The sequence below is a fragment of the Caballeronia calidae genome (assembly GCF_900044055.2).
In the GTDB taxonomy this organism is placed as follows: domain Bacteria; phylum Pseudomonadota; class Gammaproteobacteria; order Burkholderiales; family Burkholderiaceae; genus Caballeronia; species Caballeronia calidae.
The window spans coordinates 1-40,430 of record NZ_FCOX02000062.1 but is presented as its reverse complement, the minus strand read 5'-3'; the positions used below and the strand labels follow the sequence as shown (position 1 = coordinate 40,430).

34 protein-coding genes and 2 pseudogenes are annotated in these 40,430 nt (G+C 60.9%); 17 read left to right on the top strand and 19 right to left on the bottom strand.

The annotated features are described in order from the left end of the window. Window positions 1–30: 30 nt before the first annotated feature. From AWB78_RS34010 to AWB78_RS34000, 3 genes are all read right to left on the bottom strand, one after another. Window positions 31–354 (bottom strand): LysR family transcriptional regulator, encoded by a 324-nt coding sequence (locus AWB78_RS34010; protein WP_062611015.1) that lies wholly within the window; start codon window positions 352–354, stop codon window positions 31–33. 236 nt (window positions 355–590) lie between these two features. Continuing rightward, window positions 591–938, bottom strand: a complete 348-nt coding sequence (locus AWB78_RS34005; RefSeq protein WP_062611014.1) for a RidA family protein — start codon at window positions 936–938, stop codon at window positions 591–593. Window positions 939–1,058: 120 nt separating this feature from the next. Continuing rightward, window positions 1,059–2,378, bottom strand: coding sequence for an NAD(P)/FAD-dependent oxidoreductase (locus AWB78_RS34000; protein WP_062611013.1), 1,320 nt, complete (start codon window positions 2,376–2,378; stop codon window positions 1,059–1,061). A gap of 674 nt (window positions 2,379–3,052) precedes the next feature. On the opposite strand from AWB78_RS34000, the gene AWB78_RS33995 reads away from it, so the two are divergent. Next, complete coding sequence (locus AWB78_RS33995) at window positions 3,053–4,357, top strand: amino acid permease (protein ID WP_062611019.1); 1,305 nt, start codon at window positions 3,053–3,055, stop codon at window positions 4,355–4,357. Window positions 4,358–4,830: 473 nt separating this feature from the next. On the opposite strand, the gene pcaF is transcribed toward AWB78_RS33995, so the two are convergent. Genes pcaF through glaH form a run of 3 tightly spaced genes read right to left on the bottom strand, consistent with a single transcriptional unit; the run spans window position 4,831 to window position 8,263 of the window. Further along, window positions 4,831–6,036 (bottom strand): 3-oxoadipyl-CoA thiolase, encoded by a 1,206-nt coding sequence (gene pcaF, locus AWB78_RS33990; RefSeq protein ID WP_062611012.1) that lies wholly within the window; start codon window positions 6,034–6,036, stop codon window positions 4,831–4,833. 38 nt (window positions 6,037–6,074) lie between these two features. Continuing rightward, entirely contained in the window at window positions 6,075–7,346 is a 1,272-nt protein-coding gene (gene lhgD, locus AWB78_RS33985) for an L-2-hydroxyglutarate dehydrogenase (RefSeq protein ID WP_062611011.1), read from the bottom strand. After that, a complete protein-coding gene (glaH, locus tag AWB78_RS33980; RefSeq protein ID WP_062611010.1) occupies window positions 7,343–8,263 on the bottom strand; it encodes a glutarate dioxygenase GlaH in 921 nt (306 codons plus the stop codon). The genes lhgD and glaH overlap by 4 nt, the downstream gene beginning before the upstream one ends. Before the next feature lie 97 nt (window positions 8,264–8,360). On the opposite strand from glaH, the gene AWB78_RS33975 reads away from it, so the two are divergent. Further along, entirely contained in the window at window positions 8,361–9,275 is a 915-nt protein-coding gene (locus tag AWB78_RS33975; protein WP_062611009.1) for a LysR substrate-binding domain-containing protein, read from the top strand. 6 nt (window positions 9,276–9,281) lie between these two features. Here AWB78_RS33975 and AWB78_RS33970 read toward each other — a convergent pair whose 3' ends face one another. Then, the gene (locus AWB78_RS33970) at window positions 9,282–10,163 is read right to left on the bottom strand and encodes a LysR family transcriptional regulator (RefSeq protein WP_062611008.1); all 882 of its coding nucleotides are present in this window, start codon (window positions 10,161–10,163) and stop codon (window positions 9,282–9,284) included. Between the two features lie 138 nt (window positions 10,164–10,301). Between AWB78_RS33970 and AWB78_RS33965 the strand changes: the two genes are divergently transcribed. The 4 genes and pseudogenes from AWB78_RS33965 to AWB78_RS33950 all read left to right on the top strand — a co-directional run. Then, window positions 10,302–12,053, top strand: coding sequence for an acyl-CoA dehydrogenase family protein (locus tag AWB78_RS33965; protein WP_062611007.1), 1,752 nt, complete (start codon window positions 10,302–10,304; stop codon window positions 12,051–12,053). Continuing rightward, complete coding sequence (locus AWB78_RS33960) at window positions 12,053–13,243, top strand: CaiB/BaiF CoA transferase family protein (RefSeq protein WP_062611006.1); 1,191 nt, start codon at window positions 12,053–12,055, stop codon at window positions 13,241–13,243. The genes AWB78_RS33965 and AWB78_RS33960 overlap by 1 nt, the downstream gene beginning before the upstream one ends. A gap of 69 nt (window positions 13,244–13,312) precedes the next feature. Beyond that, on the top strand, window positions 13,313–14,629 hold the full coding sequence (locus tag AWB78_RS33955) for an MFS transporter (RefSeq protein WP_062611005.1): 1,317 nt from the start codon (window positions 13,313–13,315) through the stop codon (window positions 14,627–14,629). Window positions 14,630–14,747: 118 nt separating this feature from the next. Beyond that, window positions 14,748–15,317 (top strand): annotated as a pseudogene (locus AWB78_RS33950) (3-hydroxyacyl-CoA dehydrogenase family protein); the annotation flags it as partial. Window positions 15,318–15,549: 232 nt separating this feature from the next. On the opposite strand, the gene AWB78_RS33945 reads toward AWB78_RS33950, so the two are convergent. Next, complete coding sequence (locus AWB78_RS33945) at window positions 15,550–15,954, bottom strand: nuclear transport factor 2 family protein (protein WP_062611018.1); 405 nt, start codon at window positions 15,952–15,954, stop codon at window positions 15,550–15,552. A gap of 551 nt (window positions 15,955–16,505) precedes the next feature. Here AWB78_RS33945 and AWB78_RS33935 point away from each other — a divergent pair. The 10 genes from AWB78_RS33935 to AWB78_RS33890 are packed head-to-tail and all read left to right on the top strand — an operon-like array spanning window position 16,506 to window position 27,702. Further along, window positions 16,506–17,357, top strand: coding sequence for an enoyl-CoA hydratase/isomerase family protein (locus tag AWB78_RS33935; RefSeq protein WP_332460128.1), 852 nt, complete (start codon window positions 16,506–16,508; stop codon window positions 17,355–17,357). Between the two features lie 7 nt (window positions 17,358–17,364). Continuing rightward, complete coding sequence (locus AWB78_RS33930; protein ID WP_062611002.1) at window positions 17,365–19,506, top strand: acetate--CoA ligase family protein; 2,142 nt, start codon at window positions 17,365–17,367, stop codon at window positions 19,504–19,506. Further along, on the top strand, window positions 19,503–20,330 hold the full coding sequence (locus AWB78_RS33925) for an enoyl-CoA hydratase/isomerase family protein (protein ID WP_082883520.1): 828 nt from the start codon (window positions 19,503–19,505) through the stop codon (window positions 20,328–20,330). The genes AWB78_RS33930 and AWB78_RS33925 overlap by 4 nt, the downstream gene beginning before the upstream one ends. Before the next feature lie 4 nt (window positions 20,331–20,334). After that, the gene (locus AWB78_RS33920) at window positions 20,335–21,252 is read left to right on the top strand and encodes an ABC transporter permease (protein ID WP_062611000.1); all 918 of its coding nucleotides are present in this window, start codon (window positions 20,335–20,337) and stop codon (window positions 21,250–21,252) included. Beyond that, window positions 21,249–22,130 (top strand): ABC transporter permease, encoded by an 882-nt coding sequence (locus AWB78_RS33915; protein WP_062610999.1) that lies wholly within the window; start codon window positions 21,249–21,251, stop codon window positions 22,128–22,130. Before AWB78_RS33920 ends, AWB78_RS33915 begins: the two co-directional genes overlap by 4 nt. 51 nt (window positions 22,131–22,181) lie before the next feature. Further along, complete coding sequence (locus AWB78_RS33910) at window positions 22,182–23,732, top strand: ABC transporter substrate-binding protein (RefSeq protein ID WP_062610998.1); 1,551 nt, start codon at window positions 22,182–22,184, stop codon at window positions 23,730–23,732. Beyond that, complete coding sequence (locus tag AWB78_RS33905) at window positions 23,729–24,745, top strand: ABC transporter ATP-binding protein (protein ID WP_062610997.1); 1,017 nt, start codon at window positions 23,729–23,731, stop codon at window positions 24,743–24,745. Before AWB78_RS33910 ends, AWB78_RS33905 begins: the two co-directional genes overlap by 4 nt. After that, complete coding sequence (locus tag AWB78_RS33900) at window positions 24,729–25,736, top strand: ABC transporter ATP-binding protein (RefSeq protein WP_062610996.1); 1,008 nt, start codon at window positions 24,729–24,731, stop codon at window positions 25,734–25,736. The genes AWB78_RS33905 and AWB78_RS33900 overlap by 17 nt, the downstream gene beginning before the upstream one ends. Window positions 25,737–25,766: 30 nt before the next feature. Beyond that, window positions 25,767–26,942: an FAD-dependent oxidoreductase gene (locus AWB78_RS33895; protein ID WP_074173596.1), complete on the top strand. Its 1,176-nt coding sequence runs from the start codon at window positions 25,767–25,769 to the stop codon at window positions 26,940–26,942. A gap of 55 nt (window positions 26,943–26,997) precedes the next feature. Continuing rightward, window positions 26,998–27,702: a TetR/AcrR family transcriptional regulator gene (locus AWB78_RS33890; protein WP_074173595.1), complete on the top strand. Its 705-nt coding sequence runs from the start codon at window positions 26,998–27,000 to the stop codon at window positions 27,700–27,702. Between the two features lie 1,132 nt (window positions 27,703–28,834). On the opposite strand, the gene AWB78_RS33885 is transcribed toward AWB78_RS33890, so the two are convergent. The 9 genes from AWB78_RS33885 to AWB78_RS33845 all read right to left on the bottom strand — a co-directional run bounded on the left by AWB78_RS33885 (window position 28,835) and on the right by AWB78_RS33845 (window position 37,912). Then, entirely contained in the window at window positions 28,835–29,743 is a 909-nt protein-coding gene (locus AWB78_RS33885; protein WP_062610993.1) for a LysR substrate-binding domain-containing protein, read from the bottom strand. Window positions 29,744–29,798: 55 nt separating this feature from the next. Then, window positions 29,799–30,470, bottom strand: coding sequence for a GntR family transcriptional regulator (locus tag AWB78_RS33880; protein WP_062610992.1), 672 nt, complete (start codon window positions 30,468–30,470; stop codon window positions 29,799–29,801). A gap of 194 nt (window positions 30,471–30,664) precedes the next feature. Continuing rightward, entirely contained in the window at window positions 30,665–30,886 is a 222-nt protein-coding gene (locus AWB78_RS33875; protein WP_062610991.1) for a dodecin, read from the bottom strand. 142 nt (window positions 30,887–31,028) lie between these two features. Further along, on the bottom strand, window positions 31,029–32,042 hold the full coding sequence (ilvC, locus tag AWB78_RS33870; protein WP_062610990.1) for a ketol-acid reductoisomerase: 1,014 nt from the start codon (window positions 32,040–32,042) through the stop codon (window positions 31,029–31,031). An 84-nt stretch (window positions 32,043–32,126) separates the two neighbouring features. Continuing rightward, the gene (locus tag AWB78_RS33865) at window positions 32,127–33,125 is read right to left on the bottom strand and encodes a PDR/VanB family oxidoreductase (RefSeq protein ID WP_062610989.1); all 999 of its coding nucleotides are present in this window, start codon (window positions 33,123–33,125) and stop codon (window positions 32,127–32,129) included. A gap of 86 nt (window positions 33,126–33,211) precedes the next feature. After that, window positions 33,212–34,759, bottom strand: a complete 1,548-nt coding sequence (locus AWB78_RS33860) for a Rieske 2Fe-2S domain-containing protein (RefSeq protein ID WP_062610988.1) — start codon at window positions 34,757–34,759, stop codon at window positions 33,212–33,214. A gap of 171 nt (window positions 34,760–34,930) precedes the next feature. Beyond that, complete coding sequence (locus AWB78_RS33855; RefSeq protein ID WP_062610987.1) at window positions 34,931–35,503, bottom strand: hypothetical protein; 573 nt, start codon at window positions 35,501–35,503, stop codon at window positions 34,931–34,933. Between the two features lie 105 nt (window positions 35,504–35,608). Continuing rightward, complete coding sequence (locus AWB78_RS33850; protein ID WP_062610986.1) at window positions 35,609–36,925, bottom strand: MFS transporter; 1,317 nt, start codon at window positions 36,923–36,925, stop codon at window positions 35,609–35,611. Between the two features lie 144 nt (window positions 36,926–37,069). Next, on the bottom strand, window positions 37,070–37,912 hold the full coding sequence (locus AWB78_RS33845) for a class II aldolase/adducin family protein (RefSeq protein ID WP_062610985.1): 843 nt from the start codon (window positions 37,910–37,912) through the stop codon (window positions 37,070–37,072). A gap of 249 nt (window positions 37,913–38,161) precedes the next feature. On the opposite strand from AWB78_RS33845, the gene AWB78_RS33840 reads away from it, so the two are divergent. Then, on the top strand, window positions 38,162–38,848 hold the full coding sequence (locus AWB78_RS33840; protein ID WP_062610984.1) for a GntR family transcriptional regulator: 687 nt from the start codon (window positions 38,162–38,164) through the stop codon (window positions 38,846–38,848). 418 nt (window positions 38,849–39,266) lie between these two features. Here AWB78_RS33840 and AWB78_RS33835 read toward each other — a convergent pair whose 3' ends face one another. Beyond that, window positions 39,267–40,139 carry an H-NS family nucleoid-associated regulatory protein gene (locus AWB78_RS33835; protein ID WP_232477987.1) on the bottom strand — a complete coding sequence of 291 codons (873 nt, stop codon included), beginning with the start codon at window positions 40,137–40,139 and terminating at the stop codon, window positions 39,267–39,269. Between the two features lie 165 nt (window positions 40,140–40,304). Beyond that, a pseudogene (locus AWB78_RS33830) lies at window positions 40,305–40,430 on the bottom strand (tyrosine-type recombinase/integrase); the annotation flags it as partial.

Sequence of the window (40,430 nt, the reverse complement as noted above, 5' to 3'; positions counted from 1 at the left end):
CCCAACCCTGCCTGCATGGAACTACCGCATCTACTCAACAAGCGCTGCATAGCGGGAAGTTATTTCGGTAACGATCCTTAACACCGCACGCTGGAGCTTGTAGAGCATGGGCTCTATCTCTTCGAGGAAACGTGCGCCCGCTGCAGTGAGGTGAATGCCGCGGGCATGCCGGTCGAGCAGTCCGCATTGCAACACTTCCTCGAGCGCCCTGATTTGCTTGCTCACGGCGCTTTGCGACAGCAGCAGTTCGCGCGACGCTCGCGTGAAACTTCCGCAGCGTGCAACCGCCTCGAAGCAAATCAGAGCTTCGATCGTAGGTAAGGTATTCAGCAGGCGGAGGTTCTGGTGCTTCATGAGCGCGACCTATTCCACAAAAGACAGCATCCCGCCAATCAACAAACAGCTTTTTGCGGAACGCCGGTATATCGTATTCCTTTTAGGAAAGAGGTATGTCAGCTCAGGGAATGGGCATGAAGCCGTCAGCGGGTTGAGGAGGATCGACGGGAGGACGGCGAAATGAGGGCCCGAGCGCGCAACGTTGGCAGCGGACGAGCTGGCCATAACGACCGGCCGGCTCTGACCGAGGAGCCTCAGCGAGCCTGACCAAACACCTGTACTTCGATTAGATAATCCGGGCCAGCAAGCCTGCTTTCGACACAGGCCCGTACTGGCTTTTCGAATCCTTCAAGCCAGCGTTCATATTCAACATTCAATTCGTCAAAATATTGAATATCGGCAAGCCAGACTTGAACACGCGTGAGATCGCTTTTGGTGCGACCGATCTCGGATAGTAGTTCGTCGATCGACCCGAGTACTTGTCGGGTTTGTTCGACGATGCCGCACGAGGGGTCTGCCGCGACCTGCCCGGCCGTTTCGAAGCAACCGTTGTACTCGACCAGCTGCGCCATTCTCGCGTCTTGTTGAATGCGTCTAATCATGCTGCCCATCGTGAAAGTAAAAGAAAAAGTGAAAGCGAAAGTGCGGGCATCGCGCGCCGCGTCGGCGGCAGTAGTGCTCCTGCCAATATGGACCCCGCCGCGCGCGTCAATGCCAATTGCCTAGATGTCCCCGCCGGCAGCCGCCGACTCTCGTGTGAGGCGCATGCGAGCCCCGACAGTACGGAGCGGGTCGGGGGGCACCCAGGAAGGGCTGGAGTGCCGCTGGATGAAAGTCAGGTTGTCGCTTTGGAGATTCTTGATGTGGTCCGCCATGTAGTATCCGAGATACGTCCCCTTGACGACGCCCACGCCGTTGCATCCGCCCATCACATACACCCCGCCCCCGGCATCCGCGAACACGGGCTCATGATTCATCGTCATCGCGAGCATGCCGCCCCATGTGTATTCGAACGCCATCTCTTTCAGGAAGGGGAAGCGGGCTTCGAACGACTTGCGGTGCTGAATCCACGCGGTATCCAGATCGGTACGCGTGCTCATCAGCTCAGGCAGGAAGTCGAGCGTATTGCGTACGAAGATTCGTCTGTCGACTGTGAAGCGTACGGTGCTGCCTGCCGGGTGAGCAGATGTGGTTCCCCACGATTGCACGCCATTGAAGTGCCTCTTGATCTGCTCGTCCGTCAACCGAGGCGTCAAGCTCGCGTAGGTGAAGACAGGGGCAAGTCGACGTGACACTTTTCCAAACTCTTCCGAGAACGAGTTGGTGGCCTGCGCCACGGTCGGCGCGGAGATGGTGCCACCGAGGAAACGCAGCTGATGGCGCGTTCCGTATTCGACGCCCAGGACGGGACTATTCTCGAACAACGTTACGTTCTTCGGCAAAGCCTTCGTGAGGCCGCGCACAAGCGCGGCAGGGTTGACGAGCACATTGCCGGGCGTGTAGACAGCCGACCGGTAATAGCTCGTCCCAAGTCGCTTTTCGAGGTCACGACCGGACAAGGTCTCATATTCGAAGCCTGCTTCACTGAGCATGTTACTGAAGCTCGCGAGTCCCGGTTCGTTGCTCTCTTCATGCGCAGACATGTATTTGCCCGCATCGTCCCAGAGCGGAATCGCGAACCGATCCTTGAACGCTCGCAGTCGCTCGATCGCGAACACGTTCAGCTTGTAAAGGGAACGCGCGTAGCTCACGTCAGTCTTGCCACCGTCGAGGTTATGCGGAAGATCAATCAGAAATCCGGCGTTACGGCCCGACGTGCCTTCGCCAACACGCAGCGCGTCAACGACGGCGATACGTGCCGACGGTTCGAGTTCCGCGAAGCGCAGTGCAAAGGAGAGGCCGGTAAAGCCGGCACCGATCACTGCGACATCGAATTCTTGCGCGCCCTTGACCCGTTGGCCGAGAGGAGCAGTGAAATCAGGTGTGGATTCCAGCCAACCCAGATCCCCATCGACTTGGGGAAACTTCTGAATCTTTTGCACGGTAGCCTCCGAAATGTGCCGTGACGCTAAGGTGCATGAGATCTGTCGGTAGCACAAACGAAATAAACGCGGGATCTATTCGATTTTGGAATAGGGTGGACCGGAGGGCCGCATTCACGGGGTGACCCGCAAAAAACTTGTCTTTTCGATCGCGTGGCCTTCTTGGCCAAGGATGTCGCTCCGCTTTCGTCGCATATCGGCAACCTCGACGGAGATTCGTCGGGCGTGGACCGACGATGGCTATTCCACAAACGAGGGGCCCATGAGGTTATTTCGCTTGTGCGCCCAAGTAGCGGCGCATAGCCTACGACCACTGCAGATGCACATCCCGACGACAAGCAATCGCGACGAGGCTCGAGAAAGGTCGGCCCAGCCTGCGCGCTCGTCTCGCTACTAGATGGCGATCGCCGTCGCTCGGCGTTATCGACTTTAGCGAGCGATCGTTCTGCTCGTGAGCGCATCTTGCAAGTCCCGGAAGCGGCAGCCATCAGCGCGCCTCCGGTGTATTTAAAACACATGAGGCAAAGGAAGAGACAATGGCACAGTCCGCTCGAAGTACACGACCCGAGTCCGTCGTGAAGTTTGATACGTTTGCGTCCGACCAGTTGGCGGAAGCATCGCTCGACAACGAACGCCACGCTCTGGGGCGTGGACTGAAGCAACGTCATGTCGTGATGCTATCGATCGGTGGCAGCATCGGGGCGGGTCTTTTCGTCGGTTCAGGTCACGCGATCTCTGAAGCGGGACCCGCGGCGATTTTCGCCTATCTCTTCGCAAGCGTTCTCGTCGTACTGGTCATGCGAATGCTAGGCGAAATGGCCTGCGCGATGCCCGATTCTGGATCGTTTTCGACGTACGCTGACAAGGCAATTGGACCGTGGGCGGGTTTCACGATCGGTTGGCTGTACTGGTGGTTTTGGGTGCTGGTGATTCCCCTTGAAGCGACCGCGGCGGCGAATATCCTGACGGGATGGTTTCCTCAGGTTCCGATGTGGGAATTCTCGCTTTTCGTCACCTTGCTGCTGACTGGCACCAATCTCGCCAGCGTGAAACACTACGGCGAGCTCGAATTCTGGTTCTCCATCATTAAGGTGACCGGCATCATTCTGTTTATCGGCTGCGGTGTATTGGCTCTGTGCGGCGCTATCCCCGGCGTCCATGTCCAACCTCTCTCCAATCTCACAAGCCATGGCGGCTTCATGCCGCGCGGGTGGACCCCGATCGTAGGTGCGCTGCTTACCACGATGTTCACCTATCTCGGAACGGAGGTTGTGACGATTGCTGCTGCCGAGTCTGCCAATCCCGCCCGGGAAATTTCTCGTGCTATCACGTCTGTGGTCTGGAGGATCTCGCTGTTTTATATCGGCTCAGTTTTCATCATCATCTGTCTCGTTCCTTGGAATGATCCGCAGCTGACGAAGATTGGTTCGTACCAGGCTACGCTTCAAATGCTTCACGTACCGTATTCGAAGCTCCTTGTGGATATTCTTGTGCTTGTAGCAGTCGGAAGCTGCTTGAATTCGGCCTTGTACACCGCTTCGCGCATGTTGTTCTCGCTCGGATCAAGAGGTCAGGCTCCCGCGCTGGTGACCAATACCAACGCTGCGGGTGTTCCTGTCGCCGCAGTAATCGGGTCGACGCTTATAGCCTTTGTCGTTGTTGCAGCGAACTATCTCGCTCCCAAGTATGTGTTTGATACGCTGCTGTCCTCGACTGGCGCGATCGCGTTGGTCGTCTATCTTGCAATCGCGATCAGTCAGTTGAGGCTTCGCACTCGATTGATCAGAAGTTCGAAGCTCAAAGTGAAGATGTGGCTACACCCCTGGCTCGGTCTTCTGGTCGTAGCGCTAATCGTCGGCGCATTCGTGGTAATGATACGTAGCGAAGACCATCGGGAGGAGGTCATCGCAACGCTTGCATGCTGTGCGGTGCTCGCAGTAATTGGCTATCGCCACCAGCGCCGAGCGCGTACTCGCTAATATGAGCGGCAAGGCCGTAAGCCGGGGCGGCCTCGCAAACTGGCGCGGTTGCCACGTGATGTCGCCGCAACACTTGTCCTCTGTTAGCTCACGATCAGGCGCGGATTGTCGCGGCAGCTGCTCGTGCATCGCCTAACTCAGGGGCCTAACCTAATGCGTGACGTTGCGCTTCCTTCAGGACCGCAGCACGGCACAGGCGACACACCGCTACGATGCCAGCGGCTGCCGGTGACAAATTTCCGGGATCGGCCATAAAAGGACATTCGGTATCGCTAACCGAAGACACCCCAGCGGCGTCTCTTTATTTATAAGCGGTCGCTCGAGGCACGGAAATCTCGCTCCGCAGCACCATGAATCCGTTGTCAACGCTGAAGTGACAAGTCACCGTGGCCATGGACCGCCGTCCCTGTCTAAGCTGGGTAACTGTGAGGGGCCTACCCGCGCTTCCAGGCGGATGGAAGCGCGGTTCGAGGTTACTGGGCAACTCCTTCGATTGCGATCGCGATACCTTGGCCCACGCCGATGCACATGGTGCAAAGTGCGAAGCGGCCACCAGTCCGTTCGAGCTGATACGTTGCCGTCGTAATTAAGCGCGCTCCGCTCATGCCGAGCGGGTGACCAAGCGCGATCGCGCCACCGTTCGGATTGACTCGCTCGTCATCGGGTTTAAGGCCGAGCAGGCGCAACGTCGCAATGCCTTGGGACGCAAATGCCTCGTTGAGCTCGATGATGTCGAAGTCCGACATCTGCATGCCAAGTTGCGCCAGCAATTTCTGGGTAGCGGGCGCCGGGCCGATACCCATGATACGTGGCGCGACTCCCGCCGTTGCCATGCCGAGAATTCGCGCCTTCGGCTTGAGGCCGTAACGGGATGCTGCTTCCGGGCTTGCCAACAGAAGTGCTGCGGCACCGTCATTCACGCCGGATGCATTGCCCGCAGTGACTGTACCTTGCGGCTTGACGCCCTTCAACCGGCTGAGAGACTCGATGTTCGTGTCGCGAGGATGCTCGTCTTGACTTACGACCGTCGGCTCGCCTTTCTTCTGCGCGATAGAGACCGGTTCGATTTCGTTCTCGAAGATGCCATTTGCCTGTGCACTCAGGGCCTTCTGCTGACTGCGGAGAGCAAAGCGGTCTTGGTCTTCGCGGCTCACATGGAATTGTACTGCGACGTTCTCAGCCGTCTCGGGCATCGAGTCAACACCGTACTGATTTCGCATCACGCTGTTGATGAAGCGCCACCCGATGGTCGTGTCGTAGATTTGCGCGTCGCGTGAAAATGGCGTTGCAGTCTTTGGAATGACAAACGGCGCGCGACTCATGCTCTCCACACCCCCGGCGATGGCCAGTTGCGTCTCGCCGCATCGAATGCCCCGGGCGGCGGTGCCTACCGCATCCATGCCCGAGCCGCACAACCGGTTGATGGTGGCACCGGGCACCGAGTCGGGTAAGCCTGCAAGTAGCGCGCTCATGCGGGCAACGTTACGGTTGTCTTCACCCGCTTGATTGGCGCAGCCATAGATGACTTCGTCGACTTGGCCCCAGTCAACAGCAGGGTTGCGTCTAATAAGCGCTCGAATCGGAACTGCGCCCAGGTCATCAGTGCGTACCGATGACAAAGCTCCACCATACCGTCCGATGGGCGTGCGAATGGCATCGCAGATGTACACGTCTTTCATGCAAAAATTCCTTGTTCTAGGCAATGCTGTGACCGTTATCACAAGGCAGCTACGGATGCGGCGGCGGCAGGCACCAGGTTGAATTCCTTGGCGAAGGCGCTAACGAGATGCTCACCAATCGGGATAGCCGAGGTCGCTGCGGGTGACGGGGCGTTGCAGACATGCAGACTGCGTTTCGAAGGCTGGATGAGAAAATCGTGGATGAGCGAGCCGTCGGCCGACACCGCTTGCGCACGAACGCCAGCGGGGTAAGGTTGGAGGTCGGAGAGTTGCAACTCGAGACAATATTTCTGGCAAAGCTCGAGATAGCCTTTCTTCCAGAGCGAGTTGCGCACTTCTGAGATGCCAGACGGACCATAGGTCTTGAGCATCTTCCAGAATCCACCGAACGACGCCATACCCGCTAAATCAGTGATATTGACGTCGCGCCACCTGTAACCCTCGCGCGCCATGGCGAGCACAGCATTCGGGCCGACTGTCACGTAGCCACCAATCATCCTCGTTAGATGGACACCGAGGAATGGCAGCGAGGGGTCCGGCACCGGGTAGATGAGGTGCTTGACGATGTCGTTTTTGGATTCGGGCAGGCGATAGTACTCACCCCGGAAGGGCACAATGCGGAAGTCGGATTCGAGCTTGCACATGCGGGCAAGCCGGTCTGCCATCAGACCGGCACAGACAATCGCGTGCTTTGCCCGGAAGGTTCCGCTTTCCGTGGTCACAGTCACGCCGTCGTTGTCCTCGCGCATTCCGACCACGCGCTGACCGAGCAAGATGGACGCACCGTTGTCCTGCGCGACGTCCGCCATCGCACGCGTGACAGACGGGTAGTCTGCGATGCCGCTGGACGCAACCCGAATCGCGGCCTCGCCGACAATTCGAGGCTCCGCGGTCGTCAAGTCGCCTTGGTTCAACCATTCCGGTTGAAGTTGATTCTGCTTGCACCGTTCGAAGAGGTCCTTGAGGCGCTTCACTTCGAGTTCGTTGGTCGCAACGATGAGCTTCCCGCATTGCTCGAAGCGAATGCCGTGTCGACGCGAGAACTCGTAGGTCGCGGCAGCGCCGCGCCGACAGAAGTCGGCCTTCAGGCTGCCAGGCGCGTAGTACACGCCGGCATGAATGACGCCGCTGTTGTGGCCGGATTGATGCACCGCAAGAGAGCCTTCCTTTTCGAGCAGGACAACCTTCATCCAAGGGAAGCGCTCGGTCAGTTGCATTGCGGTGGAGACGCCGACTATTCCACCACCAATGATGATGACATCTGCGTCAGCGCCGCGAAGAGGGATGCGAACAGGGACGCGTGCGTTCATTTTGCGAAGGTCCCGCGTTGGCGCATCAATTCGCGATGCAACTCAGGGTGCTTCTTGAATGGGGCACGCCCGTGAAGCCAGAAGTAATTGTTTGCAACGACGAGCTCGCCCGCCGGCAACGAGACCTCTTTCGTGGCAGATGATTTCTCCATCGAGGAGGACATCGCGTGCAGGAACTGCGCTTCAGTGATGGTTCGCGGCTGGACAAACTGGTCGATGAACGACATCGCAAGACCGAACTCGGAATGGAAAAAGAGCGGGCGCTCGACAGGAGCGGCGACGTTCTTCGAGCCCGGAGCCTTGTAGATAAAGGGAAGCGCCCCCATCGGGTCCTTCGCGAAGTTGTCACGCTCGCTCCAGTCGTCCAGGTGCATCAGGCGTGACTCACCGCCGGTGGCATTGACCTCGTCGAACTTCATCATGAGCAGCCAGTGCGTTTCTTCTTCGACGTAGGTGCCGTCCGTGTGAAGCGTGAAGAGTCGATAGGCCTGACGCAGGTACGAATCGCTCGAGTCGGTGTCCTTCACGAGAAAGCGGGCGTAGTAGGTGCCCGACATTGCGTCATGGTTGCTCGTGCCCAGCAGATGCGCGACGGCAGTGCCGAACTTCACGTAGTCGTCGCTATCGGTCGTCACGCCCTGGACGCCCACCGTAAAACCGCCGCTGGCTCGGTCCCGTGCGATGTTGCAAATCGTCGTGCCGAATGTGCCACCGAGCGCTTGGTCGAGCTCGTGCGCAAGGATGTATCGCATGAAGGGGACGTACTGCAGATTCTGCACGTCGACGCTCTTCACTTTTGCGAAGAATCCAGCGAGCGCGTCTTCGCTGAGTTCAATCATACGCAGCCGGCCGTGCTGGGCATGCGGCTGGATGCTGAAAAGCTGATGGGCTGCTTGTGCTTCGACGGGGGCGTTCATCTCCGACTCCATGTGTTGGTATAGACGGCATTTCACGCCAACCTCACGTTCGGATAAACTGGCAAAACTGTTTTTTTTAATCGGAAAAGTCGAATAAATGGATAGCCGGCAGCTGAGGGTGTTCGTCGCTTTATCAGAGGACCTGCACTTCGCGCGCACAGCGGACCGGCTCGGCGTGGCGCAGTCCGTCTTGAGCGAGCAGCTCAAAAAGCTCGAGGCGGACCTCGGCGTCAAACTGCTCAACCGCAATAAGCGCGCGGCGGTTACGCTGACTGACGCGGGCGAGCTTCTCCTCGTGGAAGCGACTCTAGCCCTTCGCCAACTGGACCGGGCCGAGGCCGTGGGCCGGCTCGCGGCCCGGGGCGAAGTTGGAAACATCTCGCTGGGGTATGTTGGCTCCGCAGTGTCTACGGGGGTACTCCAGGCTGCACTCAAGACCTTCCGAAAAGCGAATCCACAGGTCGAGATGCACATCAACTCGATGGAAACCCCGCGTCAGCTTGAGAGTTTGCGCGACGGTCAGCTCGACGTCGGGCTCCTACGCTCGCGCTCCCAATACCCGGAGGGTGTTGCGGCGACAGTTGTCATGCGGGAAGACCTCATGATTGCGCTGTCCGAAGACCATCCGCTCGCGAAATCTTCGTCCATCTCGGCACGTGAGCTGTGCACCGAGGCGTTCATCGTCCCCCAGTTCAGCGAGAGCGAGGGGCTGGCAGAGAATTTGGCCAATTTGGGGCGGTGCGGTGGCTTCAATGCGGAGCCGCGGTATCGCGTGGCCGACTTCGTCACGGCCCTGTGCATGACGACGGCAGGCTACGGGGTCGTACTCGTACCGCAGTCGATGAAATCCTTCGCACCCGCAGATGTCGCCTTTCGGGCGGTCTCCGACTTTCGAGACGAAATTGAGCTGGCGCTGGCCTATCGAACGCGCGAGGTCGCGCCGTGCGTCAAGAAGTTCGTTGACGCGACCATCGCCCAATACCCAAACCAATCGAGTTCACGGCGTCGATAGCGATATTTACTGATGACCGTGTTCGAGCGCTTCTAGGAAGCTCTCAGTGAGGGCCATTTGACCACCTGTGCGCGTCAGACGCAGGATTTCAGACGAGAACGGATTGCGCTCCAGCGGTATGAACACGGCACGCTGAGATTGGGTCCGCGCGAGTGCTTGAGGCACTAGCGCGACCCCCATCCCGAACTCAACCATGGTGACGACGGTCTGCCACAGACGAGCTTCGTGCCTGATTTTTGGACTGAAGCCGGCCTCGACGCAGGTGGCAATGATTTGGTCGTGGTAGTGCGGTGAGACAGCCCGTGGAAAAAGTATGAAAGGTTCGTTTTGCAGATTGCGCAGGTCGATTCGCTTCTTTTTGGCGAGTTGGTGATTGACCGGGAGGCAGCATAGAAATGCCTCGGACATCCATAGCTGAGTCTCTATTTCAGCCGGATAGTGACCCCAGTGGGCGAACCCCAAATCAATCTGGAGTTGCTGGAGCGCTCGCATTTGCTCGGCTGTGTTCATCTCCTTGAGCACAATCTCAACGGTCGGATGCTCGACCTCGAATCGCTCGACCGCCTCGGGTAAGCCCCGATAGAGCATCGAATTCACGAAACCAATTCGCAGGCGGCCCGCCAGCCCGTGCGCGGACTGCGTCGTTACCTTGGCCACTTCGTCAGCCTGCTGCAATAGCCGTTGAGCCTCTCCGAGCAGGACCTGCCCGGCATTGGTGAGCGCCACCGACTTGCTACTGCGCTCCAGGAGCTGCACGCCCATCTGCTCTTCAAAGCGCTTGATGTCGAAGCTCAGCGCAGGTTGCGAGATGAACAGCCGGCGCGCTGCGCGCCCGAAATGCAGCTCTTCAGCGACCGCTACGAAGTACCTGAGTTGTCTGAGTTCCATCGGTTGCCGCTCCTCAACGATAAATACATGTTATCGCACATGCCATCGATTGTATTGGACGGTTATCGACGTGACTCGTAACCTGAATTTAACGACGGCGGCGGACTGACGCGCCGCACTTAAATCAGGAGACACTCCATGGCCGACCAACGGCAAGAGCCCGCGACTTCGAACATCCCCGACAGCCGCGGCATCAATTTCTTTACCAGCGACCCCTCATTTGGCCCGTTGCTCAAGAGCTTCCTGGGCGAGAGCACGTACAACGTCGTCAAAGACCGCTTGGTCGACCTGGGCCAGCGCGCTTCGGATGAGCTCGACGTTTGGGCGACAAATGCCGACCACAATCCTCCGGTACTGAAGCAGCGGACTCGGCGCGGTGAAGCGCTCCAGCGCATCGAAAAGCACCCCGACTACGTCGCGCTCGAACGCGTGGCGTACAGCGAACTTGGGCTTGCATCGATGAGCCATCGGAGCGATGCTCCGCCGCCGTTAGTGAAGTACGCTTTGACGTACCTCTTCGTGCAAGCTGAGTTCGGTCTTTGTTGCCCTGTGAGCATGACCGATTCGCTCACCCGCACGCTGCGAAAGTTCGGGTCGAAAGAACTGGTCGACCGCTATCTGCCGATGCTTGCCTCGCAGGATTTCGACACGCTTTTCCAGGGTGCGATGTTCATGACGGAGCAAGCGGCAGGTTCCGACACGGGCCGCACAGTCACGCGCGCCACGCGCAGCGTCGATGCGAACGGCAAAGAAATCTGGAAGCTGACTGGCGACAAGTGGTTCTGCTCAAACGCAGACGCCGACCTGGCGATGGTGCTGGCTCGGCCCGACGATGCGCCTGAAGGCATTAAGGGCCTCGCGTTGTTCCTGCTGCCGAAGGTGCTTGAAGACGGCACGCGCAACGCGTATCACATCGTCCGACTGAAGGACAAACTCGGAAGCCGTTCGATGGCGAGCGGCGAAATCGTTCTCGAAGGCGCCGAGGCTTACCTCATCGGAGAGGTAGGGCGTGGCTTCCAACAGATGGCCGATATGATTAACATGTCGCGCCTCTCGAATGGCGTGCGTGCCGCAGGGTTGATGCGCCGCGCGCTCACCGAAGCACATCACGTCGCCCGGAACCGCTCGGCATTTGGCCGCAAGCTCATCGAGATGCCGTTGATGCAACGGCAATTGATGAAGATGATGCTGCCCGCCGAACAGGCTCGCTCGATGTTCATGCAAATAGCGACGCTGCTTCCAAAGTCCGACCGTGGCGAAGCGCTCGCAGCCAAGTGCGTTCGCATCCTTACCCCTTTGGTGAAATTCCGCGCATGCCGTGACGCCAGAAAGGCAACGGGCGACGCGATGGAAGTTCGCGGTGGTGTTGGCTACATCGAAGAGTGGGCCGACCCGCGGCTCGTGCGCGATTCCCATCTAGGCTCCATCTGGGAAGGAACAAGCAACATCGTCGCGCTCGACGTGGCAAGAGCAACGCGCCGTGAAGGCTCCCTCGAGTCGCTCGGGCAGTATCTCAATGCTCTACTCGACGAAGCTGCGGTGCCCGAAGAGTCGGTCGAGTTGCTCCGCGGCGTTTTCAAGCGTGCGAGCGCAGCGATGGACAGCGTCGCCGAATGCGGCCGTGATGAAAGCGTGCGTGAAGCCGCCAGCGCTGTCTATAACGCAACGAGCGCCATCTTCATGGCGACGGAAGCCGCATGCGTGGGAAATGACTTCCGTCGCTTGGCGCTCGCTCATCTCATCGTCAAACATAAGCTCATGCCACGCGACCCATTGGCTCCGGCGAATGTCAGTGCCGATGCAATCGTCATTCGCAAGCTCGTCGACGAAGCACCGATGACGCTCGAGGAGGCAATGTCGCTCATGCCCGCGAGCCTGGAGACCGTGTGATGAGTACAAGTCAGGTTACGGGCGCACTTCAGGGACTTCGCGTCATCGATTTGAGCCGCGTGCTGGGTGGACCGTACTGCACGCAGGCATTGGCGGACCACGGCGCGCAAGTCATCAAGCTCGAGCCGCCCAATGGAGACGAGACCCGCGGCTGGGGACCTCCGTTTGTCGGCGAGACTGCGTCGTACTTTGTGGGTGTGAATCGCAATAAGCAAGGCATCTGCGTCGACCTGTCTTCCGAAGAAGGCCGCAACATTCTCTGGCAACTGCTCGAAGGCGCTGACGTACTCGTTGAGAATTTCAAGCCCGGAACCCTCGGACGTTGGGGCATGGACTACGCTCGCCTCTCGAAACGATTCCCGAAGCTGATTCATTGTGCAATTTCCGGCTTTGGACCAGATGGCCCTTTGGGCGGCTTGCCCGGGTACGACGCGGCCATTCAAGCGATGGCGGGATTGATAAGCGTGAACGGTGAGCCCGATGGTCCCGCGTTGCGTGTCGGGCTTCCCGTCGTCGATATGGTGACCGGCCTCAATGCGCTGGCTGGCATTCTTCTCGCCCTCGCGGAGCGGGAGAAGAGTGGTCGAGGTCAATCGCTCGATATCGCGCTGTACGACAGCGGCATCTCGCTCCTGCATCCGCATCTGCCGAACTACTTCGGCAACGGGCGCACGCCACAGCGTAGCGGGAACGCGCATCCGAATATCACACCGTACGACAGCTATCGAACCGCGACCGCTCCCATCTTCCTTGCTGTCGGGAACGACCGGCAGTTCGCGAAGCTGGTCAGCCATCTCAACGCGCCGGAACTCGCGCAAGACGCGCGCTTTGTCGACAACAAGAGCCGCTGCGCGCATCGTGGCGAGCTCAAAGAGGTGCTCGAAGGCTTGATGCACTCGCTCGAATGCGAGTCGCTTGCCACCCAGCTGATTCGTGGTGGCGTGCCGTGTGGGCCGGTCCAAACGGTGGACGCCGTCGCCAACCATCCGCACACGCTTCACCGTGAATTGATTGTCGAAATCGGTTCGTATCGCGGTACGGGTACGCCAATCAAATTGTCCCGAACACCGGCCACGTACCGCTCGGCGCCACCTGCACTGGGCGGAGATACGCGCGCGGTGCTCGATGAACTCGGCATCGACGATGCGACACAACGGCGTCTGTTCGAGGCCGGAGTACTGAAAGGCTGACATCCAACAACACTCAAGCATTCGAACCAAACCGGCGCCCTCAGACCGGAAATCTTCAGGAGACAATCGATGCAAACCACCGTGCAAGGAAGTCCGACGCGCCAGCCTGGTCGCGCGGCCTTCGCCGCCTTTGTCGGCACCACCATTGAGTGGTACGACTTCTACATCTACGCGACGGCTTCGGCGCTCGTGTTTGGCAAGCTGTTCTTTCCGCAGGGCGACCCGTTCTACAGTACGCTCGCTTCGTTCGGCACCTTCGCGGTAGGGTTCTTCGCACGACCCTTTGGCGGCCTCGTTTTCGGTCACCTAGGTGACCGAATCGGGCGAAAGAAGGCGCTCGTCGCGACGCTCGCCATCATGGGGATTGGCACGGTTGGCATCGGCTTCCTGCCAACCTATGCTTCTGCCGGCGCGCTTGCTCCCGTCTTGCTCGTGCTGCTGCGAGTGGCGCAGGGCATTGCGATTGGCGGCGAATGGGGCGGCGCAGTCCTGATGGCGGGCGAACATGCGCCCAAGGCCAAGCGCACCTTCCTGGCGTCGTTCGCGCAACTGGGCAGCCCGGCCGGCCTGATTCTCGCACTGCTCGCGTTCCGTACGGTCGGACACATGCCGAAAGAACAGCTGATGGATTGGGGGTGGCGCATCCCGTTTCTGCTCAGTGCGGTCTTGCTGATCGTTGGCATCTTCATCCGCTCGGGCGTCTCCGAGTCCCCGGAGTTCGCTGCTGCCGCCAAGCGCGAGAAGCCCGCGCGTCTACCCATCCTTGATGTGCTGAGCAACGCATGGGGCACGGTACTCCTCTGCCTTGGTGCCAATGTGATTGGTGTCGCAGGCGCATGGTTCTGTAACACGTTCATGTTGAGCTTCACGACGGAAACGCTTGGAATCAGCCGTTCGCTCATGCTCGACTGCCTCTTCATGGTCGCTTTCGTGCACTTTTTCAACCAACTCTTCTCGGGATGGCTCGCGCAGCGTGTCGGGGCGAAGAAGTTCCTTGCGTGGGCTGCAGGGCTGGCCATGCTGTCGCCGTATCCGATGTTCATCCTGGTTTCGACCGGAAAGCCCATCGGCATCGTCGTCGGCATCGCTATTGCCGTGATGTGCATGTCAGGCTCGTACGCCGTGATGGCCGGACTGATGACCGATGCCTTCGATGTGCGATACCGCTACTCAGCGATCTCACTTTCGTATCAGTCGTGTGCTGCCCTGGCGGGCGGCCTGACTCCAATCATCGGGACTGTGCTTGCGCATGCCTGGCCGGGACAGTGGTGGGCGCTGGCCGTGTTCTACAGTGCGCTTGCCGCAGTGTCTTTGCTCTGCTTGCTGGGTCTGCAAACAAGAAAATCAGACGCCCGCTCGCCAGCTACAGTCGTGGTGCCGGAATGACCGCAACTGTATATACGGGGTAGTTCGACAATCAGTCCCCGCCTATGCCTTCTACCAATACATGGCGGGACCTCCTGGGCAAAGCTCGGCGGTTTCAAGGTTGAAGCGCAACGGCGGATTTGGATTTGCGATGGGTCCGTATCAGGTGATGGACCTCGCCGGCGGCGACATTGCGTGGGCGACGCGCAAGCGTCGGGCAAAAACGCGTGACAGCCGCTCGCGATACGTGGAGGTCGCCGACCGCCTGTGCGAGAGAGGATGGTTCGGCCAGAAGACTGGACGAGGCTTCTACCTGTATCCTGAAGGCGCGAGAACTGGCGTCCCCGACCCTGAAGTCGAGAAAATTATCGAGGATGAGCGTCGGCGAGCAGGTGTGACGCCACGAGCTTTCACGGACGACCAGATTGTGCTTCGATACATCGCGGCAATGGTCAATGAGGCAGCCAACGTGCTTGGCGAAGGAATCGCACTACGACCACTCGACATCGACGTAACGCTGCTTCATGGATATGGCTTTCCCAGATACCGTGGCGGCCCGATGAGGTATGCCGACGACCGTGGTTTGCACACCATGTTGAATGAAATCCAGACGTATGCGGCTGAGGACAGCTTTTTCTGGGCACCGTCACCGCTGCTCATCAAGCTTGTTGAAGAGAATCGTGATTTCGAGAGCTTGAACAAAAGGTGAAAGGTCCGCTGTTATCTGCCATCGGCCTTTCGTTTCTATTTGCGATGGCCGACTCCTAAGGGTCGGGTTCGGCCGACCAGGTCGGACCGACCCGCCCATGGCGCGTGCGGTCGTCAGCCGTCCGGACTACAGCTTGACCTCAACGTGACGCGCGTCTCGTCGCCCTTAATTTCGCCGACTGCCTGATCAAGCGGTCCGGCAGCGTGGCCGACTGAGATGCAAACCAATACTTCTATGGCCGATGGGCCGCCGCTTCAGCCGCCGTGTCGTGGTATTCCTTGAACTTCGTGATTCTTCCGTTTTTGACCATGAAGACGTGCGCCCACTCATCTTCGTACGTAACGCCGGTTGCATTTACGCGCCAGCGCTGCGTCCCAAGCACGACGACCTTGTCTTCGCTGGCAAGAAATTCCAGAGGTTCGAACCGTTCCGCAGTCTGAACCGCAGCAAGCGCACTGAAGAATTCCGCGACCTCCTGCGGCCCGTGCCTTTTACCAGCGAATGGGATGATCTCTGTCGGCCCAGGTATGAACCAGTCGACATCAGCGGCGAGCGTTTTCAGGACGCCATCAATATCGGCTTTGCTGAAAGCAGCATAGGCCTGCTGCACCAGTTGAACGTTTTGTTGCTCGCTCATTGCGCCTCCCATAGTCGCCGTTTGGAGGTCTTCCCGTATTGCTGCGAAATCGAGGCCGTTAACAGATCATCATAGTCGAGTCACCGAAAGCCATGCACTCGCCAAACAGCAAAAATCTGAGGACCTGCGGGCCGCTGCCGAGATCTTCGGCCGTCGGCCAGTTTCCGTCATTCAGAGTTGCGGAGTCCAGGCCCCTCGATTGATCGCTCCCCATCGATATCCGGGCATTCTGGTTGAGAGTCTGGGCACGACGATTCGTCGTGCATGCCAAACGTGCGAAACCGCACGCTTCTCTTGACGCCATCGCCATAACTGATTGCTCCGCCCGACGCGACGACGCGCGGGCGCTCGGCGACGCGCTCTATTCTTGAAATCTATTTCTCCGGGCAATCATCATTCATTTCACTGATGTGTCTTTCAGCGGTGGGCATGGATCGATCCTCGGGTTAACCGGCATACAAGGCCAAATATGGCAGACATAGAATCCGCAACAAGACATCAAGTTCGAAATCGAACATGGTGTATTATTTTTGGGCATAGACTGCACGCCGATGTTCTCGACGGGCGCATCCGCGCAGACGATGCCATTTCGGAGCACGAAGCTTATGGGCGAAATCCTGGTGGAGACGCGTGATGCGATACGGCTGCTGACCATTTGCAACGAGCCGATCCGCAACGCGTTTGACGAATCGATGTCGGTTGCGCTGCTTGAGGCTTTCAACACGGCGGAGGCCGACCAGCGCATTCGCGTCGTGATCGTCACCGGCGCCGGCGATCTCGCGTTTTCCAGCGGCCATGACCTCAACGAGCTCGCCTCCGGCGAGCACGCGCGCAGCACGGTCGGCGAAGCGCCGTTCGTGCGTCCGCTGACCATGCGCAAGCCGGTCATCGCGGCGGTCAATGGCCATTGCTGGGCGGCGGGCTTCATGCTCGCGCTGTCCTGCGATCTGCGCATCGCCAGCGAGAACGCGGTCTTCGGTTCGCCCGGCGCACGGCTCGGGCTGCTTCCCGAGGGCGGTCAACTATACCGCTTGCCGCAGTTGATCCCACCGGCGCGGGCGCTCGAAATGATGCTGACCGCTGAGCCGATGAGCGCCGGGGAAGCCGCCCGCTTCGAGCTCGTGTCGCGCCTCGTGCCGACCGGCCAGGCGCTCGCCGAAGCGATGACGATGGCGGCCGTCATCGCGTCACGCTCGCCCGCGGTGGTGCAGGCTGTCAAGTCGGGCGTCAATCTCGGCTTGCGCGACGGCACGCGCACCGCGGAGCGCTACGAAGCCGAGACGGCCCTGGCGATGCATCAGGGGCCCGATTCGCGCGAAGGCATTGCCGCGTTCCTCGAAAAGCGCGCGCCGCGCTTCGCCGACCTGCCGTCTCTCCCTTCTTCAGACCACTCCGGAGCCTGATCCGAACATGGCCACCCAACACCCATTGCATCGCCTGTTCAAGCCGCAGCACGTCGCGTTGCTCGGGGTATCGAGAGACACGGACAAGGCGGGCTATAAGTTCCTGCGCGCCTTGCTCGATGCGGGATTCAGCGGGCAGATCTCGCTGCTCGGCAGGCAGGCCGGCGAACTCGAGGGCCACACGATCCACACCGACGCGAAGGATCAGCCGGCCGATATCGACGTCGCCTTCAATCTGCTCGGACCGGCGCAGACGCTCGCGGTGCTCGAAGCGGCCGCGGCGCGCGGCGCGGCGTTCGCGGTCGTGTTCACCGCCGGCTTCGCGGAGATGGGCGAGGAGGGCGCCCGCCTGCAGGCCGACATGGTGCGTGCCTGCAACGCGCACGGCATGCGCATCGTCGGTCCGAACTGCATGGGCCTGTTCAATCTTCCCTGGGGCCTGAATCTGACCGAAATCACGCCGCTGCCGGCCGGCAAAGTGGCGTTCGTGTCCCAGAGCGGCAACGTCGCGGTGACGCTGTGGGATCAGGCGCGCAAACACGATCTCGGATTTTCGTGCTTCGTCGGATTCGGCAATCAGGCCGATATCCCGATGCACGAATACATCGACTATCTCGGCCAGGACGACGACACGCGCGTCATCGCGATCTATCTCGAAGGGCTGCGCCCGGGAAGCGGCGACCGCTTCTTCGAAATCTGCTCGCGGGTGAGCCGCATCAAGCCGATCGTCGTGCTGAAGGGCGGCCGGGCGTCGGCGGGGCGGCGCGCGGCGGAATCGCATACGGCGTCGCTGTCGTCGGCGGAGCGGGTTTATTGCGCGCTGTTCGAGGAAGCGGGCATCGTCGAGGTCACGCAGATGGAGCATCTGCTGCCGGTCGCCGAAGCCTTGATGCGCTGCCCGCCGATGACCGGCGACGATGTCGCGATTGTCGGCTCCGGCGGCGGCCACTCGACGGTCTGCACCGACGAGGTGGAATCGGTGGGCCTGAAGGTGCCGGAATTCCCCGTCGAACTCGTCGACAGATTGAGCGGCCTCCTGCCGTCGTGGGCGCCGAAGAAGAATCCCGTCGACATGACCGGCGCTTTCATCAACGATCCGAGCCTGTTCTCCTCCCTGACCGAACTGGTCATGACGATGTGTCCGTCGCTCGACGCCGCCGTGAACTACGGCCTCTACGGTCTGTGGAAGGAAGGCCGGCTCGGCAAGGACAGCCCGCACGACTACGTGAGCGCGGCGCCGCTGCTCGGCGCGTTGCAGGCGAAGCTCGGCAAGCCGATCGTGTTCTACACGCCGTATGCGGACCGCTCGCATCCTTCGTTCACGGCGATGCGCGAGTCGGGCGTGCCGTGCTTCGATTCGATTGCGTCGATCGGCGTGGCGCTCGCGGCGCTCCGGCAGCGCGGGCGCTTTCTCGCGCGGGCCGGCGAGCCGCTGCCCCGGCGCGCGGAGCCTGCGCGGCCGACCGTGGCGGACGCCGCATCGCGCGATTACGCCACCGAAGTCGGCGCGTACGCCTTGCTCGCCGGATACGACGTGAAGCTGCCCGTCGTGCTCACCGCCGATTCGCCGGAAGCCGCGGCCGAAGCCAGCGAGCGGATCGGCTATCCGGCCGTCGTGAAGGCGATTTTGCCGGGCGTCGCGCACAAGAGCGATCTCGGCGGCGTGCGCACCGGACTGGGCGATGCCCGCGCCGTGCAGGACGCGGCGCGGGGGATCTCGGCGAGCGTCGCGCAGGCGCCCGGCGCGCACACGCTACAGGGATTCACCGTGACGCGCGATCTCGGACGGCGCCGCGAACTGATCGTCGGCGTGCGGCGGGATGTGTCGCTCGTGTCGCTGGGCATCGTCGGTCTCGGCGGCGTGCTCGCCGAAGCGCTCGACGATGTCGCCGTGGTCCTGCTGCCGGCCACGCCCGCACGCGTGGCGCGCGCGTTGGCGCGGCTCACCAGCGCCCGCGCATGGGGCGAATTCCGCGGCGAGCCCGCCGTGCCGCCCGGTCCGCTCGCCGACCTGCTCAATCAGCTGAACGCCGCGCTGTGCTCCGATCCCGCGATCGAGAGCGTGGAGTGCAACCCCGTCATGATCGTCGGCCGGGATCTGATTCCGGTCGATGCCGCGATCGCTTTGAACGACAAGGAGCCGACGTGACTATTCCGATGCCGCTGGTCCAGACGCGGGACAACGTGATGACGATCACGCTGAACCGCCCCGAAAAGCTCAATGCGCTGACGCCGGAGATCTACGCGTTCATCGGCGAACGCGTGACGCAAGCCAGCGCCGATCCCGCCTGCCGCGCGATCGTGCTGCGCGGCAATGGCCGGGCGTTCTCGGCGGGCTTCGATCTGACGCTCGAAATGGGCGACCGCACGCACGAGGAGCGGCTGCATTCGCTGCACGAAATCGCCAACCGGGCGCGCTGGGCGGTGTGGCGCTGCAAGAAGCCGGTGATCGCGGCGATTCACGGCTACTGCATGGGCGGCGCGTTCGAACTGGTGCTGCCGTGCGACTTCACGATCGCCGCCGAAAGCTGCCGCCTCGGCGAGCCGGAGATCCTGTTCGGCGAAGGTCCCGCGTTCATGATGGTGCCGTGGCTCGTCAATCACAAGATCGCCAAGGACATCCTTCTGACCGGCCGGCAGTTCACGGCGGCCGAGGCGCTGCGCATGGGCATCGTCAGCGCGGTCGTGGCGGACGATGCGCTCGACGCCGCCGTCGAATCGCTGACGCAGACGCTGTGCCGTCTGCCGCCGTCGGCGGTGACCATCAACAAGGTGGGCATCAACCGCGCCTACGAGGCGCAGGGGATGGCCGCGCATATCGACAGCTGGGTGGAAGCCGCCGCGTATCTCTCGTTCATGGACGACGAAGCGCGCAGCGAATTCCAGCGCCGCGTGATGCAGGAAGGTCCGAGCGCCGGGATTGCGTGGCGCACGCAGTACTACGCCGGCGGCAAAGCCTCCGAAAGGACCTAGCGTCATGCTGCATCTCATCGGCAAGCAGATCGGGCTGGGCCTGTGCGTCGTGCTGACGGCGATGACGCTCACGTTCTTCATGGTGCGCCTGAGCGGCGATCCGACCGCGCAGATCCTTCCGCAGGACGCGAGCGCCGAACAGCGTCTCGCGCTGCAGAAGCAGCTCGGGCTCGACAAGCCGGTGCCGCGGCAATATCTGAACTACATGGAAGGCGCCGCGCAGGGCGAGTTCGGTAGCTCGTACTTCGACGGCGACACCGTGACCGCCATCATCATGCGGCGCCTGCCGAACACGGTGCTGCTCGCGTGCACGTCGCTCGTGATCGCGCTGGTGTTCGCGATCCCGCTCGGCGTGCTCGCGGCGACGCGGCGCGGCGGGCTGCTCGACCGGTCGGTGCAGGTCGTGAGCGTGATGGGCGCGTCGGTGCCGTCGTTCTGGATGGGCCTTCTGATGATCCAGATCTTCGCGGTCGGCCTGGGCTGGCTGCCGACCTACGGCATCGGCGGCTGGCGGCATCTCGTGCTGCCGTCGATCACGCTGGCGCTGTTCGTGTTTCCGGGCATCACGCGGCTCACGCGTTCGTCGATGCTCGAAGTGCTACCCGCGAGCTACGTCAACGCGGCGCGCGCGAAAGGCATGCCCGAGCGCCGCGTGATCTTCCGGACCGTGATGCGCAACGGCATCGTGCCGGTGCTGGCGCTGATCGCGCTGGAGATCGGCTCGCTGTTCGGCGGCGCGGTGCTGACCGAGACGGTGTTCTCGTGGCCGGGCATCGGACGGCTCGCCATCGAATCGATCCAGCGGCGCGATTTCCCCATCATTCAGGGCGTGGTCGCCTATGTCGCCGTGATCTTCGCGGTCATCACGGTACTCGTTGAAATCGTGATCCGGATCGTGAATCCGCGGCTGAGGAAAACATGACTCCCTCCACGCTCTCCATTTCGCCCTGGGCGCGGCTGCGCCGGCGTGTCGCGCGCCAGCCGATGATGATCGTGTTCTGCATCGCCTTCCTGATGCTCACGCTCGTCGCGGCGCTCGGCGGCGATGCCATCACGCCGTTCGACCCGACCTTCCAGGATCTCGGCAGCCGCCTGCTTCCCGCCGGCGCGACGGGCGCGGAAGGGCGCTACTGGTTCGGCACCGACGCGCTCGGGCGCGACGTGCTGTCGCTGCTCATCATGGGCGCGCGGCCCGCCCTGTTCGTGTCGATCGCGGCGGTCGCGCTGGCCGCCGCGATCGGGATCTGCGCGGGCGTGTTAGCGGGCTATCGCGGCGGGCGCGTCGCGGACCTACTGCTGTATCTGTCGAACATCCAGTTGTCGTTTCCGTTCTTTCTGCTCGCGATCACCATCGTCGGCATCCTGAGCCCGAGCGTGCCGCTCGTGATCGCGGTTATCGCACTCGGCAGCTGGGTGCCGTTCGCGCGCGTGACGTACTCCGACACCAACCAGATCCGCCAGCTCGAATACGTCGAGGCCGTGCTCGTGATGCGCGGCAGCACCTGGCGGGTGCTGTTGCGCCACATCCTGCCCAATGTGCTGCCGAACGTGCTCGTGCTCGCCACCTTCGCGCTCGGCACGGCGATCGTGATGGAAAGCGGCCTGAGTTTCGTCGGCCTCGGCGTGCCGACCGACACGCCCACGTGGGGACGCATGCTGAGCGAAGGCCGCGACTACATGGACACTGCCTGGTGGCTCACCGTGTTTCCGGGTTCCTGCATTTTTCTGCTCGTGCTGTCGATCAATGTGCTCGGCGAACAGCTGCGCGATTCGTCCGATCCGAAGCTGAACCGGCGCTGACGACGCCGTGTCCCTCACCCACTGACGCATCTCAACTTGAAGAGGTAGCTCATGAAAGCGGGAGAACCAGTTGCAGCAAATTCCCTGGCGAAGGCGTGGCGCGCGCTGACATGCGCGGTGCTCCTCTGCGTGAATCTGCCGGCCGCGCACGCCGCGCCGCCGGCGGGCGCCGAAGTGCGCGTGGCGCTGAGCGGCGGCATCGATCAGCTCGATCCGGCGCGCACGGCCAATGGCCCCGACATGGCGATCATGAGCCAGATCTACGACACGCTGCTCGCGCTCGATCCCAGCAACGGCAAGCTGCTGCCGAACGTGGCCACGTCGTACACGCTCAAGGAGCCGACGCTGTGGGAATTCAAGCTGCGCAGCGACGTCAAGTTCCAGGACGGCAAGCCGCTGACCGCGGAAGACGTCAAATTTTCGATCGACCGCATCCTCAACCCGGCGACGAATTCGCCGCACGCGTCGCAGATCGCGTCGATCTCGGAGGTAATCGTCGTCGATCCGACCACGGTCGACATCCGCACGAAGACGCCCGATCCGCTGCTGCCGCGTCGCATGCAGCCCATCGGCGGCAGCGGGCGGGTGTTCATCGTGCCGAAGCACTACTTCGAATCGCATAGCCAGCAGGAAGCGAACGACAAGCCGCTCGGATCGGGCCCGTACAAGCTGACCGAATGGCGCAAGGGCAGTGCGCTGACGCTCGAACGCAATCCGACGTACTGGGGCACCGCGCCGGACGTCTCGGTCGGGCGCTTCACCTTCGTGCCCGAGAACTCGACGCGCGTCAACGCGCTGCTGCAAGGGGAAGTGGACATCATCCAGCGCGTGCCGATCGCGGATGTCGATCGCATCGACAAGTCGCAGAACGCGAAGGTCATCTCCAGCATGGACGGGCTCGTGCACACGCTGCTGCTCGATTCGCGCAAGCCGCCGTTCAACGACATCAAGGTGCGCAAGGCGTTCGTCGAGTCGCTCGACATGAACAACATCGTGACGCATCTGCTCGGCAAGTACGGCCGCGTGCTGGGGCCGCCGATGGCGCCGACCGTCGTGCAGTACGACAAGGCGATCAGGCCGTATCCGACCGACCGCAAGGACGCCAAGGCGCAGCTCGACGGCAAGGCGATCGAGCTCAAGACGTACACGTCGGATGGCCGCTACGTGAACGACCGCGACATCTATCAGGCGATCAACGCCCAGCTCAACTCGACGGGCTTCAAAATCACGCCGCAGGTCATGGAGTGGGGCCGTCTGATCGGCATGATGCAGAGCCGCAGCGGCGGGCCGTTCTACATCATCGGCTGGGATTTCGGCGAGGGCGACGCGAGCAAGATGAACTCGTTTCTCAACTCGAGCTCGCCGCTCAGCGTGACCGCCGACCCCGAGTTCGACAAGCTGGCCGCGCAGGCCGCCGGCCAGATGGACGACGCGAAGCGCGCCGAGGATTGGAAGGCCGCGCAGCAACTGGTGCACGACCGCTATTACGTCGCGGCGGTGTGGCAGGCGGCATCGATCTACGGCTTCTCGAAGCGGCTCCAGTGGGACGCACGCTTCGGCGACAACTTTGACCTCGCCACGGTCAAGGTTTCGGCGAAATGAACGTGTCCACACTGCGCAGCGAGGCGGATACGCCCATCCTCGACGTCGCCGACCTGAACGTGTCGTTCGGCACCCGCGCCGGCGACGTGCGGGTGGTGCGCGATCTGAGCTTTCGCCTCGCGCGCGGCGAAGTCTTCGCGGTGATCGGCGAGTCGGGCTCGGGCAAGTCGACGATGGCGCAGGCGGTGATGGGCCTGCTGTCCGCTGGCGCGATCACGACCGGCCGGATCACGCTGGCCGGTCAGCCCATCATGACGCTCTCGCCGCGCGCGCGCCGCCGGCTGTGCGGCGAGCGCATGGCGCTGATCAGCCAGGACGCGCTCGCGGCGCTCAATCCGTGCACGACGGTCGGCTTCCAGATCGCCGAGACGCTGATGGTTCATCGCGGCATGCCGCGCCGCGCGGCCATGCGGCGCGCCGTCGAGCTGCTGGCGCTGACGGGCATTCCGTCGCCGGAGGAGCGCGTGCATCACTATCCGCACGAGTTTTCGGGCGGCATGCGCCAGCGCGCGCTGATCGCGATCGCGCTGGCGCTCGAACCCGATCTGCTGATCGCCGACGAACCGACGACCGCGCTCGACGCCACCATCAAGGCGCAGATCCTGCAGCTGCTGATGCGCCTGCGCAGCGAGCTGGGCATGGCGGTGCTGATCGTCACGCACGACATGGGCGTCGTGGCGCGCATGGCCGATCGCATGCTGGTGATGTACGCCGGGCGCGCGGTCGAAACCGGCCCCGTCACCGACGTGTTCGATGCGCCCGCGCATCCATACACGCGCGCCCTGCTCAAGGCGATGCCGCGTCTCGATTGCCCGGGCGAGGCGCTGCGCGCGATCGCGGGCGCGCCGCCCTCGCCGCAGGCGATTCCGCAAGGGTGCGCGTTCCATCCGCGCTGCCCGCTCGCGGTGCCGGAATGCGCGGCGGAACTGCCGCGGCCGATCGTGTTCGCCGATGGCCGCATGACGTTATGCCGGTTCTCTCCGGATGAGGTGAAGTATGCAGAACGTGCATGAACTGACGACGCCCGCCGACGAGGTTCCGGCGCTGCATGCGTCCGGCCTGTGCCGGCGCTTTCGGATCTCGCGCCCCTGGCCGGCGCGGCCGCTGATGCTCGACGCAGTCGATGACGTGACCCTTTCGCTCGGGCGCGGCAAGACGCTCGGCATCGTCGGCGAATCGGGCTGCGGGAAGTCGACCCTCTCGCGCATGCTCGTCGGCATTCTTGCGCCGAGCGCCGGGACGCTGCACGTGGGCGGCGTCAACATCTCGCAGTTGCACGGCGAGCGCTGGCGCGAGGTGATGCGCGACGTGCAGATGGTGTTCCAGTCGCCTTACACCGCGCTCAACCCGCGCCTCAAGATCGGTGAGATCGTGCGCGAGCCGCTCGATATTCACGAGGCGCATCTGCCGAAAAAAGAGCGCGCCGCGCGCGTGATCTCGATGCTCGAACGCGTCGGGCTGAACGCGGTGCATGCGTCGCGCTATCCGTATTCGCTGTCGGGCGGGCAGCAGCAGCGCGTGGGCATCGCGCGGGCGCTGGTGCGCCCGGCCCGCGTGGTGATCTGCGACGAGCCGGTGTCCGCGCTCGATGTCTCCGTGCAGGCGCAAGTGGTCAATCTGCTGCGCGAGCTCCAGGACGATCTGCGCGTGTCGTACGTGTTCGTGTCGCACGATCTGGCCGTGGTCGCCAACATCTCGCACGACATCGCGGTGATGTACATGGGCCGCGTGGTCGAATCCGGCACCGCGCGCGATGTGCTGCAGGCGCCGCGGCATCCGTATACGCAGGCGCTTGTCGATAGCGCCAGCGTTCCCGATCCGCGCGTCGAGCGTGCGCGCGCGCCGCGCGTGCTGACCGGCGATCTGCCGAGCCCGACCGATCCGCCGAGCGGCTGCCGCTTTCGCACGCGCTGCTGGATGGCGCGGGACATCTGCGCGCAATCGACGCCGGCCCTGATTCATCGTTCCGGCGCGCCGCAGCGCGTGGCCTGCCACTTTGCCTGACACCTTCCTTCTTCTTCGAGCGATTCCAGCATGCCCGATTCTTCTTCGACTTCTGTGCACGTCGCCATCGTCGGTGCCGGCGTGATCGGCGCGATGAGCGCGTGGCGTCTCGCGCGGCGCGGCGTCAGGGTAACCTTGTTCGACCGCTACGCGCCCGCGCACGATCGCGGCGCGGCCGGAGGGGAGAGCCGCATCTTCCGGGTCGCCTGCAAGGAAGGCGCGGCGCACGTGCCGCTGGTGCGCGAAAGCCTTGCGATGTGGCGCGAACTCGAGTCGGAAGCCGGTCAGCGGCTCCTGTATCAGACCGGCGCCGCGACGATCGGCGCGGCGCACGCGCCCGGCATGCGCGCGATCCGCGAGACGTCGGAGCAGTTCGGCTTGCGGCTCGAAGCGCTGGCGCGCGGCGTCGCGCTGGAGCGCTTCCCGCAGTTTCATCTCGCACCCGACGAGATGATGTTGTTCGATCCCGAAGGCGGCGCGCTGCGCTCCGATCTCGCGGTGCTGTCCGCGGTGGAGCGCGCGGTCGAGCTCGGCGCGAGCCTCCGTGCCTACACGCGCGTCGATGCCATCGGGTCGTTCGACGATCACGTCGAGCTGCACGTCGGCGATACGAGGGAGACGTTCTCTCATGTCGTGATGGCACCGGGCGGCTGGGCTTCGTTCGATCCGGCGCTGGCCGCGCTGCCGCTCGTGACGCGGCGCATATCGCTCTGCTGGTTCGCGCCGCGCGAGCCGGTCCGCTACGACATCGAACACTCGATCGTATTGATGCATCTCTTCGAGAGAGGTTATTTCTACATGTTTCCGAGCATGGACGGCGCAACCGTCAAGGGCAGCTGCAACATCGGCGGCTGGCCCGCGATCGACGCGCCGCACGCTTTGCCGCGCAGCCTGCCCGACGCCGAGCTGGCGCATCTGCGCGACGCCGCGGCCGAGGTCGCGCCGGACCTGCGCCGCGACCCGGTGCGCATCGGCGTCTATATGGATGCGTATACCCCCGACGGGGAGGGCCTGCTCGGCTGCGTGCCGGGCGCGAAGGGCGCGCGCACGCTCGTCGCGACCGGGTTCTCGGGACACGGCTTCAAGTTCTCGCCGGCGATCGGCGAGGCGGTGGCGCGGCTCATCGTGGAAGGCGAAGCGGGGCGCCAGGCCGCCCATCTGGATGTTGCGCGGTTCCGGGAAATGCCGGTTTCCCGGGCGCGCTGACCCGGTTCCCGTGTTCGGTAAAATGCAGCGCTATCAACGTCACACAGGGAGTCCGATGATGGCAGAGTCGCCTGTCGAGGCACGCGACGTCCCGTCGTCGCTTCGGTTCGAAGAGATGCTCGCGACCAAGGCGCTGGACCGGTCATTGACGAAACGCGAGCGCACGCGCTATGTCTTCATGACGATCGCGGCGCGTTTCCTTCAGGACAATCCCGCGCAAAACCCGACCGTCGAATATCTGCTGGAGCAGTCGGGCCTCGCGCGCAGCACGTTCTACAACCACTTCAAGGACATCGAAAGCTGTGTCTTCGAGGTGCTGAGCATGTTCTTCGAATATATCGAGGGCAGCCGCGTGAGCAGCTCGCGGTACCTGCCGGCCTACGATGCCATTCTGGAGGCGAACCTGTGGTACTCGCGGGCCTATGCGTCGAATGCGAACCTGTTCACGGCCATTCATCGCAATGCCGAACTGTGCAAGATCCGGGAGCAGCGCAACGACCAGTGGGCGATGAAGGTCGTGCACGTCTCCGGGCGGCGGCGCGGGCACGAGTTCACGGGGGCCGAGCGGATCGAGTATGCCGGGACCATCCGCATCCTGATCACGATGACCATCGAAACGCTGAGCGAGCGTTACATCAACAACGATGCGCTGATCAGCGAGGCCTTCCCTGATCCCGACGACATCGCAAAGAAGATCAGCGCGATCTGGCATGAAGTGATGAAGCGGTACGAGGTGGGAACGGAAGCGGGGACGGCTTGAATGACGTGTGGCGTCGAATGGACGAAGATCGAAGTCCGTGATCGTGAAGTGCAATTGCATCGGGCCATGGGTGGTATTGCCGACATAGACTCGCGACGCACGATGCATGTTCCTCGAACCAGCCATGCGAAGAGCGCTTGATCTGGTCAACTCACGGAGGTGCGTACGGCGGGCGCGGGGTTGATGGACCTCGGGGGCCGCTGTCGGATCCATCGTTCTGCATCGGTCAGCAAACTGGCGCACCGTTTCGTTCGCCAGCACTTGGCATCCCCCGACCTGACGGCAATTCAGTGTGCGCAAAGCTTTGATACGAGGCAATTCGCAGGTACACAAAGTAGGCCTCTCCTCGAAGGCCGGGGAATTGTGCCGCTTGCGCACGACACCGTCGCTAATAGGCATCTGTCGAATCAGCAGCCGGCATGAGAAAGTCCGCGACGCGCCGGGATACCTGAATGGATGGCCGTTATGCAAGCAATTTCGGCCATCCAGTCAGCGGCGCGTCGAAAGGTAGGAGAGGGTCGGCATGAGGCATTGGCTTGACGTTCCGCCGCAGCACGAGCGCTTCGTAGAAACGCAACCGTGTGAGATGTCAAAAGAAACAGCCGTTTGAGGCAGCCTTGCTGGACAAGCCTTTGAACGTCAACGCACGGTAAGTGCCTACTTATACCCCAACTCATCAAGCCAGTTCTCGTGCGCGAACTGAACACGCGTGAGAATGGCTAGCATCAGGTTTCTAGCATCGATCAGGGGGATGGCGCTCATTCGGGCGCGCGCGGCACTCGGGCGCTGAGATACGCACTTCGCCAAGGCGTTGTTCGGGTCGCTTTCCGAATCGGCGCAGAAGTGCTGGAAGTCATTGAGCCGTGTAGCCGTGCTCGTCCCGTGATAGCGAGCGAGTTTGCAGCAGGTCTGCTAGAGCCGATCCGGGTCCGTAGCACATGGCTCGCCTCCCACAAAACGGTGTCGATCCGTATCGGTCAGAATCCGGCGTGCCCTTGGAACGAAACAGGTGAGGAGGTATGTTTCTCAGAGTCGCTCGTTCGCCAGCGTGTAGTTTTCCGCCGACGCTTTGTCGTCTGGACCGCTCAAGCGGTTCACGCGACAGTTCGAATCAAGGACGGAAGGAAGTCGACTATGGGGACACCATATCAAGGTCAAGTCCGGCTTTCTCCCATAGCCAGCGGCGAAAACCCTTTACCTTCTCTACGTTCTTATCGCTCATTCGATAGGAGAGAAAGTGTGTTTCGCGCGCAAGCGGTCGAAAGATATCGGCTCCTAGTTCAACCAAGTCGCCTCGCGCCAGTTCGCGTTCCGCCAGTCTCACCGACTCCAGCGCGATGCCCATACCATCGACCGCAGCCGACAGCACAAGCGCGGCTCTATCAAAGGATGGTCTTGGCTGCGTCGGTAGCGGTATGTTGTTGAGGACGAACCACTCGGGCCAGGTGACGCGGCTTAACTGCGAGTCAATGAGCGTCGCAGATGCCATGAACTCGATCAGCGGCTCACTCTTGTCTAACAAGGCAGGGGAACAAAGGGGAACGATGCGTTCACGCCCGATTGCCGAAGTCATGATGCCGGGCCGCTCTAGCGCGTATCCGTAAGAGATGGCGACGTCTATGTCTTGCAGCTGGGTCAGATCGATGGCCTCGGCGCTCGATGACAGCCGAATCGTCACGTCCGGATGTTCCCGCATAAACTCAGGTAGGCGGGGGCCAAGCCATTTTGCAGCAAAACTTGGCGCGCAGTGGACTGCCAGAACCTGCGCTTTCGAGGAGAGCGCCACGTCGCCGCAAGCCGCCTCAATGACGTCGAAGACGCGGCCGAGGCTCTCCTGCAGCCGAAGCGCTTCCTGTGTGAGCTCAACCCGGCGGTTCCGTCGATGGAAGAGCTTACGGCCGAAATATTCCTCGAGTTCCTTGACCTGATGACTGATCGCGGATTGCGTCAAATGTAGTTCTTCTGCAGCGAGCGTGAAGCTCTGCAGACGGGCCGCGGCTTCAAACGCGCGCAACAAAACAAAATTCGGGATGCGCCTCATCGTTGCAAGTTCTCATGCGTGTCGAACTCCAGGACGATGGCATCCGACTTGATTTCTACTGTTGGTGCGCGATGACTTCCTCAACTCGAGGAATGAGGTTTTCGCGCGCCATCCGAACGTGACGCTCGCTGAGTTCCATCGCAAGCGCCTCGTCGCCATCGGCGATGGCCGACGCAATTGCCGCGTGCTCGTCCCAGATCGACTTGCGCTGCGTCGATGATTGAAGAACAGCCCCCATGACTCGCCGCAGATGAACCCAATGCGACCGGGCTGTCTCCGCGATCAGAGGATTTCCTGACGCGGCATAAATAGCAAAATGGAAAGCCACGTCCGCTTCGATCATTGCGGTCACATCTCGCCCCTTCGCCACCTTCCTACCGTTCGTCATAATTTGCTGGTCGATCTTCCAGCGCTTTTGCGCGGCAAGTCGCGCCGCGAGAGAGTCGAGCGCCCCCCTGATTTCATAGAGGTGCCCGATCCAGCCTGGATCCAACGGCGCAACCAGCAGCCCACGTCCCGGCGCATCTATGACTAGGCCGTCTTTCTTCAAAAGACGAAGCGCTTGAAGAACTGGCGAGCGAGAAACCGCGAGCTGTTCAGCGATTTCTTCCTGCGTAATACGGGTCCCTGGCGTGAGAGAGCCATCGCTGATCGCGTCTAGCAGGACCCTATAAACCTCGTCGACGTAGTCGGTGCGCGCTTGAAGCTTGACCAGATTGGCGGCCATGATTTTGCTCTTTGGATACTGAATTCTCCAGCATATCGCTGCGTGCTACCACATGCAATAGTTGGTGGCAATCGGTCGCTCCGCTCGGTCCGGCGAGTACGCGATCGAGACGCGCATATCGTCCCCAACGACGAGAAGACCTGCAAAGGACCGCCCGGTGCCCGACCGCAGCACCGAGCCCGCTTTCGGTCGCTTTACTCGTCTGATACGTGCTCAATGCGCATCCCAACTTTGACCGTGACCTGCCAGTGGAGAACTTTTCCGTTTTCGATTTGGCCACGCGTCTGAACGACTTCAAACCAGTGCAGATGTCGCAAGGTGGTTGACGCTTTTGTCAACGCAACGCGGACCGCGTCATCGCTGGAAGTCGGCGATGAACCCGTCAATTCAATGAGCTTGTATACATGTTCCGACATGCTTTCCTCCAGACTACGGTTGATATGCGTCGCGTCGTAAGTTGGATCAACGAAGCTCAGCGATTTTGCGGACACGCGCCGGCCCGCCCGGTCTCTGCAAAACTTGATCGGGCCACGCGGGGAGTGTTACTGGTGTTGACGATCAGTTCCTTGACTTGTCCACTAAAGCGTTCTTCGCAATCCACGGCATCATCGAACGTAGCTGAGCACCTACGGTCTCGATTGGATGCTCGGCCATCAGGCGTCGGCGTGCCGCCAAGGTCGGTGCGCCCGCGCGATTCTCTAGGATGAAGCTCTTCGCATATTCGCCGGTCTGAATATCGCGCAGAACCTCTTTCATGGCAGCCTTTGTTTCTGCCGTGACGATGCGTGGTCCGGTTTCATACTCTCCGAACTCGGCATTATTGGAAATGCCATAGTTCATGTTGGCGATGCCACCCTCGTAGATGAGATCTACGATCAGCTTAAGCTCGTGGAGGCACTCGAAGTAGGCCATCTCCGGTGCATATCCTGCTTCGACCAGGACTTCGAATCCGGCTTTGATTAGGTCGACGGTGCCCCCGCAGAGCACCGTCTGTTCGCCGAACAGATCCGTCTCCGTCTCCTCTCGGAACGTCGTCTCGATGATGCCCGCGCGACCGCCGCCCGTTGCGACGGCGTATGCCAGAGCAATCGCCCGAGCCGTACCGGACGAGTCCTGTGCGACCGCGATCAAATGAGGAACGCCGCCGCCTTCGGCATAGGTGCTGCGGACAGTGTGCCCGGGTGCCTTCGGTGCAATCATGATCACATCAAGATCGGTACGCGGCGCCACCTGACCATAGTGAATGTTGAAGCCATGTGCGAAACCTAACGCGGCGCCTTGTTTGGCGCGACGGGCAACCTCCTTTTGGTAGACCTCTGCGATGTGCTCATCGGGCAGCAGCAGCATGATGACGTCAGCGTCGTCGACGGCGTCGCCGATGGAGCTCACCTTGAGTCCAGCGTTTTGTGCCTTCGCCCACGACGGGCCTTCGCGCAAGCCGACGGTTACGTTGATGCCGCTGTCTTTGAGATTAAGCGCATGTGCATGCCCTTGCGAGCCGTATCCGATAATTGCAACTTTCTTATCTTTCAACAGCGTCAAATCTGCGTCTTTGTCGTAGAAGACTTTCATTTCCACATTGCCTTTGATTTTGAACTGAACAGGCACAACGATAGAGAGGACCGGGGGCCGGAGTTATCCCGTATTAGCGGAATCTCACAGATCAAGTACCAGTTCTTTGCTCGTCGCTCTCGACACGCAAGTCGTGAGGTACTCGGTCTTTTCGTCGTCGCTCAGGATGAAGTCGTTGTGCTCGACTTCTCCCTCCAGATAGCGGACTTTGCAGGTCGCGCATAACCCGGCGCAACACGAGGTCTCCACCGTAACGCCCGCAGCGCTCAACGCGTCGGCGATACTCTGATCCCGAAGAACAGGAATCTCCTGGCCCGAACTGGCAATCTTCACGACGAAGTCGCCGGCGGCCTCAGAAGCTTCCTTCTCGCTAATCGGGCGCGCGGGAGCCTTGAAATGCTCGAAATGGACGGTGCCTGCAGGCCAGTGGGTGGACGCATTTGCACACGCATTCATGAATCCACCGGGGCCGCAGTAGTACACGTGCGTGCCAGGAGTCGGTTCGCTCAATAAACGAGCGATGTCGAGGCCAGCGCCGGGCTGTCCGCCGTCGAAATGGTAGCGGAGCTTTCCGCGGTCTCGTAGCGCTTCGAGTTCCGCCGTAAATGCTGCATACGCGAACTCCTTAGCACAGTAGTGCATCTCGAAGTCGATGCCACTCGCCTCGAGTTCGTGAGCCATCGCCTTCAACGGCGTGACGCCGATTCCACCGGCGATGAGGATGACCTTCTTCGCATCGGGAATCAGATGGAAGTGATTGCGCGGCGCACTGATCTTCACGATGTCCTGCACGCGGATCTTGTCGTGAACGGCTTTCGAGCCGCCTCGACCGGTCTCGTCGCGCAATACCGCGATGACATAGCGCTTGCGATCGCTCGGGGAGTTACAAAGGGAATACTGCCGGATGAGCCCATCGCCGACGTAGATGTCGATGTGAGCGCCTGCGTCGAACGGGGGCAGATCCTCGCCTTCAGGGTCAACCAGTTCGTAAGAGTTGATTCCTTTTCCCTCAAATCGGATTTGCTTGACCAAGAGCTTCAGCGTCGTCTTCGTGGGGTTCGGCTCTTCCATTACGGTGTCCATTTCTGTTCCTATCTGCTGCTGTCCATGAAGCTGAGGTTAAACCGAGCGAGTAAGGGCACTTCCGACCCGCTCGGTCCGTAACTGCTTTACCCCTTGGTCGACTGCTCCATCTCCTCCAGCTTCGCACGCACGAAGTCGGCACGCTCCTGGCCCTTCAGGTTAAGGCTTTCGCTTTCCGCGAGGATGGCGACGACCTTCTTGGTCACAGCACGGCGTTGTACAACCTCGTCCTCGACCGTTGCAGCGATTGGAATGTCGAAGACATTGCCGGTACAGAAGCTGTTCGGCGCGCCCGCGTTTTCCCTGAACCATTCTGCAAAGCCTTTCGCCGACGCGGCGGCGTTGGTCCCGCGCACGGCGTCGCGGAGCAACTTCCGGAACTGGTAGACGCCCGCGTCGAATTTGGTCGGGTTTTCGAGTGCGTGGACCGCGATAGGACGTTGGCTGATGATCGCCTCATAGTCGCCCGGCGCGTGCTGTGCATCTCTATAGTTCGCACGCTCGCGATGGTTCGGGGGAATCGGAACGATATCTTCGATTTTGTACTTACCGAAGCGCTCCGGACGACGCATGGCGACCTGACCGTCGAGAAAGTCGATGCTCTCGTAGCCAACAAGCTCTTTCTTCCCGACGCCGCGGGTGTCGATGCCAGGACCCATGACACGCCAGCCGATCATCTTGCTGTTCTCGTCGTCGACCGGGACGGTCCAGCGGATGATGTGGAAGCGACTGAAGAGCTTCTTCTTCTGACCGTCTTCGGACGTGTAGGCGTGGAGGCTCAAATTCGGCAACACCTGATGCTGCACGCGAACGAACAGGCGATCGTCGTCGACACGGCGCGCACCAGCGCAGGCCAGGCTTCGGCCACCTTGTACCGGCACGAATTGCATGTCCGGCGCAACTTCCATCGATGCTGCGCCGACCTCGTCGAACGTGGTCTCTTGGAACTTTCCGTTCACCACGTTTTTCGCTGCGTGCAGGGCGGTCGGGTGGAAGTTGTCTGCCGCGTTGTCCTGCACCTGCAGCCAGTTGCAGTGTTGGAAGTTGCTATACGGAACGAGTTCATCGCCCGGGGCGACCGTGAAATCACCCTCCCACTCGGGGAACGGCGGCTCTGCGTCCGGCGGCCCCATGTAGGCGAAGACAAGCCCGTTGCGCTCCACGGCCTTGTACGCTCCCTGCTGAATCGAGCACGCGTATTTCTCGGCTTCCTTTTCTTCGCCCTTCGGGAAAGGCACATGCAGGCACGAGCCGTCCACATCGAACACCATGCCGTGGTAGCAGCACTGAATGCCCTTATCAAGAATCTTGCCGTATTCGAGCGATGCGCCACGATGCACGCAGTGGGCGTGCAAGACGCCGACTGCACCACTGCCGTCGCGGAACGCGACCAGTTCTTCTCCCAGGATTTTCAAAAAACGCGGGGTATCGGTCAGTTCGGCCGCCATGCACACCGGATGCCAGAACGCGCGCATGTATTCGCCCATCGGCGTGCCCGGGCCGGTCTCCGTCAGTTCGGGGTCGTGACCGGGCACCTTGCTCGCGTAGTAGCCACCGTAGGGGATCAGCTTCTTCGCAGTCGGCGCGCCGCCGGCGCTCTTTTGACTTTCGACCTTCTCGGACTTGACGCTCATGACTTGCTCCTTTCAAAGATTGGAATCTGAGTACGGCACTCTGTGGTCCGAACTCTGTATACAAAGATTAAGGCTAAACTTCGACGCTGTCTTTATGGGTAAACACCTAAGTTTTGACCTGCGCCGCCCGTTCCCCGCTCAAGGCTGACCATCCAGCAACCACGCGGGCCATCAACGGAGATACGCGTAGAACAATTGCGGCCGCGTATCCGCTAGCTTGTACAGCTTGTTCGCGACTGGCGCGGCTTCGCCGTGCTCAAGCGCGAATGCTCGAAAAACGCCGAATTCATCGACACCATCGCGCTCGTCTAGAAGCAACAGGGCCGCTGCGCAACAGTAGCGGCGGGCCTGCGTGGCGAGAAACGACACGTGCGACGTGAACTGGGTCGCGGTTTCGTCAACAGCCTTGCGTACCAGGATGGTCACGAGGCTGTCTGTCGCCCTCGCAAGAATCCATACAGAATCTTCAGGTTCAGGGCGGCTCAGCCGGACACGCAGCAAGCCCTCTAAATCGCTCAACCCCGCATGAGCGCGACTCAAGCGTCGAAGCTCTTCCGGAAGCTTCGGCGCCATCATCCAGCGCTCAAGCTTCCGCGGCCGTTGGCTGACCGGGAGAGACAAGCCCGTGTCGCCTAGCAGATGCGATTTCACATCAGGAATCTGTAGCTCGACGCTGACGAAGGCTTCGAGAACCGCCTCTGGCCCGACTGTTGTTTTTGGAGGTTCTGCGAATTCCGGCCACACCTTTCACACTCCGACGCTGGCTTGACTCAGGACCGCGTGGGCTAGGCATGGGACGAACGGTCACGCATGTCCGCCCCATGCCTACGGCCCGATTCGAACGCTCGTTCAGCTGCGCGATTTGCGAGCAGAGTTGACGAGCTTCGCAGGGACCGTGAACACGAGAACGCTGCCGATTACGAGGCTCGCTGCAAGTGCGAGCACGGCATTGCCGGTAGAGCCGGTCGCGGTTTGAACGAAACCGATCAGCGACGGACTGACGACGCCCGAGATGCTTCCGACCGAGTTCGCCAGGGCGAGCCCAGCAGCCGCAGCCGCACCGCTGAAAATCGCCGGGGGCAGTACCCAGAATTGGGAGATGGTGGTCATGACGCCCATCGTGCCAACGGTCAGTGCGATCATGGCAAGCGCGGTCGAATTCGCGAATATCACGCTGAAAATCAATCCCGCAGCGCCAATCAGTCCAGGCAAAGCGAGGTGCCAGCGTCGCTCGCCACTCGCATCGGAGGTTCGGCTAACGAAGATCATGGCAATCACGGCTGCGCTGTAGGGGACCGCCGTTAGCAAGCCGATACTCATCGGGCTCGATACGCCGCTTGCCTTAATTAAGGTAGGCAACCAGAAGCTCACGCCGTACAGGCCCATCGTGAAGAAGAAATAAATCCCACTAAGCAGGAGAATCTTGGGATTAATCAGGCCGTCTCGAACCGAATGCAAGCTGTGTTCAGGCGTTTCGTCGCTCAGATTGCGCTCGATCATCTCCTTTTGGGATTCGGTCAGCCACTTCGCGTCTTTGACTTTGTCGTCGAGATAAAAGAATGCGATGACGCCGAGAATAACGGTCGGAACGCCTTCCAACAGAAAAAGCCATTGCCATCCGGCCAAGCCATATGAGCCCGAGAGTCGAGTCATAATCCAGCCAGAAATCGGGCCACCCAGCACGCCAGACATCGGAATACCCGTCAAAAACAGGGCGGTGACCTTACTGCGCCGGGAGCCCGGGAACCAGTAGGTCAGATACAGCAGAATCGCGGGAATAAACCCTGCCTCAGCGACGCCCAGCAAGAAACGCATAATGTAGAAGCTGGTCGGCGTTTGGACGAAAAGCATACAGGCGGAGAGTGCACCCCACGTAACCATGATTCGCGCGATCCAGCGCCGCGCGCCTACCCGCAACAAAAGCAGATTGCTCGGAACTTCGAAAAGCAGGTACCCGACGAAAAACACACTCGCGCCAAGTCCGTAAACCGCGTCGCTAAATCCGAGATCTTTCAGCATTTGCAGCTTCGCGAATGCGACATTAATTCGGTCGAGATAGGCGAATAGATAGCAGATGAATAGGAACGGCAAAATCCGCCACATGACCTTGCCATACGTGGAAGATTCATCGCCCGCAAAATATGCGGCTTGACTGGGGGAACTCATTATGTGTCTCCTGTTTGGAATGCCCGTGAAGGCGTCGACGTTTTCGTGTTCTTTTCGCCTTCACTCTGCTTCGGCTGGTATTGCGGCTCGGCGAACAGTTCAACCACTCATCTAACGGGTCTGCCGAGCCTATCCCTCGACCGATTAGTCGAACATGTCCGGCTGGGTGGCGACCAAGTCGGTCCAGATGGTTTGGAAATGCAGCCAGCCGATGTAGTCGCTGCCAACGTGCTCGCGGCTGTAGCGGGCGCGGTCTTCGGGCACGAGCTTCGGCGTGATGCCGGTCGCGTCGATCATCAGTTGCTGTTGGCAGCAGCGCTCGAGCGCGATGAACCAGAATGCTGCGGAGTCGATGCTGTGACGGCTTGCCGTGAGCAGGCCGTGATTTTGGTGGATCGCGGCTTTTACGCCCTTGAACGCGTTCGCGACCTTATTGCCGCCCTTGACTTCGACTGCGACCTTGCCGGCCTCGTCGCCGATGACGACGTGATCCTCGAAGAACGCGCAAGCATCCTGCGTGATCGGCGCGAGCGGCTTGCCGAGAGCTGCGAAGGCTGTGCCGTAGGTCGTGTGTGCATGGCACATGGCGACGATGTCTTGATGCTGTTCGTGAACAGCCGCATGCAGAACGAAGCCAGCGCGGTTGAGCGCGTAGTCTCCTTCGACGACGATGCCCTCATGGTCCGCACAAATGAGGTTCGACACCTTCACTTGCGAGAAATGTACAGCCATCGGGTTCGTCCAGTAGAGGCTCGGATTTTCCGGGTCGCGGACCGTCAAGTGGCCGGCAAAGCCATAGTCGTAACCTTGAAGCGCGAACGCGCGGCAGGCCGCAACCAGGCGCTCTTTCAGATACTGGCGATGCTCGGCCACGCTCTTGAACTCGGGCACCGTCGGATAAATCAAGCCCTCTTGGTCGGGCTCATAGATCGAGATCTTGCCGGGTTTGACGATCGACTGCGGCTTTTCAATCACTTCGTTGGACATGAGTTTTCTCCTATGAGGGTGGTTAGACGATGCAGGCCGTTCGATACTTCGGTGGCGTTGGCGCTGCTCAGTTCGTCGATGGCTGAATGTTGAGCGCCGCATCGGGCGGTGACAAACGACAGTTGTTCATTCGCGCATGAGCCAGACTTATGTGTCAGTGGAAACGATGAGTTAGCGCTGTAAATGATTGACGCCGAGTGCTGAACAACGTATTGTTTTCGAATTCTGTATACAGAACACAGGTGACGCATGGGAGGACTTCGACGCTTAAAGCCGCACACTGACCTTGTTGACGAGGTGTACGGCGCGCTCGCGGATGCGATTTCCGATGGGACGCTTATGCCTGGTACTCGTGTGACGCAAGAAGAACTTGCTGAGCAACTGTCTGTGTCACGCTCGCCCGTTCTGCAGGCAATCCGCCTGCTCAAGAAGGATGGACTTGTTAGAGACGCTCCGGGGCGCGGCGTGCTGGTCGCGCCGCTAGACCCCGTATGGCTCGGCAACCTGTATCAGATCCGCGGTACGCTCGATTCACTTGCGTCGTCGCTCGCCGCTCAACGCCGGATTCAACTCGACAAACAGCTCCTGTCTAACGGTCGCAAGGCGTCAAACGAGGGCGACGTGCGCGCAATGATTGACGCCGACATCGCTTTTCATTTAGCGATCTATGACGCATCCTGTAACCCGTTAATCGCGGATACGGCGCGCGTGCATTGGGTTCATCTGCGACGGGTAATGGGTGCGCTGCTTCAGTCGTCGGGGCAACGGACGCAAGTGTGGGACGAGCACGAAGCGATCGCTGAGGCCATAGGACATGGAGCCGTCGCGCGGGCGGTGAGTCTGTCGGAACAGCACACGAGCAGAGCTCACGCGCATCTGTCTAGCAAGATCAACGAGATGTTTTTTCGTACATCAGAAAGCGCCGCCATGCTTTGAGCATCTCCGCTTCCCTTACCGCAGGAAGCGGGGCCACTCGAAATAGCCGCTGATGTTGAGAAGCCATGAGAGGCAGTTCAGGGTCGGGAATACCCATTCGCTGAACATAGACCCAGCACTCGTGCAGGCGAGCATACAACGGCAGAAAGCGCAAATTGCCTCACAAGGGGTTCAGAATTCGCTTCATGGAAGAGTAGGAGGAGCAGCTAACCCGACGTCTCGATCCGTTCTAGTCCGCGGCTGAAGCGGAATAGCTCGTCCGCTGCACTTGCTCCGCACTGAATTCGCGAAGGGTTTAGTGCGCCCCACTGAGACTGCCGATTTGCAAGTAGGCCCTGCGCGATCCGTCACATCTGAGTAAAAGCGGGGCTCATTTGAGCCCCGCTTTTCGTCGAGAACGATGATTTGCAGTAGCCTCTTACGCCGAGGTCACCGTGCTTGTTACGTTCGGTTCAACCGCAGGAGCGGTTGCTTCGACCGCCGCCGATTGCTTCGCCGCAACGCGTTTCGTCGGCGTTTTTCTGACGGTGGCCTTCTTAGCCGCCGTCTTCTTTGTGGCAGGCGCGGCCTTCTTTGCAGCCGAGGATGCTTTGCTAACGGCCTTCTTTGCTGACTTGGCGATGGACGCTTTCTTCACTGCCGCCGTCTTGGTTGCAGTCTTCTTCGCCGCTTTCTTCACGGCAACCTTCTTCGTCGCCTTTTTGGCAGGTGCCGATTCAGATTTTCCTGACGCGACCTTTGGCTTTTCGATCAGAAATTGCGTTCGATCCTCGGCCGTGGCTAGCCACGCCGGAGCACGACCGCGACCGCTCCACGTCTCGCCGCTCATCGGATCTCGATACTTCGGAGTTTGCGGACCGCGCACGTAGTTGCCGGCTTTCGGCTTCTTTTCAGCAACGGCCGTCGGCCGACTGGCCGCACTGGCGAGAAACCTGTCGCGATTCTTCGCATTGGCGATCCAGGCGGGGGCACGTCCATGCCCCGTCCATGTCGCCCCGGTCTTCGGATCGACGTACTTGGCCACGCCCGACGGTGCTGATTTCGTTTCGCCCGCGGATTTGCGACCCGCGGCCGGCTTACGGAAATGGGCAGCGAGATCGTCCGGTGTCAGGCCGTGCTTCTCCATCAAGTCACGGATCTTGCCGAAGACTGCCGACGACTCTTTCTTCGCGATCGCTTCGGCTTGAGCCTGAAGCTTTGCGATCTTGTCTCGTAGTCCTTTTAGCGTTGCCATCACTTTCCCCTTATTGGTCATCGTCGCACTATGCCACATCAGGCCTATCAAAGACATGTTGCGGCACATGGGTCGGCGTGGGTGCCGAATGAGTTTTTCAGTAGAACGGCGGATTGTGCATTGCAAAACAATGCACATCGAATGCTTAATCCTGGAAAGCAAAGCCACTCGGCTATAAGCTTTGGACGTTCCAACTTTCTATGGCCTTCGAGCGATCGACGACTACTCGCTCGACTTCTTTGCGCCGAAAACATCCATCAACTGGCGCGCGCGTTTCACATCGTCCGAGTGCAAATAGATCGACGTCGTCGCCACCGACGCATGCCGCAGATTGTCTCGCACCGAAGT

Bases quoted from the DNA above. Each gene is read 5' to 3' on its own strand.
- AWB78_RS34010 (WP_062611015.1), bottom strand. From the start codon at position 354: ATGAAGCACCAGAACCTCCGCCTGCTGAATACCTTACCTACGATCGAA.
- AWB78_RS34005 (WP_062611014.1), bottom strand. From the start codon at position 938: ATGATTAGACGCATTCAACAAGACGCGAGAATGGCGCAGCTGGTCGAG.
- AWB78_RS33995 (WP_062611019.1), top strand. From the start codon at position 3,053: ATGCTATCGATCGGTGGCAGCATCGGGGCGGGTCTTTTCGTCGGTTCA.
- pcaF (WP_062611012.1), bottom strand. From the start codon at position 6,036: ATGAAAGACGTGTACATCTGCGATGCCATTCGCACGCCCATCGGACGG.
- lhgD (WP_062611011.1), bottom strand. From the start codon at position 7,346: ATGAACGCACGCGTCCCTGTTCGCATCCCTCTTCGCGGCGCTGACGCA.
- glaH (WP_062611010.1), bottom strand. From the start codon at position 8,263: ATGAACGCCCCCGTCGAAGCACAAGCAGCCCATCAGCTTTTCAGCATC.
- AWB78_RS33975 (WP_062611009.1), top strand. From the start codon at position 8,361: ATGGATAGCCGGCAGCTGAGGGTGTTCGTCGCTTTATCAGAGGACCTG.
- AWB78_RS33970 (WP_062611008.1), bottom strand. From the start codon at position 10,163: ATGGAACTCAGACAACTCAGGTACTTCGTAGCGGTCGCTGAAGAGCTG.
- AWB78_RS33965 (WP_062611007.1), top strand. From the start codon at position 10,302: ATGGCCGACCAACGGCAAGAGCCCGCGACTTCGAACATCCCCGACAGC.
- AWB78_RS33960 (WP_062611006.1), top strand. From the start codon at position 12,053: ATGAGTACAAGTCAGGTTACGGGCGCACTTCAGGGACTTCGCGTCATC.
- AWB78_RS33955 (WP_062611005.1), top strand. From the start codon at position 13,313: ATGCAAACCACCGTGCAAGGAAGTCCGACGCGCCAGCCTGGTCGCGCG.
- AWB78_RS33945 (WP_062611018.1), bottom strand. From the start codon at position 15,954: ATGAGCGAGCAACAAAACGTTCAACTGGTGCAGCAGGCCTATGCTGCT.
- AWB78_RS33935 (WP_332460128.1), top strand. From the start codon at position 16,506: ATGTTCTCGACGGGCGCATCCGCGCAGACGATGCCATTTCGGAGCACG.
- AWB78_RS33930 (WP_062611002.1), top strand. From the start codon at position 17,365: ATGGCCACCCAACACCCATTGCATCGCCTGTTCAAGCCGCAGCACGTC.
- AWB78_RS33920 (WP_062611000.1), top strand. From the start codon at position 20,335: ATGCTGCATCTCATCGGCAAGCAGATCGGGCTGGGCCTGTGCGTCGTG.
- AWB78_RS33915 (WP_062610999.1), top strand. From the start codon at position 21,249: ATGACTCCCTCCACGCTCTCCATTTCGCCCTGGGCGCGGCTGCGCCGG.
- AWB78_RS33910 (WP_062610998.1), top strand. From the start codon at position 22,182: ATGAAAGCGGGAGAACCAGTTGCAGCAAATTCCCTGGCGAAGGCGTGG.
- AWB78_RS33905 (WP_062610997.1), top strand. From the start codon at position 23,729: ATGAACGTGTCCACACTGCGCAGCGAGGCGGATACGCCCATCCTCGAC.
- AWB78_RS33900 (WP_062610996.1), top strand. From the start codon at position 24,729: ATGCAGAACGTGCATGAACTGACGACGCCCGCCGACGAGGTTCCGGCG.
- AWB78_RS33895 (WP_074173596.1), top strand. From the start codon at position 25,767: ATGCCCGATTCTTCTTCGACTTCTGTGCACGTCGCCATCGTCGGTGCC.
- AWB78_RS33890 (WP_074173595.1), top strand. From the start codon at position 26,998: ATGATGGCAGAGTCGCCTGTCGAGGCACGCGACGTCCCGTCGTCGCTT.
- AWB78_RS33885 (WP_062610993.1), bottom strand. From the start codon at position 29,743: ATGAGGCGCATCCCGAATTTTGTTTTGTTGCGCGCGTTTGAAGCCGCG.
- AWB78_RS33880 (WP_062610992.1), bottom strand. From the start codon at position 30,470: ATGGCCGCCAATCTGGTCAAGCTTCAAGCGCGCACCGACTACGTCGAC.
- AWB78_RS33875 (WP_062610991.1), bottom strand. From the start codon at position 30,886: ATGTCGGAACATGTATACAAGCTCATTGAATTGACGGGTTCATCGCCG.
- ilvC (WP_062610990.1), bottom strand. From the start codon at position 32,042: ATGAAAGTCTTCTACGACAAAGACGCAGATTTGACGCTGTTGAAAGAT.
- AWB78_RS33865 (WP_062610989.1), bottom strand. From the start codon at position 33,125: ATGGACACCGTAATGGAAGAGCCGAACCCCACGAAGACGACGCTGAAG.
- AWB78_RS33860 (WP_062610988.1), bottom strand. From the start codon at position 34,759: ATGAGCGTCAAGTCCGAGAAGGTCGAAAGTCAAAAGAGCGCCGGCGGC.
- AWB78_RS33850 (WP_062610986.1), bottom strand. From the start codon at position 36,925: ATGAGTTCCCCCAGTCAAGCCGCATATTTTGCGGGCGATGAATCTTCC.
- AWB78_RS33845 (WP_062610985.1), bottom strand. From the start codon at position 37,912: ATGTCCAACGAAGTGATTGAAAAGCCGCAGTCGATCGTCAAACCCGGC.
- AWB78_RS33840 (WP_062610984.1), top strand. From the start codon at position 38,162: ATGGGAGGACTTCGACGCTTAAAGCCGCACACTGACCTTGTTGACGAG.
- AWB78_RS33835 (WP_232477987.1), bottom strand. From the start codon at position 40,139: ATGTCTTTGATAGGCCTGATGTGGCATAGTGCGACGATGACCAATAAG.